This is a genomic window from Streptomyces sp. JK94 (assembly GCF_053613315.1).
In genome coordinates this window covers 224,659-282,329 of record NZ_JBSICH010000011.1, presented here as the reverse complement: position 1 = coordinate 282,329, position 57,671 = coordinate 224,659, and the positions used below count along the sequence as shown (strand labels likewise).

Genomic DNA, 57,671 nt, shown 5'->3' with positions numbered 1-57,671 from the left:
GGGCGGCCGGGCGGTCGCCGGCCAGGTCGAGGAGGGTCTCGTAGCGCTCGACCAGGGCGAGGTGCCGCTCCGGCGCGACCGGCGGCAGGCTCTCGGGGCGCAGCGCGCGGACCTCGTACGCCGGGTGGGGCAGACAGGCGACGCGGTCGGCGAGCAGCAGGGCGGCGTACGCGGCGAAGGGCTCGTCGTCGGTGGTGAAAAGCCGTTCGTGGTTCCGCCAGAAGCCGGCGCGGACGGCGCGGTTGCCGAGCAGCGGGGTCAGTCCGAGCAGCGCCGCGCGGTCGTCGAGGGCCAGGGCGGCGCCGCCCGCCCGGGCGAGGCGGGGGCCGTCGGGGGAGGGCAGGCCGGAGGTCCGCCAGGTGCCGCGGACGTGGTCGAGGAGCAGGACGTCCACGGTCTCGGGGAGGTCCGCGGTGTGCTCGGCGACCGTGCGCGGGGCGCCGGCGGGCAGGGCGTCCCTGGCGTGGACGAAGTGCAGCCACCGGCCCGACGCCCGCGCCGCTCCCGCCGCGCGGGCCGCGGCGTCGCCGGCCCCGTCCGGCAGCGGCAGTACGGTGAACGCGGGCACGTGCCGCTCGGCCGCCTCCCGCGCCCAGTCCCCGACGGCGGCGACGACCACCTCGATGCCGGTGAGGGGCTGGGCGGCCAGGGAGCCGAGGAGCGCGGGCAGGTGGTCCTGGACGTTGGGGCCGTGGACGACGACGCTGAGTTCGGGGGTCTCGGGCATCGCGGGGACTCCTTCGCCTCGGTCGCTCCCGGCGCACTCCTGCTCGCTCGGCCTCTTCGGTCATAGTGGCATCAAACGGGCAGGAGGGTTAACCGGGAGTGCCCCTCCCGGGCGAAGGGGCCGGCGGCGGGGCGTTCAGGCGGTCGTCGGCGCCTCGGGTGCGGGCTCGGGTGCGGGCTTGGACGCCGGTTCGGACGCGGGCTTGGGCGCCGGTTTGGGCTTCGCCGCCTTGTCCGGGCCGCCGGTGAACCTCTCGTACTCCTTGAGGACCTCCTCCGTCGGCCCGTCCATGCGCAGCTCGCCGCGCTCCAGCCACAGCACCCGGTCGCAGGTGTCGCGGATGGACTTGTTGCTGTGGCTGACCAGGAACACCGTGCCGGCGTGCCGGCGCAGCTCCCGGATGCGCTCCTCGGAGCGCCTCTGGAAGGAGCGGTCGCCGGTGGCCAGGGCCTCGTCGACGAGGAGGACGTCGTGGTCCTTGGCGGCGGCTATGGAGAAGCGCAGGCGGGCCGCCATGCCGGAGGAGTACGTGCGCATCGGCAGGGTGATGAAGTCGCCCTTCTCGTTGATCCCGGAGAAGTCGACGATCTCCTGGTACCGCTCCTTGATCTGGGCCCGGGACATGCCCATCGCGAGGCCGCCGAGGTGGATGTTGCGCTCGCCGGTGAGGTCGTTCATCAGGGCGGCGTTGACGCCGAGGAGGGAGGGCTGGCCGTCGGTGTAGATGCGGCCGTTCTCCACCGGCAGCAGCCCCGCGACCGCCTTGAGCAGCGTCGACTTCCCGGAGCCGTTGGTGCCGATCAGGCCGATGGCCTCGCCCCGGTACGCCACGAAGGACACGTTCCGCACGGCGTGCACCCGGCGTACGCCCGCCGCCTTCTCGGTCTTCCTCCGGCGCAGGATGCGGTTGAGGGCGGCGGTCGCCGAGCCGCGGCCCGCGCCGGTGCCGTTGACCCGGTAGACGATGTCGACGCCGTCGGCGATGACGGTGGGGACGCGTTCGTCCGCCTGGTTGCGGGGGGTGTTGTCAGCCACGACCGTACGTCTCCTCGGCCTTCCAGAAGTAGATGAAGCCGCCGATCCCGGCGACCAGCGCCCAGCCCAGGGCCAGTGCCCACACGTGGTCCGGCAGCATGGCGCCGCCGAAGCTGTCGATCAGCGCGAAGCGCATCAGGTCGATGTAGACGACGGCCGGGTTGACCTGGAGGAGCGGCCCGACCCACGAGGGCAGGCCGCTGTCCGGGCCGGTCATGTGGTGGATGCTGAACATGACGCCCGAGCCGTACATCCAGGTCCGCAGCAGGAACGGCATCAGCTGCGCCATGTCCGGGATCCTGGAGCCCACGCGGGCCATGACCAGTGCCACGCCCGCGTTGAACACGAACTGCAGCACCAGCGCGGGGACCGCGAGCACCCAGGAGGCGGCGGGCGGTACGCCGAAGGCGAGCAGGATCACGACCAGGGCGGCCATCGAGAACAGCAGCTGCTGGAGCTGCTGGAGGCAGAACGACACCGGCAGCGCGGCCCGCGGGAAGTGCAGGGCGCGGACGAGGCCGAGGTTGCCGGAGACGGCCTTGGTGCCCGCCATGATCGAGCTCTGTGTGAACGTCCACACGAACACGCCCGTGACCAGGAACGGGACGAAGTCCTCCACGCCCCGCCTGGTGTTCATCAGCACGCCGAAGACGAAGTAGTACACCGCCGCGTTGAGCAGGGGCGTCATCACCTGCCAGAGCTGGCCCAGCTTGGCCTGGCTGTACTGGGCGGTGAGCTTGGCGGTGGCGAAGGCGCCGATGAAGTGCCGGCGCTCCCACAGTTGGCGGACGTACGCGGGCAGGGAGGGGCGGGCGCCGCTGACCGAGAGGCCGTGGCGGGCGGCGAGGGCCGCGAGGTCGTGGTCGCCGGCCGGTGCGGGCGCCGCGGCCGGTGTCGGGGGCGGTGTGTCGAGGACCTGGCTCACATCCGCTGCTTTCGCTCGGGGGGAGGGGGTGGCGCCCGGCGTTCACCTGGGTGACGGTGCGCGTTCAGCTACGTCGGGACGGGACCGTATCGTCGTGACGTGAGCGTAGGGTGCGGCAGCGTCGGAACGCAACCGTTGCGTCGTCGCGCCCTATGCTTGGCTCGCATGACGACCAACGCCGACGAGCCGCAGCCGCGCCCGCGCCGCCGGGCCCCCGCCGGGGCGGCGGTGCTCCGCGAGGACGTGACGGAGGCCATCCGGTCGGCGGTCTTCGAGGAACTCGCGGCGGCCGGCTACGCGCGGATGTCCATCGAGGGCATCGCGCGCCGCGCGGGCGTCGGCAAGACGGCGGTGTACCGGCGCTGGCGCTCCAAGCTGCACCTGGTCCTGGACGTCGTCTCCGCGCTCGCCGTCCAGGGGCTGCCCGTGCCCGACACCGGGTCCCTGGAGGGCGACCTGCGGCTGCTGTACGAGGTGACCTCGCGCGCGCTGCGCCACCCGGTGGCCTCGCAGGTCATCCCCGACCTGCAGGCGGAGGCGGCACGCAACCCCGACATCGCCGAGGCCCTGCGGAAGACGCTGCGGGAGGGGCAGGACGGTGTCGCCAGCAGAATCCTGACGGCGGCGGCGGAACGCGGCGAGCTGAGCCCCGCCCTCGACACCGACCTGGCGCTGGACCTGGTCTCGGGGCCGCTCTACTGGCGTGCGGTGGTCGTCCGCAGCCCGAAGCTGCCCCAGGGCTACCTGGGGCAGCTGGCGCGGGCCACGGCGCAGGGGCTGAAGGCGTTGTGAGACGCGACGGGCGGCCCCGGACACCGGGCCGGTGCGAGCCGGCGAAGGGTGTCCCCTTCGCCGGCCCGACGGCGGCCCCGACGGCGGCCCCGAGGGCGCGCTCGGAGCGGGCGAGGCGTGTCGTCCGCGGGGGCCCTCCAGTCCCGTGCTAGTCCCGTGCCGCCCCCGGATGCAGGCGTACCCAGCCCGCCCACGCCGACGTGATCATGTCCTCGACGTCGTACTTGGCCTTCCAGCCCAGTTCCGCGGCGGCGCGGTCGGCCGAGGCGACGACCCGGGCCGGGTCGCCGGGGCGGCGGGGGGTGACGGCGGGGGGCCGGTCGTGGCCGGTGAGGGCGTTGATGCGGTCGATCATCTCGCGGACGGAGACGCCCTCGCCCCGGCCGATGTTCAGGGTGAGGGAGCGGCCCGGGGAGGACCGCAGGGCGCGGGCCGCGGCGACGTGGGCGTCGGCCAGGTCGGCCACGTGGATGTAGTCGCGGACGCAGGTGCCGTCAGGCGTCGCGTAGTCGTCGCCGAAGACGCGGGGGGCGGCGCCTTCGGTGAGCTTCTCGAAGACCATCGGGACGAGGTTGTAGACGCCCGTGTCCGTCAGCTCCGGGCTGGCCGCGCCCGCCACGTTGAAGTAGCGCAGCGACGCCGTCGACAGGCCCGCCGCCCGGCCGGCCGCCCGGACCAGCCACTCACCGGCCAGCTTGGTCTCGCCGTACGGGGACAGGGGCAGGCACGGCGTCTCCTCCGTCACGAGGTCGACGTCGGGCATGCCGTACACGGCCGCGGAGGAGGAGAAGACGAACGACGGGACACCGGCCGCCGTGACCGCCTCCAGCAGGACGCGCAGGCCCTCGACGTTCTCCCGGTAGTAGTGCAGCGGCAGGTCCACGGACTCGCCGACCTGCTTCTTCGCCGCGAGGTGCACGACACCGGTGACGGAGTGGTCGGTGAGGGCGCGCGCGACCCGCTCGCCGTCCAGGACCGAACCCACCACCAGGGGGACGCCGTCGGGCACGCGCTCGGCGACGCCGGTGGACAGGTCGTCGTACACGACCGCCCGCTCGCCCGCGTCGGTCATCGCCCGTACGACGTGCGCCCCGATGTATCCGGCGCCGCCGGTGATCAGCCAGGTCATGTGCGGCCGTCCCCTCGTCAGTGGTCCTCGGTAGCCATGATCCGTCATCCCGGCACCCGGCGGGCACCGCACCCCGTCAGGACGAGGCCGGCGCCGAGTCGGCACCGTACGTGTCCAGGGCGGCCGTGAGCCGGTCGAGGCGGGCGCGCAGGTCCTGGATCTCCGCGAGGTCCAGACCGGTCGCCCCGGCGATCCGGCGCGGCACCTCGCCGGCCCGCTCGCGCAGGGCCACGCCCTCCCCGGTCAGCCACACCTCCACCGACCGCTCGTCGCGCGCACTGCGCTCCCGCCGCACCAGACCGGCCGCCTCCAGCCGCTTGAGCAGGGGCGACAGCGTGCCGGAGTCGAGCCGCAGGTGCTCGCCGAGCTTCTTGACCGGCAGCTCCCCGTGCTCCCACAGCACCAGCATCACCAGGTACTGCGGGTAGGTGAGCCCGAGGTCCTTGAGCACCACGCGGTAGACGCCGTTGAAGGCGCGTGAGGCGGCGTTGAGCGAGAAGCAGATCTGCTGGTCGAGGCGGAGCCAGTCCGTCGCGGGCGTGGTCATGGCTCCAGGGTAGCCGGGGCTTGCCTTTCGCGTCATTCAGTTGTGTGCAATTGAATTGTGTGGTCTAGTTGGCGTCGTCAGCACGCCGGAACACCAGGCGAACGCTTCACGACAGAGGGACGGTTTCCCATGGACGCGCTCTACACCGCCGCAGCCACCGCCACCCACGGCCGCGACGGCCGCACCGTCAGCTCCGACGGCACGCTCGACCTCGCCCTCGGCGTCCCCGTCGAGATGGGCGGGAACGGGAAGGGCACCAACCCCGAGCAGCTGTTCGCCGCCGGGTACGCCGCCTGCTTCGGCAGCGCCCTCGGTCTCGTCGGCCGGCAGGCGAAGGTCGACGTCAGCGATGCCGCGGTGACCGCCGAGGTCGGCATCGGCAAGCAGGGCGAGGGCTTCGCGCTCGCCGTCACCCTCCGCGTCGAGCTGCCCGAGGGCGTGGACGAGGAGACCGGCCGCAAGCTGGTCGAGCAGGCCCACCAGGTCTGCCCCTACTCCAACGCCGCCCGCGGCAACATCCCGGTCGAGCTCGTCGTCGAGTAGTCGCCGGCCCGACGGCGCTCATCCGACCCGCGCCAGCACCTCCCCCGTCCGCTCGCTCCACGCCACCACCACCGCCTCCTCGGGCACCGGCTGCCAGCGCGTCAGCAGCAGCCAGCGGACGTGGTGGCGGCGTACGACGGCGGCGCGCTCCGCGCGGGTCGAGCCGGGCGCGAGGTAGGCCCTGACGTCGGCCGCCCGCCGCCCGCGCTCCCGCTCGTCCAGCGAGGGGTCCGGCCAGGCGGGTGCCGCGAGGTTGGGCCCGTACCCGGCGATGGCGTGCCCGGCGTAGTAGCCGTCGGTGATCACGACCTCGCCGGGGCCGATGTGCCGGGCCGCCCACGTGTACGTCGGCCACCGCGGCGGCTGCTCGAAACCGACCGGGTCCAACGGGCGCGGCACCACCGCCCCGGCGTGCACCGTGAGGAACCCCAGCAGGGCGCCGGCGGCCGCGGTCCACCCCAGTACACGCCGCCGGCGCCCCCACGGCCGGGGCGCCGCCAGCTCCACCGCCAGGGCGAACTGGAGCGGCACCAGCGTCAGCCCGAGGATCCGGCCGTAGGTGTAGTGGCCGCTGAACCAGCCGTACGCCACCACCGCGCAGTCCAGCGCGAACATCAGCACCAGCGGGTCCCGCGCCGAACGGCGTCCGCGCAGCCACAGCGCCGGCAGCCCGAGCAGCGCCAGCCAGAACTCGCCGGGCAGATCCAGGTACAGGACCCGGTGCATCCCGTCCACGCTGTCGTCCCCGGCCAGGGCGAAGACGTCGAAGTAGGGCCACGCCGCCGCCGCGGCCACCGCCGCGGCGCCCGTCAGCGCCCACCGCCCGGCGACCGCCCCGCGCCGGCCCCGCTGCCATCCGCCCACCAGGGCCACCGCACCCAGCACCGCCGCCACCGACGTGATCGGGTGGACGAGGAGGATCAGGCCGTAGAGGAGGCCCAGCCCCGCGTACCCGGGCAGGCCGCGCAGCCCGCCCGGCCCCGCGTACCGCACCCGGCGCGCGTCCCGGGTCCGCGCCCCGGTCAGTGCCCAGGCCCAGAAGGTGAGCCCGATCGCGAACGCCGACGGGTAGCCGAGATTGCCGGTCATCGACATCAGCCCGAGGTAGCCGCTCCACCAGGCCCGCTCGGTGCCCCACAGCAGCGTCATCGCGCCCAGCGCCAGGACCGGGGCCCACGGCCGCGGGGACAGCACGCGGACGAAGCGGCCCAGGCCGGTCAGCAGCACCAGCAGGTTCACCGGCCCGGCCAGCCGCACCACCTCCCAGCCGGCCAGTCCGGTCAGCCGGGCGAACAGGCCCTGCGCCACCGCGTACGGCGAGTAGTAGGCGCTGCCCGCGCCCGGCAGGTCGGCCATCGGGTGGCGGGGGCGGAGGAGGTCGGCCTTCAGGCGTTCCACGACGGCCGCGTGCTGGCCGGCGTCGCAGCACAGCGGCACCGCCCAGTACGCCAGCGACATCAGCAGGAAGAACAGGAAGCCGGCGGCCTGGTACGGGGTGGGGCGCCAGGAGCGGCCGCCGCGCAGCGCCGTCGCGCCGCGCACGGACCGCCGGACGAGGACGCCGGCGCTCACGGCAGAGATGATGAGGGGGACATTCGGGGCATTTGCCGTATGTTCCCGTCGGGGTCAACGACGTGAACCCAAGTCACCTCATCGAGTGACGCTCAGTGGCTCGCGCGGGCCCGGTCGGCGTGTCCCTGTGCGGGCAGCGCCACCCGGCCCCGCACCACCGGCCCCAGCAGCAGCGGCACCCCCACCACCGGCAGCAGCCACGCCAGCACGATCAGCCGCCCACCCCAGATGTTGATGTCCGGATGTCCGGCCTGGGTGAGGAATCCGGTGAACGCCGCCGCGACCAGGAAGACGCCGGCCACGCCCCCGCGCCGCAGCGCGCCCCACGCCCCCGCCCCCAGGGCCGCCGCGAACAGCGGCTCCCACGCCTGGCGGCGCAGCCACTCCACCCAGAAGTTGCCCTGCAACTGCCAGAACTCCGGCCACGGGTCCGGGCGGTCGGGCCGGGCGAAGTGGCCGGTGAGCAGGTCCTGGAGGCTGTCCGACACGGTCGGGTAGTGCAGCAGTCGGGCCAGGACCAGGGTGAGGACGGCACCGGACAGACCGACCGCCGCGATCGCGAGCACGTCCCGGCCCGGCGGCCGGCCCCGCCGGTACCGCCGCAGGGCGACCAGCGCGCCCGCGGCCGCCAGGCACAGTCCGAGGAACAGCGCCTGCGAGTGCTTGACGGCGAACAGCGCGAGCAGCGACCCGGCGACCAGCGCCAGCCCGGCCCGCGCGCGCCCGGCCCGCAGCACCAGCGCACAGCCCCACACCGCCGCCAGGGTCAGCGCCATCAGCAGCCCCTCGGTCATCGGGCGCATGGCCGTCGTCCCGCTCGGCAGCACGTAGTACAGCGCCTGCCCGGTCAGCGCGAGCGGCACCGGCACGGACAGGGTGCGCAGGATCAGGAAGGCGAGGACGCCGCCGGCGCACGCGATGACGACGCCCGCCGCCCACAGCCCCCACGTCGCCCCGAAGGCCAGGACGAACGGCACCAGGAACGCGGGGTAACCGGGCCGGGCCTCGAAGATCCGCATGAAGCGTTCCTCCAGGTACGGCACGGTGTGGCCGCCGGTCTGCCCGGCCGCCAGCCGCGGTTCCACGTGCCCCCACTCCCGCTGCCGGCACTCGGCCGTGACCCGGTCGGTGGGGTCGGGGCGGTGGAAGTGGACCACGTGCACGCTCTGGCCGCGGCGGGCCGTCGAGGCCTGGCTCGCGCACACGTAGTCGATGGTGGCCGCCGCCACCCCGCGCTTGCTCCCGCCGCTGAGACTCAGGGCGTACGACAGGTAGTTCTTGGTGTCGGGGGTGTCCCGGCCGGTGATGTTCGCGAGCTGGAGGACGGCGAACACCGCCGCCACGACCAGCACCCAGCCGCGCGGCCTCACGAGGAGGCCAGCAGGTCGCGGCGGTCCGGGAGGGCGCGGGCCCCGGGGACGGCCGGGGGCCCCGGCTCGGGCATCGGCTCGCCCAGCATCAGCGTCCGCACGACCCGCTCGGCGGCCCGGCCGTCCTCGTACTCGCAGAACCGGGCCCGGAAGGCGGACCTGAGCCGCGCCGCCTCCTCGTCCCGCCACGCCCCGGAGGACAGCAGCCGGGCCAGCTCCCGGTAGGAGCGCGACACGTGGCCCGGGGCCTCGGCGGTGACGTCGAGGTAGGCGCCGCGGCTCGCTACGTAGGCCGCCCAGTCGTCGGCGTGGACCACGACCGGCCGGTCCAGGAGAACGTAGTCGAACATCAGGGCGGAGTAGTCGGTGAGCAGCAGGTCCGAGGCGAGCATCAGGTCCTCGACGTGCGGCTCGTCCGTCGCGTCGACCAGGACGCCCCGCCGGTGCAGCTCCGACAGGCCCAGCCCGCGGGCCGGGCCGGTGGCCAGCGACGGGTGCAGCCGGACCACCAGGGTGTGTCCGTCGCCGAGGTCGGCGGCGAGGCGGGCCAGGTCGATCCGGTCGACGTGCCCCCCACGCCGGTACTCGCGGCGGGTCGGCGCGTACAGCACGACGGTGTGCCCCTCGGGGACGCCGAGCCGCTCACGGACCCGGCGGCCGTCCTCGGGGCCGGCGTTCACCAGCACGTCGTTGCGCGGGCTGCCGGTGCGCGCGGACGCGAAGTGGCACGGGTACGCCCGCTCCCACACCCGCTCCGCGTACCGGCCCGCGACCAGGCTGTGGTCCCAGCGGTCGGCCCGGCGCAGCATCTGCGGCACGTCCAGGCCGTGCCGGGCGCCGGGCCTGCCCAGCAGGTCGGCGCCCATGTACTTGAGCGGCGTGCCCTGGTGGGTGTGGATGTGGACGCTGCCGGGGCGCTTGACCAGCGCACCGGGCCAGTTGACGTTGTTGACGAAGTACGTCGCCCGCTCGGTCACCCGGCGGTAGGCCGCGCTGCCGAGGATCACGTGCTCCGTGTCCGGCGGCAGCAGCGGCACGTCCTCCTCGTCGCGCAGCACCCACACCCCGTGCAGGTGCGGGGCGATCTCGCGGGCCGTGCGGTGCACCGCCGCCGGGTCGCCCAGCACACCCCGGTGGGAGAAGGCCGAGTACACGGCGAGGTCCGGGTCGAGCGGCCGACGCGCGTTCACCGCGGACCTGACCCGCCCCGCCCGCCCGGCGGCCACCGCGCGCGCCTGCCGTGCCCGCCGCTCCAGCTCCCGCCCCGCCCGCCCGGACTGCCGCCGCAGGCGGTACGCGGTGTACCCGCCCTCCAGGACGCGCAGTTCGGCCGGGACCTCGGCGCCCTCGGGCCGGTACGCGCGGAACATCTCGGCGGTGCGGCGGAAGAACTCGGCCTTGTCGGACGGCGGCAGCCGGTCCGGCTTGCCGAGGATGTCCAGGCAGTGCTCGCCCATCTTGGCGTGCAGGAACGGCCGCCACCGGGCCAGCTCCGGGCGGGCGTCGAGGAACGCGAAGACCCGTTCGTACTGCGCGTGCACGTCGAAGTGCTTGCGGCTGGTGGTGGACAGGATGTTGCCCTGGCGGCGCTGCCGGTAGTTCAGGCAGATCCGGTCCAGGGCGGCGATCCGCCCGGCGCTGAACATGACCGGGAACGTCCAGGGCGTGTCCTCGTAGTAGCCCGGCGGGAAGGTGAAGCCCTCCCGTTCCACGAAGTCGCGCCGGTAGACCTTGTTCCACACCACCATCAGCAGGTCGAGGATGCCGGGGTGCCCGGCGGCCGTGAAGGTGCCGTCGCCGGCTTCCGCCAGGACCCGGGCCAGGACGTTGCGCCGGGTGCCGCCCCACCAGTAGGTGCGCGCGTAGTCGAAGACCAGGACGTCGGGGTCGTCGGTCTCCGCGAGCCGGTCGGCCATCGCGCGCAGGGCGCCCGGCGTGAGGGTGTCGTCGCTGTCGAGGAAGAACAGGTAGTCGCCGGTGGCGTGCGGCAGCCCGGCGTTACGGGCCCGGCCGAGGCCCACGTTCTCCTCCAGGTGCAGCACGCGCACCCGGTCGTCGCGGGCCGCGTACTCGTCGAGGATGGCGCCGCAGCCGTCCGGCGAGCAGTCGTCGACGGCGACGACCTCGAGGTCCCGGTAGGACTGGTCCAGCACCGAGTCGAGGCACTCGCGCAGGAAGCCCTGCACCTTGTAGCAGGGGAGGATGACGCTGAAGCGGGGCACTGCGGGATCAGCTCCTTACGAAGGTGGCGGCGGCGGGGGCCGGGACGCGCTCCGCGAGCGGGACCACGGGCGGGAGCGCCTCGGGCGGCTCGCCGAGCAGCACCCGGCGCACGACGCGCTCGGCGGCCCGGCCGTCGTCGAACTCGCAGAACCGCTCGCGGAAGGCCGCCCGCAGCGCCGCCGCCTCCGGGCCCGCGTACGAGCCGTCGCCGAAGATCCGGGCCAGCTCCTGCGGCGTCCGCGCCACCGGGCCGGGCGGTGCCGCCAGCAGGTCGAAGTAGACGCCGCGGGTCTCCCGGTAGACGTCCCAGTCGTCGGCGTACACGACGATCGGCCGGTCCAGGTTGGCGTAGTCGAACATGATCGACGAGTAGTCGGTGACCAGCGCGTCGGCGGCCAGGCACACGTCCTCGGAGGAGCGGTGGGCGGTCACGTCGATGACCCGGCCGCTGCTTCGGGCGCCGCCCCGGTCGTAGAAGTAGTGCGCCCGCAGCAGCACGACCACGTCCTCGCCGGCCGCCTCGCAGAACGCCTCCAGGTCCAGGCCGCCGGCGCCGAAGCCGCTCGCGTGGTCGCGGTGCGTGGGCGCGTACAGGACGGCCGTCCTCCCTTCCGGGACGCCCAGGGCGCGCCGGACCCGGGCGACGTCGTCGGCGGTCGCCGTGCAGTAGACGTCGTTGCGCGGATAGCCGTACTCCAGCTGTTCGTACGAGCCCGGGAAGGCGCGCTCCCACGTCTGGGTGGAGTGGCGGTTGGCGGAGAGGTTGAAGTCCCAGCGGTCCACCCGGCCCAGCAGCTTGGCGAAGCTGCCGCCGGCCGCCGCCACCACGGGGTACGTCGACTGGTCGACGCCCATCGTCTTCAGCGGGGTGCCGTGCTGGGTCTGCAGGTGCACGCTGCCGGGGCGCTTGACGACGCCCTCGGCGAAGTTGGCGTTGTTGACCAGGTACTTGGCGCGGGCCAGCACCTCCCAGGAGCGCCGGCTGCCGATGACGGCGTGGTCGACGCCCTCGGGGAGCGTGTGCGCCTGGCCCGGCTCGACCAGGAACACCGCGCGCAGGTGCGGGGCGAGTTCACGGGCCTTGGCGTGGATCGCGGCCGGGTTGCAGGCGTAACCGCGGCCCCAGTAAGCGCAGTAGACGACGAGGTTCGCGTCCAGCGGGCGGCGCAGCCGGAGGCGGTAGTGGAGACGGGTGCGCAGGCCGTGCGGGCGGGGCAGGAGCCGCAGGAGCCCGGCCACCGCCCGGTTGGCGGCGCGCAGGGCGCGGAAGCCGGTGTACGAACCGGTCGCCAGCAGCCGGTGCTGGACGCCGAGCCGGCCGCCCGGCGGCCGGAAACCGGCGGGGCGGTGGCGCCGGTAGAGGCGGCTCGCGCGGCGGAAGAAGGCACGGCGGCCCCGGCGCGTCAGGCGCCGCGGGTGGGCGGCCGTCTTCAGGACGGCGGCGAAGAGCTGCTCGAACAGCGGCCCGCGCCGCTCGGCCGGCAACCCCCGCTCGTCGGCGTGCGCGAGGGCCAGTGCGGCCTGGTCGAGGAGGTCCGCGTGGTGCTCGCCGGGCAGGTTCAGCCGGTTGCCCTGCCGCCGCACCAGATGCCGTACGACGACGGAGCGCAGCACCGTGACGCGCTCGGCGCGCGCGGCGACCAGCGCGCCGAAGCCGACGTCCGTGAAGTGCCCGTCGGGGAAGACCAGTCGCCGCTCGGTGAGGAAGGTGCGGCGGTAGACCGCGCTCCAGGCCGGCAGCTGCACGCCGGTGAGGTGCGGGGCGCGGCCGGGGGCGAAGGCGCCGTCCGGGGTCCTGGCCAGCAGCGGTGCGGCCGGGTTGGCCGGCTCGCCCTCCCACCAGGGCACGCGCTCGTGCTCGAAGTACAGCACGTCGACGCCGCCGGTGTCCGCGAGCCGGGCGTCCAGCGCCCCCAGCGCGCCCGGGACGAGGACGTCGTCGCCGTCGAGGAACAGCAGGTACGCGCCGGTCGCCGCCCGCATCCCGGCGTTGCGCGCGCCGGCCAGCCCGGCCTGCGGCGGCGCGTGCACGGGCGCCACCCGGGAGTCCCGCCCGGCGCGCTCCTCGACGACGTCCGCCGCGGCGCGGTCCGGGGCGTCGTGGACCGGGATCAGCTCGAAGTCGCCGAACGACTGGGCGAGGACCGAGTCCAGCGCCTGGGACAACCGCCCCGCGACCCCATGGGACGGGACGATGATGCTGAAGCGGGGCATACTGCTCTTTCTCTCGTTGTCCTGGTCCGGCGGGAGCCCCCGCCGCCCGTGGGGTGCGGCGGCCCGGCCGTCCCGTCGGCCGCACGGCGGCCCGCGACGTGCCGCGGGGCGTACGGACTCCCGGTGGACAAACGGCGTTCAGAGGCTGTCGGTGACGGTGCGGGGCCCGGCGGGTTGCGGCACCGTGGCCAGCGGGGGGCGGGCGAGGCCCGCGGCGGCGGAGGGGACGGGGCGGCGCGCGGCCGGCGGCACGACGGGCGGCAGGTCCGTCTCGCCGAGCACCACACGGCGTACGACGCGTTCGGCGGCGCGGCCGTCGTCGTACGGGCAGAACCGCTCCCGGAAAGCCGCCCTGAGCTGCGCCGACCGCGAGCCGCACCAGTGGCCGTCGGCGAAGATGCCGATCAGCTCGTCCTCGTCCCGCGCGATCGCGCCCGGCGGGAGGTCGCGCAGGTCGAAGTAGGTGCCGCGGGCCGCCTCGTAGGCCTCCGGCTCGTCGGCGTGGATCACGATCGGCCGGTCCAGACCCGCGTAGTCGAACATCAGTGCCGAGTAGTCGGTGACGAGCGCGTCCGAGGCCAGGCAGAGCGACTCCACGCTCGGGTGGTCGCTGACGTCGAGGACGCGGCCCCCGGTCCCGGCGAGCGGGCCGCCGTGGCGGGGATGGGCGCGGGCCAGCACCATGAAGCGGGGGCCGAGGCGGGTGAGGACGCGCTCCAGGTCCAGGGCGGTGCGCTGGGTGCGCCGGTAGTCGCGGTGGGTCGGCGCGTACAGGATCGCGACCGTGCCCCGCGCGATGCCCAGGGTCTCGCGCAGCCGGGCCACGTCCGCGGCGGTCGCCCGCTGGAGGACGTCGGTGCGGGGCTGGCCGTACTCCAGCGTGGTGTAGCCGCCGGGGTGGACGCGTTCCCAGGTCAGCGTGGAGTGGCGGTTGGCGGAGACGACGTAGTCCCAGGACCCGGCGTCGCGCAGCAGCCGGGAGAAGTCGGTGCCCTGCGCGGCGGCCGGGCGTTCGCGGAGGTCCAGGCCCATGTGCTTGAGGGGCGTGCCGGCCTGCGTCTGGATCAGCACCTGCCCCTTCCGCTTGACCAGGCCGGCGTCGAAGCCGGTGTTGTGCACCACGTACCGGGAGCGGGCCAGTGCCGTCCAGTAGGCGGCGGTGCCGGGGGTCAGGCGGCGCGGGCCGGGCGGGATCGTGTGGTGGTGGGCGGGGTCGGCGGCCCACGCCGTGCGCACGTGCGGCGCGAAGTCGCGGAACGCCTCCTCCAGCGCGCCCGGGTTGCAGCCGTGCCCCCGGCCGCCGTGGGCCGCGAAGACGGCGCGGTCGGCGCGCAGGGGGAGCCGGCGCTGGACGCGGTAGTGCAGGCGCAGGGCGACGGTCCGCGCGGCGCGCAGCGACCTGGCCGTGCCCCGCGCCGTCCGGCGGCGCACGGCCGACACCAGCCGCAGGGCCCCGTAGGTGCGGCGCAGGCCCAGCCGGAGCAGGGCGTGGCGCAGCCGCACGGGCAGCGGCGCGGGGGCGCCGGGGACGTGGTAGCGGCGGCAGTGGACCCGGGCCCGGCGCAGGAACTCGGCGCGCAGGGAGCGCGGGAGGCGGTCGGGGCGGGTGAAGACCGTCGTCAGGTGGTCGGCCATGCGGCGGAACAGCACCGGCCGCCAGCGGGCCAGCTCCGGGTCCGACTCCAGGAACGCGAAGACACGGTCGTACTGCGCGAAGACGTCCAGGTGCCGCTCGCTCGGCGTGCCCAGGATGCTGCCCCGCCGGCGCTGCCGGTAGTGGACGCAGACCCGGTCCAGGGTGGCGATGGTCTCCGCCGTCATCAGGACCGGGTAGGTCCACGGGGTGTCCTCGTAGTAACCGGGCGGGAAGGAGAAGCCCTCGCGCTCGGTGAACTCCCGCCGCACCGTCTTGTTCCAGGCCACCATCAGCAGGTTCAGCAGCCCCGGCCGGTCGGTGAGCCGGAACGGTGCCGGGCCCTGCTCGGTGAGGTGCCGGGCGGCCTGGTTGCGGACCGCCTCGCCCGGCAGGTACGTCCGCGCGTAGTCGTAGACCAGGACGTCCGGCTCGCCGGTCTCCTTGATCCGGTCCGCGATCGCCCTGAGCGCGTCCGGGGTCAGGGTGTCGTCGCCGTCGAGGAAGACCAGGTAGTCGCCGGCCGCCCGCTCCGTCCCGGCGTTCCGGGCGGGTCCCAGGCCCTGGTTCCCGGGCAGGTGCACGGCGCGGACGCGGGCGTCCCGGGCCGCGAACTCGTCGGCGATCGCTCCGCAGGCGTCCGGCGAGCAGTCGTCGACCACGATCAGTTCGAGGTCCGGGTACGACTGCGACAACACCGATTCCAGGCACTCGTGCAGATACGCCTGAACCAGGTACGCGGGGACGATGACACTGAACCGGGGCACGGGGCATCCATGGGTCGGCGGGGCCGGCCGGGTCGGCGCGGGCGTTCGGCCCGGGAACGGCCGGCGGGGCGACTTGGTTACGGCCCCCGCCGCATTCGGGGGACCCGCGCACCGGTGAACACCCCGTACGAAGGAAGGGCGGGCCGGTGAACGGCCCGCCCCCTCAAGGGTGATGCGTCGGCGCCTACTTGACGGCGCCCGCCATCACGCCGGAGACGAACTGCCGCTGGAAGGCGAAGAACACGGCCAGCGGGATCACCATGGAGATGAACGCTCCCGGTGCCAGGACGTCGATGTTGTTGCCGAACTGCCGTACCTGTGTCTGCAGGGCGACCGTGATCGGCTGGCTCCCGGAGTCCGAGAAGATCAGCGCGACCAGCATGTCGTTCCACACCCACAGGAACTGGAAGATGCCGAGGCTCGCGATCGCGGGTCCGCCCAGCGGCATCACGACCCGGACGAACAGCCGCAGTTCACCCGCGCCGTCGAGCCGGGCCGCCTCCAGCAGTTCCCTGGGGATCTCCGCGAAGAAGTTCCGCAGCAGGAACACCGCGAAGGGCAGACCGAAGCCGACGTGGAAGAGGATCACGCCGACGACCGAGCCGAACAGCCCGAGTGCGCCGAAGAGTTCGGCGATCGGGATCAGCGCGACCTGGACCGGGACGACCAGCAGCCCGACCACGGCCAGGAACCACCAGTCGCGGCCCGGGAAGTCCATCCACGCGAACGCGTAGCCCGCAAGCGACCCGATGACCACGACCAGGACCGTCGCCGGGACCGTGATCAGTACGGTGTTGAACAGGGAGGCGGTGATGTCACCGTTCTCCAGCAGCTTCTCGTAGCTCTGGAAGGTCAGCTGGGACGGCTTGGTGAACACCTCCCACCAGCCGCTCGCCGCCATGTCCCGGGGCGTGCGCAGCGAGGACAGCAGCAGACCGATCGTCGGGACCAGCCAGAACAGGCCCACCACGATCAGGAACACCCGCAGCAGCCCGCCGCCGACCCCCTCGGCGAGCCGGGACCCCAGCGACGGCCCGGCCCCGGGCGGCTTCGCGGACGGCGTCGGCGCCGCCTTGGTGGGGGAACCCGCGTCCGTGGTCATCGCCGCACCTCCCGCCTGAGCCGCCGTACGTTGAACCACATCACCGGGATGACCAGGAGCAGCAGGAACACCGCGATGGCGCTGGCGATGCCCGGCTGGTCCGAGGCGAAGCCCTTGCGGTACAGCTCCAGGGCGAGCACGTTCGCGTCGTCCTGGGAGGAGCCGGGGGCGATGATGAAGACGAGGTCGAAGACCTTCAGGACGTTGATCATCAGGGTGACCGCCACGACCGCGAGGACCGGCGCCAGGAGCGGGACCGTGATCCGCCGGAAGACCTGCCACTCGTTGGCGCCGTCGACCCGGGCGGCCTCGAGCAGTTCCCGGGGGACGCCGGCCAGCCCCGCCGCGATCAGCACCATCGCGAAGCCCGCCCACATCCACACGTACGACCCGATGATGGCCGGGGTGACGAGGGAGGGGCCGAGCCAGTTCAGGCCGTTGTAGGGCTCCTCGAAGTTGTCGGCGGGGAGTCTGAGCCGCGCGCCGTCGGCCGCGGCGGGCAGCGTGAAGGTGCCGTCGCCGGCCGCCGTGGCCGAGGCGACGACCTCGCCGTCCTTCACCGCCTCGACCTTCATCCCCGCGTAGCCCAGTTCGGCGGCGTCGACGCCGTTCAGTGTCCCGACGCCCTTGCCGCGGGTGAAGTCCTGCCAGGTGGTGCCGGTGATCCTCCCGTCCTGCGGCTCGGCGGGCGCGGCCTCCTTCGCGCCCTCGGGCATCAGGTCGGGGGCGACGCCGACGAGGGGGAGGACGACGGTCTGCCCCGCCCGCACCGGCTCCCTGGTGACGAACGCGCCCCCGCCGGCCGGTTCCAGCGGCGACTCGCGGCCCGGGTGCGCCTTGGGGAACGCGGACGACTCGGCGAAGGTGTCGTGCACCCCGACCCACACCGCGTTCGCGACGCCCTTGTCCGGGTCCTGGTCGTACACCAGGCGGAAGATGATGCCCGCCGCCAGCATGGAGATCGCCATCGGCATGAAGACGACCAGCTTGAACGCCGTGCCCCAGCGCACCCGTTCGGTCAGCACCGCGAAGATCAGTCCGAGCGCGGTGGCGACCGTCGGCGCGAACACCACCCAGATGACGTTGTTCTTCAGGGCGGTGCGGATGCCGTCGTCGGTGAACAGCGCCCGGTAGTTGTCGATTCCGGCGAAGGAGTCGCCGGACTGGTCGTAGAAGCTGCGGATCAGCGAGTACCCGATCGGGTAGACCACGAGCGCGCCGAGCAGCACCAGGGCGGGCAGCAGGAACAGGGCCGCCACGGCCTTGCGGGTGCCGGTCACGCTCTTGCGCTTGGGGGCGGCAGGGCCCGGTGAGGCCCCCGCCGCCGTGGCCGACGTCATCGCGTCAGCCTCCGTAGGCGGCGGCCGCGTCCGCCTCCAGCTTCGCCTGGGCGCCGGCGACGTCCTCCGGGTTCTTCAGGAAGTCCTGGAGCGCCTTCCACTCACCCTTGCCGGGCGTCCCGCCGAAGGCCTGCGGGGCCTGGTCCGACATGTCGAAGCGGAAGTCGTCGCCGGCCGCGACGAGGGCCTCGGCGATCTTCTTCTGCACGTCGTTCGGGTACGCCGACGCGTCCACGTTCTTGTTCGGCGAGAGGTAGCCGCCCAGCTTCGCCTGGATCGTCGCCGCGTCCGGGGAGGCCAGCCAGGTGGCCAGCGCCTGCGCCGCCTTCGAGTCCTCCAGGATCACGGCCGCGTCGCCGCCGGAGACCACCGGCGCGGTGTCGCCGACGGCCGGGAACGGGAACACCTTCGCGTCGGTGCCGACCTCCGCGTCCGTCTCACCGATGTTGACCTGCACGAAGTCGCCCTCGTAGACCATGCCCGCCTTGGGCTGGTCGCCGCCGGTGAAGGTCTGCGTCACGGAGGCGGGGAACTCGGTCTGCAGCGCGCCGGCCGCGCCGCCCGCGACGTAGTCCTTCTCGCCCCAGATCTCGGCGAGGGTGGTCAGCGCCTCCTTCACGGACGGGTCGGTCCACTTGATCTCGTGCTTGGCCAGTTGGTCGTACTTCTCCGGGCCCGCCTGCGAGAGGTAGACGTTCTCGAACCAGTCGGTGAGGGTCCAGCCGTCCGCGCCGCCGACGGAGAACGGCGTGACGCCCGAGTCGTAGACCGTCCGGGCGGCGGTGAGCAGCTCGTCCCACGTCTTGGGCTCGGCCGCGCCCGCGTTCTCGAAGACCTGGGCGTTGTACCAGATCAGGGACTTGTTCGCGGCCTTGTAGTAGACGCCGTACTGCTGGTCGCCGACCTTGCCGATGTCCTGCCAGCCCTGTGAGTAGTTCTCCGTCAGCTCCTTGGTGGCCTCCGCGCCCAGCGGCTTTGCCCAGCCCTTGTCGACGGCCTGCTTGATGGCTCCCGGCTGCGGGAGCATCACCACGTCCGGCGGGGCGCCGCCCGCGATCTTCGAGCCGAGGAAGTTGATGATCGGGTCCTGGGCGGGCACGAAGGTCACCTCGGCGCCGGTGCGTTTCTCGAACTCGTCGAGGACCTTCTTGAAGTTCTCCTGCTCGGCACCGGTCCAGACGGCGGCGACCTCCAGGCTCTCGCCGTCCAGCTGGGGGAGGGTGACCGTGGCGGCCGTCTCCTTGTCGCCGCCCTGACTGCCGTTGTCCCCGCCGCCGTTGTCGTCGTCGCCGCAGGCGGTGAGTGAGAGCGCGAGGGCTCCCGCGGCGAGGGCGGCGGCGGCCCGGGTGGTCCTCTTGGTGGCTCGGTCCGTGGCCCTCTTGACGCTCTTGCGTGTCCGGATGGTGCTGCTCGTGCGCATCCCTGCCCCGTTCTTCGTCCTCGTCGCACGTTCGGCGCTGTCCCGTGCGCTCTGGTGTACGCCAGGGGGGTGAGGGCGGCAAGAGCGCCTCCGCTGTCAAGCGGGGGATCGTGACCGCGTCGTGACCAGCACCGGGCGCCGGGCGGGTGGTGTCGGGCGCGGGCCGTGGCGGGCGTGGGAGGCGGGTGGCGTCGGGTGTGGGGGAGTGGGAGGTGGGTGGTGTCGGGTGTGGGGGAGTGGGAGGCGGGGGTGGGCGGGATTGAGGCGGGCGGGCTTGAGGGCGGGGGGCTTGAAGGCGGGCGGGATTGCGGGCGGACGCCCCCGGGCCGCCCACCCGGGTCCGGGACGGCCGCGTCCTCGGACCGCCCGTCGGCGGACGACCGGGACGGGTGGACCGGGTGGACCGGCCGGGGCCGTCACAGCAGCCACGGCACCTCCGCCGCCGCCACCTCCCGCGCCGCCCGCTCCAGCGCGCTGGCCAGCAACGCGAGATCCGTCGGTCCGTTGCCCAGTTCCCGCACGGGGCGCCGGGTGGGCGGGTCGCCCATGCGGTGCCACTCCAGCGGGACCACCGTGGGCCGCAGGGTCGCCGTCCGCGGGATGCGTCCCGTGACCCGGCCGCCCTGGAACACCACGGCCTGGCCGTCCGGGCGGACCAGCCGCCCCCGGCCCGGCGCCGGCTCGTCCGGTCCGGGCACCGGCGCGTCCAGGGTGACCCGCAACGTGGCGCGCAGCGACGGCTCCGTCCGGGAGGTACGGCCCCCGGGCGCGGTGGCGGCCACCAGGTGTACGCCGAGCCGCTCGCCCTCCCGCGCGACGGCCTCCAGCGCCCGCGTCACCGACCCCGCCGCGGGCCGCCCGGGCGAGCCGAGCGGGGGAGTGACGAGGGCGTCGAGGTCGTCCACGACCACGACGAGGCGGGGCAGCGGCGGTACGGCCCCCGCCCGGCGCCGGGCCGCGCCCGGCCGCAGCCGCAGCGTGGAACTGGGCGGGGACTCGATGTCCCCCGCCCCCGGCACCGCCGGCCCGCTCCCGCCCGCCGGAGCGCGCTGGGCGACCAGCCGGCCCGACACCTCGCGCCCGGTGTGCCATTCCGCGAAGTCCGACCGCCCGAGCAGCTCGGCGCGCCGCTTCAGCTCGGCACTCAGGGACTGCGCGAACTCCCGCATCCGGACGGGATCGTTGGCGGTGAGATGCGTGGTGACGTGCGGTACGTCCGTACAGACCCGCAGCCCCTCGCCGTGGCCGCCGCCCGCGCCCACGCTGTCCCGGCCGTCCACCAGGACGAGACCGAGGCGGTCGGGGCGTTCGGCGGAGGCGAGGGAGGCGACCAGCGCCCGCAGCAGCTCGGTACGGCCGCTCCCCGGCGGGCCCTCGATCAACAGGTGCGGGCCCTCGGCGCCGAGGTCGGCCGTGACCGGGCCGCGCGGTCCGGCGCCGAGCACGGCGTGCGCGCGTCCGCCGAGGGCCTGCGTGTCGTCGGCCGCGTCCGCCCACCGGGCCATCAGGGAGGCGGGGGTGGCGCGGGCGAGACCCAGCTCGTCGAGGAGCCGGGCCGCCTGGGGCAGTGGCGCGGACACGCGCGCGTGCCGCTCGCCGGCCGGGCCGTCGGTGCGCAGCGGTGCCAGGGCGCGTGCGAACCGCTCGGCCCAGGCGAGGGAGACCGCGTCCACCGTGCCGAGGGTGCCGTTCCCGACCGGGCCGGCGGGGACGGACGCGGCGCCCGGGGCGCCCGGGAAGGCGCCCGTGCGCGCGACGCGCAGCAGCCGCAGGGCCGTCGCCACGTCGCCGCTGAGCAGCGCCACGGCACCGCACTGCCGGAACACCGGCGACACCGCGCAGGCCGCCTCGTAGGTCTCCGTCACCGGGGAGGTCGGGGAGGCGGCGGCCGTCTCGGCGAGACACACCACGTGGATGCCGGCCCGTGGCCCCTCCAGGGCCAGCCGCGTCACCGCCTCGCGCACGTCCGCGCCTCCGGGGTCCCCGTCCACGACGACCACCGTGTACGGCCCGGGGAAGCCGCCGGCCGGGTCGGCGCCGTCGTCGGGCCGTGCCCAGGAGGGCTGCCGGGCGGTGCCCGCCGCTGCCGCCGGGCCGGTCTGCCGTACGTCCTGCGCGAGGGCCGTCGGCTGGGCCGGGATCGTGCCGGAGCTGTTGCCGTCGCCGTTGCCGTTGCCGCTGCCGGAGCGGACCGGGGGCCGGGTGCCGGAACGGGTGTCGGTCAGGTGGTCCTCCAGGCGGCGGAGGAGTTCGCCCGCGCGTGCCGCGGCCTGCTCGCGGTCGTGGGCGAGCAGCAGGCGGCAGTCCTGGCCGTGCCCCGGGCGCAGCTGCGGCAGCCAGCCCAGCCAGGCCCACTCATCGGTCCGCTCCGCGAGCGGACGGGAGCGGTCCGCGCTGATCAGGACGATCTCCAGGACGTCGGGGGAGTGCAGCGCGGCGAGCTGGGCCAGCACCGCGCGGGCCAGCCCGGCGAGCCGCGCCCGCGGGCCGGCCAGGCCGAGCGCCCCCACCTCGCGCAGTCCGGCGGTGACCGGGACGGCGGGCAGCGGCGCCTCGCCGCCGGGCGCCACCCGGTCGGCCGTACCGAGCCGCACGGTGAGCGCCTCCGGGTGGCCCGGGCCCCGCTCCCACAGCCGGGGGCCCGGTCCGAGCGCCGTCAGCAGCAGCGAGGCGGGGTCCGGCCAGGTCTCCGGTGCGCGCGAGGTGCCGGTCGGGGCCGCCGGCGCCGGCCGGGCCGTCTCCCCGTCGTGCGCGTGGGCGCCGGGCCCGGGGGCGTCCGGTGCGCCGCCGCGCCCGCCGGTCAGCCGCCGTGCCCACGCGCCGAGCCCCCCGCGCCGGCGCACGCCCTGGGGCACCTCGGTGCCCCGCAGCGGCGTTCCCTTGCGTCCGGCACCGCCGTCCCGGTGGGGGGCGCCCTCGGGGTGCGCGGTCTCGCCGGAGGAGGCCGCGCCGGGAGCCCCCGCTCCGAGGGGGCCCGGTCCGGACCCGCCGCCGTGCGTGTCGTCTCCGACGGAAAACGGCCGGCGCGGCCCCGCCGCGAGGCCGGTTCCGTGGCTCTCGATGCGGGGTGCGCCTCCCTGACCGGGCACCTGGGGCGACTCGTCCGGCGCCCCGCCGGGGCCCGCGGCGGCGCCGTACCCCGCCGTGCCGTAGGCGTGGTGGGTCGGCCCGGCGGAACGGCCCCGGCCCTCGGTGCCGGCCCCGGGCGCGGGGGCGTCCGGCGCGGCGGCGGTGCGCGGGGAGCCGTCCGGTGCACCGGGCATGCGCGGGAGCCCGGCCGGCCGGCCGGCGGTGGACGGCGGGCCGTCCGTCCGGCCGGCCGCGGGCGCGCTCCGTCCGGGCGTGCGGGAGCCGCCGTCCGTGGCACCGGCGGGACGCCGGGGGCCGTGCGCATCCCCGCCCGCGCGGGCGGGGCCGTCCGCCGGAGTCTCCGTGCGCGTCGGGCCGCCGGCCGTGCCGCCTGTGCGCGCAGGGCCGCCTGCCCTACTGCCCGTGTGTCCGGGGCCGCCGGCCGTACCGCCGGTGTGTGCGGGACCGCTCGCCGTACCGCCGGTGTGTGCCGGGCCGTCGGCCCTGCTCGCCGTGTGTGCCGGGTCGCTTCCCGCCGCGTCGTGGCCCGCCACCGCGTCCGCCACGCGGGTGTGCACCACGTCGTCCCCGCCGCCGGGCGGAGACGTCCGCGCACCCGTCAGCCGCACGTGTCCCTCCCCGTCCGACGTCGTGGGCACCCGCTCCTGGGTCGCCGGGGTGACCGGCACGAGCCGCAGGGCCGACTCGCCGATGCGCAGCAGCGCCCCCGGCGCGAAGCGGACCGGGCGGTCGCCCACGCGGGTGCCGTCCAGGGTGGTGCCGTTGGTGGAGCCGAGGTCGGCGACCGCGACCCGGCCGTCGGCGGCGACGGTCACGGCGCAGTGCATCCGGGAGACGTCCGGGTCGTCCAGCGCGACGTCCGCCTCGGCGGAGCGGCCGAGCCGGACCTGACCGCCGTGCAGCAGGTGCACGCCGCCCGCGTCGGGGCCGGCGACCACGTGCAGCTGGGCCGGGACGTCGGCCGGCTCGGTGTGCGGGTCGGGCTCGCCCGGGGCGCCGAGGCAGAGCACGGCGCCGTCCGTCAGCGGAGGCTCGCCCAGAGTACTGCGCTGGGCGTCGAGCCGCTGCGCGCCCGCGTAGAGCACCACCTGGCCGGAGCCCTGGCCCTCGCCGCCGGGGAGCACGGCGGCCAGCGCGGAGGAGACCGCGGCCAGGGCCGTGCCGACCGGTGCGGTGACCAGCACGTCGCAGCTCGCGACGCGGCCCCCCACCGATGCGTGCGGGCCCAGCGGGTCTACGACGGTCAGCCGGATCTGCATCGCCGTCAGCGGTCCCTTCGCGCGGGCGCCCGCGCGCCGGGGAGCAGAAGCCGTTCACCACGGTCCCCCACCGCGGACTTCCCCCACCGCACACGAGCACGTCGGCCAGTACTGCACGCATCCTCGCACCTGCCACTGACAACGCGCCCGCGTCCCGCCGCCAAATGATCTTGATTGGTCGGCTCTGCCCGCAAAAGTGCCTGGCAGGTGTCATGGCGGTGATCGAACGACGCCCGCTTGAGATCGGTCACGCCCGGGTCCGGCAACCAAGGGACCGGGTCGAGCGTCTTCCCTTCGAACACGTACCTGGCCGGGCGGCGGGCGGCTCGCGGGACGCACCCGCGGACCGAGGCAACCGGGAGGGCGACGACAGCCCGGCGCCCGTACCGCGGCACTAGAGTGGGTCGGAACAGCCAGCAAGCAACAGGGAGCGCATGACGTGCGGCCGGTAGGCAGCAAGTACCTCCTCGAGGAGCCCCTCGGCCGCGGCGCCACGGGCACCGTCTGGCGAGCCCGCCAGCGCGAGACGGCGGGTGCCGAGGCCGCCGTGGCCGGGCAGCCCGGCGAGACCGTCGCGATCAAGGTCCTCAAGGAGGAGCTCGCGAGCGATCCCGACATCGTGATGCGCTTCCTGCGGGAGCGCTCCGTCCTGCTCCGGCTGACCCACCCCAACATCGTCCGGGTCCGCGACCTGGTCGTCGAGGGTGAGCTGCTGGCGCTCGTCATGGACCTCGTCGAGGGTCCCGACCTGCACCGCTACCTGCGCGAGAACGGGCCGTTCACCCCGGTCGCCGCAGCCCTGCTCACGGCCCAGGTCGCCGACGCCCTCGCCGCCAGCCACGACGACGGCGTCGTCCACCGCGACCTGAAGCCGGCCAACGTGCTGCTGCGGCAGACCGGCGGCGAGATGCACCCGATGCTCACCGACTTCGGCATCGCCCGTCTCGCCGACTCGCCCGGCCTCACCCGCACCCACGAGTTCGTGGGCACGCCCGCGTACGTGGCGCCGGAGTCCGCCGAGGGCCGCCCGCAGACCTCCGCCGTCGACATCTACGGCGCCGGCATCCTGCTGTACGAGCTGGTCACCGGCCGCCCCCCGTTCGCCGGCGGCTCCGCCCTGGAGGTGCTGCACCAGCACCTGAGCGCCGAACCGCGCCGTCCCTCCACCGTCCCCGACCCGCTGTGGACGGTCATCGAGCACTGCCTGCGCAAGAACCCCGACGAGCGCCCCAGCGCCGAGAACCTCGCCCGCGGCCTGCGCGTCGTCGCCGACGGCATCGGCGTGCACTCCAGCAGCGCGCAGATCGGCGCCGCCGAGAACGTCGGCGTCCTCCTCGCCCCCGACCCGGCGCCCGCGCAGGTCCCGGGCGCCCCCGGCTCCGCCGACCCGACGCAGGTCCTGCCCCAGAACCCGAACGGCGCCCACGACCCGAACGGCGCCACCAGCGTCCTGCCGCAGACCGGCGGCCCGTCGGGCGCCGCCGACCCCACCGCCGTACTCCCGAGCCGCGGCGCGGCCGACCCGACCGCCGTCATGCCGCCGGTGCCCCCGGGGCAGCCGGGCGGACCGGGGCAGCAGCCGGGCGGGCCGTCCGGCGGCCCCGAGGACCCGCACCCCTGGCAGAACCAGCTCCGCGCCGCCCGCGACCGCAACGAGCAGACGCAGGTCCAGTACCTCGACCCGAACCAGGACCCGCTGCGTCGCCGCCCCCAGCGGCAGGTGGCCCGCCCGCAGCAGCAGCCCCGCCAGGCTCCGCAGGGCCCGCCGCCCCAGCAGCCCGGCTACGGCTACCCGCAGCAGCAGCAGCAGCAACAGCAGCCGCGCTACGCCACCCCGCAGCCGCAGCAGCCCCAGCAGCCTCAACGCCCCCAGCCGCAGCGCTACGCGCCGCCCCCCACGCCCGAGCCCCGGCCGCCCCGGCGAGAGCCCCGGCCGCCGCGGCAGCGCAGCGCCAGCCCGATGCGCATCCCCGGGCTGGGCTGCCTCAAGGGATGCCTGTTCACGCTCGTCATCCTGTTCGTGGCCGGCTGGCTGATCTGGGAGCTGAGCCCGCTGCAGGACTGGATCGGCACGGGCAAGGGCTACTGGGAGCAGCTCAGCGACTGGTTCACCACCGTCACGGACTGGATCGGGGACCTCGGCGGCGGCACGTCGACCGGCGGCTGAGCCGCCGACGGGCCGCTTTCCCCCGAATCCGGCGGCGAGTCTGGGGATTTGTCGACATCCGGCGGGTGATTTCCGGCTCCGCCGTGAGGGCCGGCTCCCCGGGCGCGTACTTTTAAGCGCAACACGCGTCGGTAGGAGCAGTCTTGGCACGGAAGATCGGCAGCCGGTACACCGCCCACCAGATCCTCGGGCGGGGCAGCGCCGGCACGGTGTGGCTGGGCGAGGGTCCCGAGGGGCCCGTCGCGATCAAGCTGCTGCGCGAGGACCTGGCGTCCGACCAGGAGCTGGTCTCGCGCTTCGTGCAGGAGCGGACCGCCCTGCTCGGACTGGACCACCCCCACGTGGTCTCCGTGCGCGACCTGGTGGTCGACGGCAACGACCTCGCGCTGGTCATGGACCTGGTCCGCGGGACGGACCTGCGCACCCGCCTGGACCGGGAGCGGCGCCTGGCGCCCGAGGCGGCGGTGGCCATCGTCGCCGACGTCGCCGACGGCCTGGCCGCCGCGCACGCCGCCGGGGTCGTGCACCGCGACGTCAAGCCCGAGAACGTGCTGCTCGACATGGAGGGCCCGCTCGGCCCCGGCGGCTCCCACCCGGCCCTGCTGACGGACTTCGGCGTGGCCAAGCTCATCGACACCCCGCGGCGCACCCGCGCCACGAAGATCATCGGCACGCCCGACTACCTGGCCCCGGAGATCGTCGAGGGCCTGCCCCCGCGCGCCGCGGTGGACATCTACGCGCTGGCCACGGTGCTGTACGAGCTGCTCGCGGGCTTCACGCCGTTCGGCGGCGGCCACCCCGGCGCGGTGCTGCGCCGCCACGTGACCGAGGCGGTCGTCCCCCTCCCCGGCATCCCGGACGAGCTGTGGCAGCTGCTCGTCCAGTGCCTCGCCAAGGCGCCGGCCTCCCGGCTGCGCGCCTCCGAGCTGGGCGGCCGGCTGCGCGAGCTGCTGCCGATGCTGGCCGGCATGGGACCGCTGGACGTGGACGAGCCCGACGCCGAGCAGGAGGAGGACGAGTCCGGGGAGTCCCCGGCGTCCGCCGCGCCCGCCGGGGAGCCGGTACGCCGCCGGGGAGCCGTGCCGCTGGTGCCGGGGGCGAAACCGGCGGACTCCAACCGCGACACGCACACCTCCATGCGCGTACCGGCCCCCGACGAGCTGGCCGGCGGCGCCCGCGGCACGGCCCGCGCGCCGCGCGCCGCCGGGGCCCCGCGCCCGGGCTCCGCCCGCTACCGCGCCGCCGCCCGGCGCCGCCGGCTGGCGGTGGGCGCGGGCGTGGTCGCCCTGATGGCCGCGATCGGCACCGGTACCTGGCTGGCCGCGGACGGTGACGAGGGCGGCGCGGACCCCCAGGACACGCGGAACTCGGCGCCGGCCTCGCCGTGACGCCGGGCACGCCGCCGCGGAGACCGTGACGACCCGGCGAAGACCGGTGGACGGAGCCGTTACGCTGGATGCGTGGCAGTCGTCGATGTATCCGAAGAGCTGAAGTCCCTCTCCTCGACCATGGAGTCGATCGAGGCCGTCCTGGACCTCGACAGGCTGAGGGCAGACATCGCCGTGCTCGAGGAGCAGGCGGCAGCGCCCTCCCTGTGGGACGACCCGGAGGCGGCGCAGAAGATCACCAGCAAGCTTTCCCACCTCCAGGCCGAGGTGCGCAAGGCCGAGGCCCTGCGCGGCCGGATCGACGATCTCGCCGTGCTCTTCGAGATGGCCGAGGAGGAGGACGACCCGGACACCCGGGCCGAGGCCGAGTCCGAGCTCACGGCCGTCAGGAAGGCGTTGGACGAGATGGAGGTCCGCACGCTGCTCTCGGGCGAGTACGACGCCCGTGAGGCGCTCGTCAACATCCGCGCGGAGGCCGGCGGCGTGGACGCCGCCGACTTCGCCGAGAAGCTCCAGCGCATGTACCTGCGCTGGGCCGAGCAGCGCGGCTACAAGACGGAGGTCTACGAGACGTCGTACGCGGAGGAGGCCGGCATCAAGTCGACGACCTTCGCCGTGCAGGTGCCGTACGCCTACGGCACCCTCTCCGTCGAGCAGGGCACCCACCGCCTGGTGCGCATCTCGCCCTTCGACAACCAGGGGCGCCGCCAGACCTCCTTCGCGGGCGTCGAGATCCTCCCGGTGGTCGAGCAGACCGACCACATCGAGATCGACGAGTCCGAGCTGCGGGTGGACGTGTACCGGTCCTCCGGCCCCGGCGGCCAGGGCGTGAACACCACCGACTCCGCCGTGCGCCTCACCCACCTCCCCACCGGCATCGTGGTCTCCTGCCAGAACGAGCGCTCCCAGATCCAGAACAAGGCCACGGCGATGAACGTCCTGCAGGCCAAGCTGCTGGAGCGGCGCCGCCAGGAGGAGCAGGCCAAGATGGACGCCCTCAAGGGCGACGGCGGCAACTCCTGGGGCAACCAGATGCGTTCGTACGTGCTGCACCCGTACCAGATGGTCAAGGACCTGCGCACCGAGCACGAAGTGGGCAACCCCGAGGCCGTGTTCAACGGCGAGATCGACGGGTTCCTGGAGGCCGGCATTCGCTGGCGCAAGCAGCAGGAGAAGTAAGACGGAGCGCGAACGGCGCTTTGTCGACAAGGCGAGACAAGGCGAGACAAGGCAACTGCCCCCTTCGTTGGGGCAGTTGCCTTTTTCTGTCCGTGATGCCTGGCTTTTACGTCACACTCACACTCCATGCGTCCGGCATACGCCTCTTACCCGGACATCGCGTACGCAACGGCCTTGACGTTGCATGGAACATTCGTCAGGGTGAGGCGCGGCATGCGTATTTCTGGGGCGCATGTGAACCGGGGGACTTCAGCAGGCAGCTACCTCCCGTCGATCACGGCTCCGAGCGCGGCCTCACCGACTATTTCGGCTACTGGGGGTAGCAACTACATGACGAAGAAGACGCGCATCCGTGTCGCGCGCATAGCGGCCGGCGCAGTGATCGCGGCCGGTGCCTCCCTGACCGCCGCGGGTGCCGCTTCGGCGCTCGACCTCGGCCTGGGCGCGGGTGTCGACGACGCCGGCGTCGGCGTCAGCGTCCAGGGCGGCGCGGAGGACACCGAGGGCACCACGGAAGGCACGACCGAGGGCGGCCTCACCGAGGGCGCCTCGCTGGGCGTGACCGAGGGCACCTCGACGGGTACGTCGGAAGGTACGTCCGAGGGCACCTCGACCGGTACGTCGGAGGGCACGTCCGAGGGCACCTCCGTGGGCACCTCCGTGGGCACCTCCGTGGGCACGTCGGAAGGTACCTCCGTGGGCACGTCCGAGGGCACCTCGGAGGGCACGACCGTGGGCACGTCCGAGGGTGGTGACAACGGCGGTTCCGGCGACAACGGCGGCTCGGGCGACAACGGCGGCACCGGCACCACCGGCACTTCCGGCGGCACCGGCACCACCGGCACTTCCGGCGGTACGGGCACCACCGGCACCACCGGCGGTTCGACCGGCGGCACCGGCGGTTCGACCGGCGGTGACGGTGGCACCACCGGCGGTACGGGCACTTCCGGCGGCACCGGCACCACCGGTGCCACCGGTGGCACCGGTGGCACCACCCCCGACGGTGGCAGCAACGACACCGTCACCCAGGACGAGGGTTCCTCGGCCCTGACCGACACCGGCGACGAGGCCCAGGCCTCCGACACCGCAGCCCAGGGCAGCGGTGACGAGCTGGCCGAGACCGGCGCCGCGGAGACCACGTTCCTGCTGGTCGGCGCCGCCACGATGATCGCCGGTGGCATCGGCTTCCGCATGCTGCCGCGGATGATGAACGGTCGCGGCGGGGCGGCTGCCTGACGGCGGTCACCCGCGTACGCACTGCGCACGCAGGTGAAGGTGCCCGGAGCGTTCAGCGCTCCGGGCACCTTCCGCGTCCGTGCCCCGTGGGGGCCCGTGAGGTCCCCCGGGGGCGTCAGGCGGTCCGGTGGGCCAGCAGGGCCATCACCGCGATCAGCACCGCCAGCAGCACGATCAGCGTCATCGGGTTCAGGTCCGCGAGGAAGTTCCCCTGCTGCAGCCTTTCGCGGTTGGCCCGGCAGACCGGGCACCGGCCCTCGCTCACGGGCGCCGCGCAGTTCGCGCACACCAACCGGTCGTACGTCATGCGCTCGCCCTCCTTGCCGCCGGCTCCGTCAGAACAACGCCCACACCGACGTGAACGTTCCCCTTCCACTGTGCCAGGTTCCATGGGGCCCCGCGCGCCTTCCCCCTGAGGCCGGACCCGTGTGCATGCCCCGTACGGGCAGGGACAAAACGTGTGACTGTCGTGCAACCCCGACCGGTGACTGCGGTCCGCACCCCGCTTCGCGTATGGTCACGCTCATCTACCCCCGGCGACCCGTGGTGCATCCGTGATCCGATTCGACAACGTGTCCAAGGTCTACCCCAAGCAGAACCACCCAGCCCTCAGGGACGTCTCCCTGGAGGTCGAGAAGGGCGAGTTCGTCTTCCTCGTGGGGTCCTCCGGCTCCGGAAAGTCCACCTTCCTGCGGCTGATCCTCCGCGAGGAGCGGTGCAGCCACGGACAGGTGCACGTCCTGGGCAAGGACCTCGCCCGCCTGTCCAACTGGAAGGTGCCGCAGATGCGGCGCCAACTGGGGACGGTGTTCCAGGACTTCCGCCTGCTGCCGAACAAGACGGTCGGCGAGAACGTCGCCTTCGCCCAGGAGGTCATCGGCAAGTCCCGCGGCGAGATCCGCAAGTCCGTGCCGCAGGTGCTCGACCTCGTCGGGCTCGGCGGCAAGGAGGACCGCAGGCCCGGTGAGCTGTCCGGCGGTGAGCAGCAGCGCGTCGCCATCGCGCGGGCCTTCGTCAACCGGCCCAAGCTGCTGATCGCCGACGAGCCCACCGGCAACCTGGACCCGCAGACCTCGGTCGGGATCATGAAGCTGCTCGACCGCATCAACCGGACGGGCACCACCGTGATCATGGCCACCCACGACCAGAACATCGTGGACCAGATGCGCAAGCGCGTCATCGAGCTGGAGAAGGGCCGCCTCGTCCGCGACCAGGCACGCGGCGTCTACGGCTACCAGCACTGACGAGGAACGGAAAGGCTTAACGAGACGCCATGCGCGCCCAGTTCGTGCTCTCGGAGATCGGTGTCGGTCTTCGCCGCAATCTGACCATGACCTTCGCGGTCATCGTGTCCGTCGCCCTGTCCCTGGCCCTGTTCGGCGGTTCGCTGCTGATGAGCGACCAGGTCAACACCATGAAGGGCTACTGGTACGACAAGGTCAACGTCACCGTCTACCTCTGCAACAAGAGCGACGCGAAGTCCGACCCCGCCTGCGCCAAGGGCGCGGTGACCGAGGACCAGAAGAAGCAGATCCTCGCCGACCTCGACGAGCTGTCGGTCGTGGACACGGTGACGTACGAGTCGCAGGACGAGGCGTACAAGCACTACAAGGACCAGTTCGGGGACTCGCCGCTGGCCAGCTCGCTCACGCCGGACCAGATGCCGGAGTCGTACCGGATCAAGCTGAAGGACCCGGAGAAGTACCAGGTCATCGCGACCGCGTTCGAGGGCCGGGACGGCGTGCAGTCCGTGGCGGACCAGCGCGCGACCCTGGACAGCCTCTTCGAACTCCTCAACGGCATGAACTGGGCCGCCCGCGCGGTGATGGCGCTCATGCTGGTCGTCGCGCTGATGCTGATCGTCAACACGGTGCGGGTCTCGGCGTTCAGCCGGCGGCGCGAGACCGGCATCATGCGGCTGGTGGGCGCCTCGGGCTTCTACATCCAGGCGCCGTTCATCATGGAGGCGGCGGTCGCCGGGCTCATCGGCGGCACGGTCGCCTGCGCGTTCCTGATCGCCGCGCGGTACTTCCTCATCGACCACGGGCTCGCCCTGTCCGAGAAGCTGGCCCTGATCGACTTCATCGGCTGGGACGCCCTGCTGACGAAGCTGCCGCTCATCCTCGCCACCAGCCTGCTGATGCCCGCGTTGGCCGCGTTCTTCGCGCTGCGCAAGTACCTGAAGGTGTGACACATGCCAAGAGGGCCGAACGGGAAAGCGACCGTTCGGCCCTCCCGGGTTGTCCTAGACTCACCGGCATGTCAGGCCGTGACCTGTTCTGTCAGCCCCGCCGCACGCGCCGCGGGGCCACCCTGACCTTGGTGTTCGCGAGCGTGCTCGTCGCGGGCGCGGCCACCGGCTCGCTCCCCGGCACCGACCGGAATCCCGCGCCCGGCACGGCCCGTACGGCCGCTCCCGTCGGGCGCCAGGAGGAGGTGGCCCGGGCGGCGGCCGAGGCGATGGCGGACGGCAAGTCCCCCGTGGAGGCAGCCGAACGCGCCGTCAGCCGCAGCGGTGACCGCTGGGGCGCCGTCTACTCCCGGGGCGAGTACGAGGAGTTGGAGGAGGCCCTGGACGGCCGGTACACCGGCGTCGGGCTCTCCGCGCGCCGGGAGAGCGACGGCCGCATCGAGGTGACCGGGGTGCGTGCCGGCTCGCCGGCCGCGGGCGCCGGCATCCGAGAGGGCGACCGGCTGCGCACCGTCGACGGCGAGCGGGTCGACGGACGCCCGGTCACCGAGGTCGTCTCGATACTGCGCGGCGACACCGAGGCCGAGGCCGCCGGCACCGCCGTCCGGCTCGGTCTGGAACGCGGCACGCGCGCGTGGACCGAGACCGTCCGCCGGGCCAGGCTGTCCACCGACCCCGTGACCGTGCGCACGCGGGTGAGCGGCGTCACCGTCGTCCAGGTCGACTCCTTCACCAAGGGAGTCGGCGAACAGGTGCGCGCCGCCGTGTCGCGGGTGCCGTCCGGCGCGGGCGTCGTCCTCGACCTGCGCGGCAACAGCGGCGGCCTGGTCGCCGAGGCCGTCACCGCCGCCTCCGCCTTCCTGGACGGCGGCCTGGTCGCCACGTACGACGTCGACGGCGAGCAGCGGGCCCTGCACGCCGAGCCCGGGGGCGACACCGACAGGCCCCTGGTCGCGCTCGTCGACGACGGCACCATGAGCGCGGCCGAGCTGCTCACCGGCGCCCTCCAGGACCGCGGACGCGCGGTCGTCGCGGGTTCCCGCACCTTCGGCAAGGGCTCGGTGCAGATGCCGAGCCGGCTGCCCGGGGGCTCGGTGGCCGAGCTGACCGTCGGGCACTACCGCACCCCCTCCGGCCGCGGCGTCGACGGCACGGGCATCACGCCCGACCTGACCGTCGATCCGGCCGGACCGGACGCGCTGGACCGGGCGGAGACCGTGCTCAGCGGACTGGGGCGGCGGGCGGACGCCCCGTCGGCCCGGCTCCCGTAATCGGCTTTCCGCGGGCCCCCCGCCTAGTGCCAAAATGGGCGGCACTATGGCTAAGGAAAAAGGGCGCAAGCTGATCGCGCAGAACAAGAAGGCGCGGCACGACTACCAGATCCTCGACACCTACGAGGCCGGCCTGGTCCTGTCCGGGACCGAGGTGAAGTCACTGCGCCAGGGGCGGGCGTCGCTGGCCGACGGCTTCGTGCAGCTGGACGGACACGAGGCGTGGCTGCACAACGTGCACGTGCCCGAGTACAGCCAGGGCACCTGGACCAACCACAGCGCCCGCCGCAAGCGGAAGCTGCTGCTGCACCGCGTGGAGATCGACAAGCTGGAGTCGAAGTCCCAGGAGACCGGCCACACGATCGTGCCCCTGGCGCTGTACTTCAAGGACGGCCGGGCCAAGGTCGAGATCGCGCTGGCGCGCGGCAAGAAGGAGTACGACAAGCGGCAGACGCTGCGGGAGAAGCAGGACCGCCGCGAGGCGGAGCGGACGATCTCGGCGATCCGGCGCAAGCAGCGGGCCTGACCCCGGGGGAGCCGCGGGCCCGGCCCCGGGGAATGGGCTGGCACCCGCGTGCGTTGGTCACGTACGATGGATGACGCACCCCACGAGGGTGCGCGGATTGAAAAATCAACATGGGGATGATCGGTTTCGACAGCGGTTGTCGAAGCAGGGGAAGCGTGTCGAGGAAGCGGCCATGATCTCGTAAACCACAGGCCGAAAAAAATAATCGCCAACACCAAGCGCGATTCCTCCCAGCAGGCCTTCGCCCTCGCTGCCTGACCTCAGGTAGCGAAGCGAGCCTCCTACTAAGGGAGTGTCAGCCCGGGGCTGTTCCCGACCCGGATCCTGGCATCAGCTAGGGGACTAAACCTTGATCCCGGTCACGGGGTGAAGAGGGAAACCAAACAGTGACTGAGCCCGTCGGAGACTTGTCCGCGTGATCTCCGGGGCTGAGAAAATCGAAGCGGACTGCACACGGAGAAGCCCTGATTCCGCACCGTTGGACGCGGGTTCGATTCCCGCCATCTCCACAGTTCCCATGTGGGCGAAGGCCCCGCCGCTCCAGCGCGGCGGGGCCTTCGTCATGCCCGCGCCCGGCGCGCCGGGCGCCGGGCCGGTGCCAGGGCGAGCAGCAGAGCTGCCGCGGCCGCCGTGACCGGTATGCCGTAGGCGGCCGTCGGGGAGGCGTGCTCCACCGTCCAGCCGCCCGCCGCGCTGCCGCAGGCGATGCCGCCGAGCAGGCCGGTCACCGCGAGGGTCATGCCCTCGTTCAACCGGCCCTCGGGGGAGCGGTGCTGCACCAGCGTCATGGTGGTGACCATCGTCGGGGCGGTCGCCATGCCGGCGACCAGCAGCGTCAGCGCCAGCAGGGGCAGGGAGCCCGTGAGGGACGCCGCGAGCAGCGGCAGCGTCATCAGGGCCGTCATCGCGGCGACGCACCACGGCAGGCGGCGTTCGGCGGGCCCGGACGGCTTCACCGCGCCGTACAGCAGGCCGGCCGCACAGGAGCCGGCCGCCTGCAGCGCGAGGACCACACCGGCCGCCGCGCGGTGCCCCTGTGCTTCCGCGAACGCGATGGTGACGACCTCCACGGCCCCGAACACCGCGCCCATCGCCAGGCACACGGCCAGCAGCGGCGGGATGCCGGGGACGCGGAAGGGCGCCTTCGCCGTCGGGTGCGGCCGGGCCGGCGGCTCGGACCCGCGCTGGGCGGTGAAGAGGAGCATGCCGGTCACCAGCAGCACCACGCCGACGAGCGTGCCCGCCTCCGGGAACCACGCCGTGCACAGGAAGGCCGCGAGGACCGGCCCGAGCATGAAGCACAGTTCGTCCGCGGCCTGCTCGAAGGAGTTCGCGGTGTGCAGGGCGTCGGCGGCGCCCTTCCGGCCCTTCAGCAGGTGGGCCCAGCGGGCGCGGGCCATGCCGCCGGTGTTGGGCGTCGTCGCGGTGGCGGCGTACGCGGCGAACAGGGTCCAGGCGGGCGCGTCGAACCGGACGCACAGCAGCAGGGCGATCGAGCCCAGCGCGGCGACCAGCGTGGCGGGCAGCGCCACCCCGGCCTGGCCGTGCCGGTCCACGAACCGCGCGGTCCACGGCGCGACGAGCGCCGTCGCCGCCATCCCCGTCGCGGTGACGGCTCCGGCGAGGGCGTACGAACCACGCGTACCGGCGATCATCACGACCGCGCTCACGCTGAACATGCCCATGGGCATGCGCGCCATGAGATTCCCGATCGTGAACGCTCGGGCGCCGGGTGTGGCGAGGAGGCGGCGGTACGGGCCGGGCGGCCGGTGCCGGGTGCGCGGGCGGAAGTCGGCGGCGACCAGGGTGTCCGCGGTCAGAGCGAGGAGAGGGGTGGGCCGGGAGGGGCGCCCGGAAGACGGTTGCGGCATGCGCCCACCGTCGCCCGCGGGTGATCGCGGGGTCCAACACCTGTTCCGGCCCCATTCACGCACCCGTGTTGTAAGTTCGCCGGATGCCCGCGCCCGCCCACCTCGACCCCCGCCTCCTGCGCGCCTTCGTCACCGTCGCCGAGGACCTGCACTTCACCCGCGCCGCCGCCCGCCTGTACGTCGCCCAGCAGGCGCTCAGCAGGGACGTGCGGCGGTTGGAGAGGGAACTGGGCGCCGACCTGTTCGTCCGCACCACCCGGCAGGTGACCCTCACGGCCGACGGCGAGCGGCTGCTGCCGTACGCCCGCCGGGTCCTCCAGGCGCAGGACGACCTCCTGGCCGCCTTCGGGCAGGCCCGCCCGCTGCTGGTCGACCTCAACTCCCCGGGTCTGGTCACCGGCCGCCTGGTCCTGGAGCGGGCCCGGGCGCTGGCGCCCGGACTGGAGTTGATGGCGCGTTACGAGAGCGGGCTGACGTACGCCGCCGCCGAAGTGCTCGCGGGCCGCCTCGACACCTCCTTCGGCCGGTTCGCGGGGCTCGCCCCCGCGCTGCGGGCCGGCCTCGGTCACCAGCCGGTCCGCTACGAGCCCATGGCGGTGGTCCTGCCCGAGGACCATCCGCTGGCCGGGCTGACGGAGGTGCCGCTCGCCGCGCTCGCGGGCGAGACCGTGTACGCCGGGGCGGGCAACCCGCGCACCCCGGAGTGGACCGACCTCGCGCACCGCCTGTTCGCGGGGCGCGGCATCGAGGTGGCGGCGCCCGTTCCGCTGGCCGTCGGGGAGGAGGAATTCCAACGGATCATGGACAGGACGCGCCATCCGATCCTCGCCGTGGTGAGCTTCCCGGCCCTGGCGTCGACCGTGGTGCGCCCGCTCGTCGATCCGGTGCCGCTGTCGCCGGTGTCACTGGTCTGGCGGAAGGGGCTGGTGCACCCGGCGCTCGGCGCGTTGCGCCGGGCGGCGTCCCAGGTCGCGGCCCGTGAGGGCTGGCTGCGCAGGTCCGCCGGAGGGTGGATTCCGGCCACCGACGCCGGTGTGATGTCCGTTCCTTAATTGGCACGCGGGAACCACGCATCCTCCGCGTGCGCTACATTCGTGGCCTGAGCACGGTGTGGTACAGGGGGCGCTCGAACCTGGTGGGGGCCGGTTCGGCCGACGGGTGCTCGGAGTCGTATGCGCACCCGTGAACTGTCCCGTGGGGGGAAGTGCGTGCGCGTGAAGAAATGGCAAAAAGACGCCCAAGCGGAGGAGCCCGAGGCTGTGTCCGGGATGCGTGATGTGCCGGATTCGGGACAGGACGCCGATGTCACCGACGTGTTTCCGGCGACCCGGGATCTCCCGGTGACCGGAGAGACACCGGGCGCCGACGGGGCGTCCGGCGGGTTCACCGGGTCCGCCGGGTCCGGGTCGGGGTGGTTCGGGGCCGCCGGTGAGACCGTGCGTCGCCCCGGCGCGGGCTTCGGGGGTGCCGCCGCGGGTACGGGTACGCCGCGTGGCGCCGCCCAGCCGTCGCCGGACGCCACCGCGACCCGGCCGCTCGGCTCCCACGCCGACGCCGGCGCGACGGAGGCCCTCGGCTCCCGCGTGGGCAGGGATCGAATAGGCCCGGACCGAATAGGGCGGGACCGCATGGGCCGGGACCACATGGACCGGGACCGCAGGGGCCAGGGCCCGACAGGCCGGGACCGAATAGAGCGGGACCACAGGGGCCAGGGCCCGGCAAGCCGGGACCGAATAGGGCGGGACCGCATGGCCGGGGCCCCGGCGAACGGATACCCGGACCCGACGGGCGACGGCCCGTCACACCGGGGCTCCGCGGGCCCGTTCCCGGGCAGCGACTCGATGAACCAGGGCCGGATCACCTGGGGCAGGACCGGCCCGGCCGGCACCGGCCCGGCCGGCACCGGCCCGGCGGAGACCGCCCCCGCCAGGGCGAACCAGGCCAAGGCGAACCCGGCCGGCCCGCACCCGGCCGGCCCGAACGCCCGTACCGGCCCGGCCGGCGGCAACCCGACCCGAACCACCCCGTTCGCCTCTCCCCGCCCCGCCGGTCCCGCCGGGAACCGCCCGGTGGGTGCCGGCGCGGACTCCGGCGTGACGGACGTTCTTCCTCCGGTTCTTCCGGACTCCCCGGCGCCCCCGACCCGCGCCTTCCCGGCGACCGCGACCGGTCCCGCCGGGAACCGTCCGGTCGGTGCCGGCGTGGACGCCGATGTGACGGACGTTCTTCCTCCGGTTCTTCCGGACTCCCCGGCCTCCCCGACCCGCGCCTTCCCTGCGACCGCGACCGCGCACGCGTCCGCCCCCGCCACCGCGGTCCTCCGCGACCCTTGGCAGGAGACCCCGGACGACGAGACCGACGCCGGCAGCGGCGACCACACCCACGACCCGCACGAGGTGACGGTCCAGCTCGACGCCGTGCAGCTGGGCGACGGCGTGATCCGCCGGGCCGAGAGCGGGCAGCACCGCAAGGGCGGCCCGGAGCCCTCCGACGGGCCCGTCTTCGTCGACGCGTCGGGACGCCGCAGCCGCCTGTACCGACGCCTCGGCATAGCCGTCGGCGTGGCCTGCGCGATCTACGCCGTGGTCATCGTCTCCACGTTGCTGTCCGGCAACTCCGACGCGCCCTGGCTGCCCGTGGAGGGCCAGCAGGAGGGCAAGCCTGCCGGCCAGGTCGACACCACCCCGCTGCCCTCCGAGTCGGCCCAGCCCTCCGGCACCGGCAGCGCGGCCCCGCGGACCAGCCCTTCGGCCGGAACCGGCGTGACCACGGCGCCCGGTGAGGACGCCGCCGTGCCCGGCACGTCCGGCACCGCGCAGCAGCCCGGCACCAGCGCCGGCCCGGACGCCTCGGAGACCGGGACGGCGGGAACCGGTGCGCAGCCGGACGACGGCGCGAGCGACCCGGACCCGACGCGGTCGACGCAGCTGCCGCCCTCCGCCAGCCCCGACCCGTCGGTCCCGGCGGGCGGCGGTGACCCCACCGTCGACCCGACGGCACCCACCGTCGACCCCACCTCCGGCACCGACCCGGCCGGCGACGACACGACCGCCAACGGCGTGAGCGATCCCCTCTCCGCCGCCGGTTCCGCGGACGCGTCCGTCGTGGCCGCCGAAGCAGCGGGCTCGGACCACGCTTCCACGTCCTCTTCCCTGTCCCCGGAGAGCGCCCTCTGATGGCATCCCGCACCCGCCGTCACGGGACCGCGCGCCGCGCCGCCCGTGAGGGCTCCCGCCGCCGCCTGCCCCTGCGCCTGCTGCTGCCGCTGCTCGTCCTGGTCGCCCTGGTGGCCATGCTCATGCTCCGCGGATACGTGCACAGCGAGATCCTCGCCGACCACCGCGTCCAGCCGCCCGCCGCCACCGACCGGGTGCCGGAGAAGATCCTGGAGGGCGGCCCGGTCATCGACGCCCGGGGCGGTCGCACCGACAGCCTGCGCGTGCCCGACCACCACCTGGTCCTCACCTTCGACGACGGCCCGGACCCGACCTGGACGCCGAGGGTGCTGGACGTGCTGAAGAAGTACGACGCGCACGGCGTGTTCTTCGTCACCGGCACCATGGCCTCCCGCTACCCCGACCTCGTCAAGCGCATGGTCGACGAGGGCCACGAGGTCGGCCTGCACACCTTCAACCACCCCGACCTCTCCTTCCAGTCCAAGAAGCGCATCGACTGGGAGCTGTCGCAGAACCAGCTGGCGATCACCGGCGCGGCCGGCGTCCGCACTTCGCTCTTCCGCCCGCCGTACTCCTCCTTCGCCCGCGCCATGGACAACAAGTCCTGGCCGGTCACCGAGTACATCGGCAGCCGCGGCTACATCACCGTCGTCAACAACACCGACAGTGAGGACTGGCGGCGGCCCGGCGTCGACGAGATCATCCGCCGCGCCACGCCGAAGCACGGCAAGGGCGCCATCGTCCTGATGCACGACTCCGGCGGCGACCGCAGCCAGACCGTCGCGGCGCTGGACACGCTCCTGCCCGACCTGCAGAAGCGGGGCTACGAGTTCGACAACCTCACCGAGGCCCTGGACGCGCCCAGCGCGATGGCCCCGGTGAGCGGCGCGGAACTGTGGAAGGGCAAGGCGTGGGTCTTCCTGGTCCAGGCCTCGGGCAAGATCACCGACGGCCTGGTGGTGGGCCTGGCGGTCATCGGCACCCTGGTCATCGGCCGCTTTGTGCTGATGCTCCTGCTCTCCGGCCTCCACGCCCGCCGGGTCCGGCGCAGGAACTTCCGCTGGGGCCCGCCGGTGACCGAACCGGTGACGGTGCTGGTGCCGGCGTACAACGAGGCCAAGTGCATCGAGAACACCGTCCTGTCCCTGATGGCGAGTGACCACCCGGTCGAGATCATCGTCATCGACGACGGCTCCACCGACGGCACGGCACGGATCGTCGAGGCCATGGGCCTGCCGAACGTCCGGGTGATCCGCCAGCTCAACGCGGGCAAGCCGGCCGCGCTCAACCGGGGCCTGGCCAACGCCAGCCACGACATCGTCGTGATGATGGACGGCGACACCGTCTTCGAACCGTCCACCGTCCGCGAACTCGTCCAGCCCTTCGGCGACCCGAAGGTCGGCGCCGTGGCCGGCAACGCGAAGGTCGGCAACAAGGACAGCCTCATCGGCGCCTGGCAGCACATCGAGTACGTGATGGGCTTCAACCTCGACCGCCGGATGTACGACGTGCTGGGCTGCATGCCGACCATCCCCGGTGCCGTCGGCGCCTTCCGCCGCTCCGCCCTGGAGCCGTTCGGCGGCATGAGCGACGACACCCTCGCCGAGGACACCGACGTCACCATGGCGCTGCACCGCGCCGGCTGGCGCGTGGTCTACGCCGAGAACGCCCGCGCCTGGACCGAGGCCCCCGAGACGGTCCAGCAGCTCTGGTCGCAGCGCTACCGCTGGTCGTACGGCACCATGCAGGCGATCTGGAAGCACCGCCGCGCCGTGATCGAGAAGGGCCCCTCGGGCCGCTTCGGCCGCATCGGCCTGCCCTTCGTCTCGCTGTTCATGATCGTGGCCCCGCTGCTGGCCCCGCTGATCGACGTCTTCCTGCTCTACGGCATCGTCTTCGGCCCGACCCAGAAGACGATCATCGCGTGGCTGGGCGTCCTCGCCATCCAGGCGGTCTGCGCGGCCTTCGCCTTCCGCCTCGACCGTGAACGCATGACCCACCTGATCTCGCTGCCGTTGCAGCAGATCCTCTACCGCCAGCTCATGTACGTCGTGCTGCTCCAGTCCTGGATCACCGCACTCACCGGCGGCCGCCTGCGCTGGCAGAAGCTGCGGCGCACCGGTGTCGTCGGGGCACCCGGCGGCTCCGTGCCGCAGCAGCGTTCGCAGAGCCACGATGATCGGAGGCCCGTGGCATGACCCACGGTTACACGACCGGCACGGGCCCGGTCCCGGAACCGGCCGGGGCACCATACGGCACCCCCTACGGCACGCCCTACGCGCAGGGCCCGGACGCGACCGCGGGCACGCCGTACGCCGTCCCGCGGCAGCGCACGACGGAACCCGCGACCGAGCCCCCTCCCGCGGGGCCCGCCGCGCCCGCCGCGCCGAAACCGGGGCGCGACCGCTACCTGGACCTGCTGCGTTCCGTCGCCCTGGTCCGCGTCGTGGTGTACCACCTCTTCGGCTGGGCCTGGCTGTCGGTGCTCTTCCCGTCGATGGGCGTGATGTTCGCGTTGGCCGGCTCGCTGATGGCCCGGTCGCTGAAGCGCCCGGCGCTGGGCGTCATCCGCGGGCGCGTGCGCCGGCTCCTGCCGCCGATGTGGGTGTTCGCCGCCGTCGTGCTCACGATGATGTTCGCGAACGGCTGGAACCCCACCGAGGACCCGGACCGTGGCGGCACCTGGGGCCTGGTCGAGCTGTTCAACTACCTCGTCCCGATCGGCGCCCCGCCCTACCCCTGGCACGTCGGCTCCCCGTCCGGCCTGCTGGAGGACACCTGGGCGGTGCAGGCCGCGGGACCGCTGTGGTACCTGCGCGCCTACCTCTGGTTCGTCATCGCCTCGCCGCTGCTGCTGTGGCTGTTCCGCAAGGCGCCGTGGCCGACGCTGCTCGCGCCGCTCGGCCTCACGGCGATCGTCGGCACCGGGCTGGTGAAGATCCCCGGCGAGACGGGCAACGCGGTCACCGACTTCGCGGTCTACGGCGGCTGCTGGGTCCTCGGCTTCGCCCACCACGAGGGCATGCTGAAGCAGATCCCGCGGTACGTCTCCGTCTCCTGCGCGTCCCTGGTCATGGCCTTCGGCCTGTGGTGGGCCTCGAACCACCTGGGCCCCGACGGCTGGGACCTCAACGACATCCCGCTGGCCCAGGCGACCTGGTCGTTCGGGTTCGTGGTGATCCTCCTCCAGTACTCCCCGTCGTGGCAGGAACTCCCCGGCCGCCTGGCCAGGTGGGACAAGCTGGTGACCCTCTCCAACAACCGCGCGGTCACCATCTACCTCTGGCACAACCTGCTGATCATGGCCACCGTCCCGATCATCGACCTGGCCTACCACCTGCCCTTCATGCAGGGCGAGCGAGCGGTCGGTGCCCTCGACGGCGCGTACACGATCTGGATGTTCGCCCTCGTCTGGCCCCTCATCGGGCTGACGGTCCTCGCGGTCGGCTGGGTCGAGGACCTCGCGGCGAAGCGGAAGCCACGGCTGTGGCCGAACGGTACGAAGCGTGCCGCTGCGGCGCGGGGAGCCGGGGCGGCCCACCGGGGCTGACGGGTGCCGTTCGCCCGTGCGAGACTGCCCCGGTTGCGGAAGTGAACAGGGCGGCGGAAGCCGGTCGGGGGGAGTGGGCGGGATGAGCAAGCGGCAGACGCGGAAGATGCTGCGGTTGATCGCGAGCGGGGAGCCGGTCGAGCTGACCAGCCCGATGGCGTCCGTGAAGAAACTTGCCAGACTCGCCTTCGTCGCCCAGCAGTTCGGGTACGAGTACGCGGACGTGCGGCAGGGTGGCGGGAGCAACGGCTCGCTCACGATGCTGCTCGTCCCCGACCCCGGCCCGCAGGCCCGCGCCCGCGCCGCGCAGAACTGGGCGCAGTATCCGAACGCCCACGACGGGGTGTCCCTGCCGCCGCTCGTGCCGGACGCACTCGAACTCCTCAAGGCGCGGATCAACTTCGACCTCACCGGCAAGAGCGCCGAGAAGCGGATGGGGTACGCCGCGCTCGGTGTCACGGTCGGCTGCGCGATCGTCGGGTTCCGCCTCGGCGGGGCGTCCGGGGACTTCGTCGTGGCCGCGGTCGTCTGGCTGTGCGTGCTGGCGCTCCTGGGCGTCGGCCTCCTCGTGACACGCAAGCGCAACGCCAGGTTCGCGGCCCGGCTGCGGGCCGCCGGGTTCACGCCGGTGGCCGACGAGACGGGGCGGGTGCGGTACCTGGCGCCCGGGGCGCAACTCCCCGGGCACGGCAACCCGTTCGGGTACGGCGGCCCCGCGCCCGCCACCGCGCCGCCGTACGGCTGGCCGGCCCCCGGCACACCCGCCGCTCCCGGTGGGTACGCCGTCCCTGGTGTCCCTGGTGTCCCTGGTGGGTACGCCGCGCCCGTGCCCGGTGGTTACGCACAGCCCGCTCCCGGCCCGTACGCCCAGCCGCAGCCGCAGCCGCAGCCGCAGCCGCAGCCGCAGCCGCAGCCGTATCCGGCTCAGGCGGCCCCTGGCCAGTACCAGCAGCCCCAGTACCCCCAGCAGCCGTACCCGCCCCAGCAGCCCACCTGGCAGCCCCGGCCCCCGCAGGGCTGACGCGCCTCTCGACGGTGACCTCTCATCGCGCCCCGGCGTCGGGTGAGAGCAACGTTCCCTTCCGGTCATCCACAGCCCCACAGGCCCGAAACGCGCCCTCCCTACCGTCGGTGCAACCGAGCTACGGAGCACCGTGGAGGCGTCATGACAGTCCCTGGCGGCCGCTGGATCCAGCACTGGGATCCGGAGGACGAGACCTTCTGGAAGGAGACGGGGGAGCGGATCGCCCGACGCAACCTGTTCTTCTCCGTCCTCTCCGAACACATCGGGTTCTCGGTCTGGACGCTGTGGTCCGTACTGGTGCTCTTCATGGGCCCGGAGTACGGGCTGACGCCGGCCGACAAGTTCCTGCTGACGTCCGTGGTGACCCTGGTCGGGGCCGTGGTCCGGGTGCCGTACACCTTCGCGGTCGCGCTCTTCGGCGGGCGGAACTGGACGGTCATCTCGGCCGGGCTGCTGCTCGTGCCGACCGTCGCGGCCTTCACGGTCATGGAGCCGGGGACGTCCTTCTCGACGTTCCTCCTGGTGGGCCTGCTCGCCGGCATCGGCGGCGGCAACTTCGCCTCCTCCATGACCAACATCAACGCCTTCTTCCCGCTGAGGAAGAAGGGCTGGGCGCTCGGTCTCAACGCCGGGGGCGGGAACATCGGCGTGCCGGTCATCCAGCTGACCGCGCTCGCGATCATCGGGGCGAACGGCGGACCGCGGGTGCTGCTCGGCATCTACATCCCGCTGATCCTGGTGGCCGCCGTCCTCGCCGCCTGCTTCATGGACAACCTCGCCTCCGTGAAGAACGACACCGGAGCCGCCAAGGACGCCGTCCGGGAGGCCCACACCTGGATCATGGCGGTGCTGTACATCGGCACGTTCGGCTCGTTCATCGGCTACAGCTTCGCCTTCGGGCAGGTGCTCCAGACCCAGTTCGGGCGCACCCCGCTCCAGGCCGCGTACCTCACCTTCATCGGCCCGCTGCTCGGCTCCCTGATCCGGCCGCTGGGCGGCAGGCTCGCCGACCGGTACGGCGGCGCGCGGATCACGCTGTGGAACTTCGTCGCCATGGCCGCCGCCACCGCCGTACTCGTCGCGGCCAGCATGGCGAAGTCGCTCGGGCTGTTCGTCGCCGTGTTCGTGGTGCTGTTCGCGCTCAGCGGACTCGGCAACGGGTCCACGTTCAAGATGATCCCCGGGATCTTCCAGAACAAGGCGCTCGCCAGGGGGCTGAGGGGCGAGGAGGCCGTGGCGTATGGGCGGCGGCTCTCCGGTGCCTCCATGGGGCTGATCGGCGCGGTCGGCGCGCTCGGCGGCGTCGCCATCAACCTCGCCTTCCGGCAGTCCTTCCTCTCCGTCGGCTCGGGCACCGGCGCCTTCGTCGCCTTCCTCGCCTTCTACGCCGTCTGTTTCGCCGTCACCTGGGCGGTATACCTTCGCCGCCCGGCCGTACCGGCGCCGGACGGGCCCACGGGACCGGCACGGCCCGAGGCCCGGCTCCACTACGCCGAGGTATGACGTAACACTGGTGACATGAGGCGGAACCGAGCCTGTCACGCGCCGTTGACAGGCTCGGCCGGCACGTGCGCAGGCACACGGGTGTGAACGATCGGAGCGCGGCGAGCGATGGACGACGAACAGCAGCGACCTGACCACGGCCCCCTGGCCGGATTCACCGTGGGCGTGACCGCCGCCCGCCGGGCCGACGAACTGGGGGCGCTGCTCCAGCGGCGCGGGGCGGCCGTCCTGCACGCCCCGGCCCTGCGGATCGTGCCGCTCGCCGACGACAGCGAGCTGCTGGCCGCGACCAAGCAGCTCATCGACCAGGCACCGGACGTCGTGATCGCCACCACCGCCATCGGCTTCCGGGGGTGGGTCGAGGCCGCCGACGGCTGGGGACTCGGGGACGCCCTGCTGGAGCGGCTGCGCACCGTGGAACTGCTGGCCCGCGGGCCCAAGGTCAAGGGCGCGGTCCGGGCCGCCGGGCTGACGGAACAGTGGTCGCCGGCCTCCGAGTCCATGGCCGAGGTGCTGGACCGGCTGCTGGCGGAGGGTGTCGACGGCCGCCGCATCGCCGTACAGCTGCACGGCGAGCCGCTGCCGGGGTTCGTGGAGGCGCTGCGGGCGGGCGGCGCCGAGGTGGTGGGCGTGCCGGTCTACCGGTGGCTGCCGCCGGAGGACCTCGGTCCCGTGGACCGGTTGCTGGACGCCGCCGTCTCGCGTGGCGTGGACGCCGTCACCTTCACCAGCGCGCCCGCCGCCGCCTCCCTGCTCTCCCGCGCCGAGGAGCGCGGTCTGCTGCCGGAGCTGCTCGCCGCGTTCGGGCACGACGTGCTGCCCGTCTGCGTCGGCCCGGTCACCGCGGTGCCGCTCCAGGGGCACGGCGTCGACACGGTCCAGCCCGAGCGCTTCCGGCTCGGCCCGCTCGTCCAGCTGCTGTGCCGGGAACTGCCGGGCCGCGCCCGCGCCCTGCCGGTCGCCGGGCACCGGCTGGAGATCCGCGGGCACGCGGCGCTCGTCGACGGGGAACTCAGGACCGTGCCGCCCGCCGGCATGTCCCTGCTGCGGACGCTGTCCCGGCGGCCGGGCTGGGTCGTGCCCCGCGCGGACCTGCTGCGGGCCCTGCCGGGCACCGGCCGCGACGAACACGCCGTGGAGACGGCGATGGCCCGCCTGCGGACGGCCCTCGGCGCGCCGAAGCTGATCCAGACGGTGGTGAAGCGCGGCTACCGCCTGGCCCTGGACCCGGCCACGGACGCCAAGTACACGGACGGGTGAGACGGGCGCCGGGCGCCACCCCCGCCCGCCCCGCGCCCCGCGCCCAGCGCCTTGGGCCCCGCGCCCGGAACCCCGCGCCCCGCGCCCCGGCCGCGGAGCCCCGTGACGCACGGCCCCGGCGCGGACGCGCGAACCGCGTGCGCAGGCGGCCAGGGACGCGGTACGAGGGGTTCCGGGCGCGGAAGCGGGCAGGCACTGTAGAGGGAGCGATCCACCCACCTGACTCCCCTCTCCGGCCCGCCCCACCGGGCAACCCCTAGGCGGTGACAGGAACATGGCACTGGGAACAGCCACCGGCCCGTACGAGCTGCGGTTCGACACCGGGCGGATCTGCCTGGACCTCATCGCCACCACCCACCCGACGGAACGGCTGGAGTCCGTCGCGGTGCTGTGCGCCTGGATCACCGGCTCCGGACTCGTCCCGCCCGGCACCCCGCTGGCCCACGCCGACCCCTCCTGGCTGGCCGCCTTCCGTGAACTGCGCCACGAGACCGCGAGGTTGGTGCGCGGCCGGCCGGCGCCCGGAGTCCACCCGTACGACCTCGCGCTCGACCGCGTCAACGCCCTCGCCGCCGCGGCGCCCCCGGCCCCGCGCGCGGTGCACGGCGAGGACGGGGCGCTGGTGCGGGAGTTGACCGGACCGCCCCCGTGCGCCGCACTGCTGGGCGCGCTCGCCCGGGACGCGGTGGAGCTGCTCACCGACCCGGTCGCGCGGGCGGGCCTGCGGCAGTGCGAGGGCGACAACTGCCCGATCGTGTACGTGGACACGTCCCGGGGCCGCCGCCGGCGCTGGTGCTCCAGTGGGATCTGCGGCAACCGCGAACGCGTCGCGCGGCACCGCAGGCGCGCGGCCCTCGCCCGGTAGGTCCGGCCGTGCCCGTTTCGTCACGCCACCTGGAGAAAACTGTCGCCCCGCTTTGAACGCCCCGCGCCCCGTGTCCGTACCGGATGGGCGAGCGACCGACTGGGGGAACCCCCGGACATCGGAGGTGGGCGTGCGCAAGGATTCCGTCGTGGCCGGTGAACGTGGTGCGAGGGCCCGACATCGCATGTCCCAGTCGTCCTCGGAACCCGACGAGGAGCTGATGCGCGCCCTGTACCGGGAGCACGCGGGCCCCTTGCTGGCGTACGTGCTGCGACTGGTCGCGGGGGACCGGCAGCGTGCCGAGGACGTCGTCCAGGAGACGCTCATCCGGGCCTGGAAGAACGCCGGTCAGCTCAATCGGGCGACCGGATCGGTACGCCCCTGGCTGGTGACGGTCGCCCGGCGCATCGTCATCGACGGCCACCGCAGCCGGCAGGCCCGGCCGCAGGAGGTCGATCCGTCGCCGCTGGAGGTCATCCCCGCGGAGGACGAGATCGACAAGGCGCTGTGGCTGATGACGCTGTCGGACGCGCTCGACGACCTGACCCCGGCTCACCGGGAGGTCCTCGTCGAGACGTACTTCAAGGGGCGTACCGTCAATGAGGCGGCGCAGACACTGGGCATACCCAGCGGCACCGTTCGCTCCCGGGTTTTCTACGCCCTGCGTTCGATGAAGCTGGCACTGGAGGAGCGGGGGGTGACGGCGTGACGAGCGGGTACGGGGGCGCTCAGGGTTTCGGCGGGGGATTCGGCCCGGGTGATACGGGTAATTCTGTCCCCATGCAGGGATCACCGGCGCCGAACGAGCACGAGACCGTCGGCGCCTACGCCCTCGGCATCCTCGACGACGCGGAGGCGACCGCGTTCGAGGCGCACCTCGCCACCTGCGAGTGGTGCGCCCAGCAGCTCGACGAGCTGGCCGGGATGGAGCCGATGATGGCCGCGCTCGCCGACCTGCCGGGCGCCGGCACACCGGCGGTCGCCGAGTCGCTGACGGCGAAGCCCGGCCCGCGGCTGGCGGAGAAGCTCGTCGACGAGGTCGCCGAGCGCCGGGCGGGCAGGCGGCGCCGCAACCTCTACCTGGTGGGCACGGCGGCGGCGCTGATCATCGGCGGCCCGTTCGCCGCCGTGGCGACCACCGGCGGCGACGACGGGGGCGGCGGCCGCAAGACCGAGGCGGCGCAGCCCTCGGCGGGCCCCGCCGAGTCCGCCTTCGCCGCCATGCCCGACCGGGTCACGGCGACCGACCCGGCCACCGAGGTCAGCGCGACCGTGGCGCTGGAGAAGAAGGCCTGGGGCACCGAGGCGGTCCTGGAGCTGAGGAACGTCAAGGGCCCCCAGAAGTGCTCCCTGATCGCCGTCGGCAAGAACGGCGAGCGGGAGACGCTCAGCTCCTGGACCGTCCCGGAGTGGGGCTACGGCGTCCCGGACGCCACCACCGAGAAGGCCAGGAAACCGCTCTACGTGCACGGTGGCGCCGCCTTCGAGCCCAACCAGATCGACCACTTCGAGGTCATGACCTTCGACGGCGAGCGGCTGGTGGAGGTGGACGCGTAGGACGGGCGCCAGGCGCGCCGTGGCTTCCGGAGCCCCCTTCGCGTACCTTTGACGGCTGCCCAGCACGTCAGAAGGGGGCCCGGTGGCCGCACAGGCGCAACAGGACTCAGCGGTCGACTCGGTGCACGACCCGGTACGGGACGACTCCGTACGGGACCGAGAGATCAGCGTGGAACAGGCACACCTGGACCGGGTGTACCGCCGCCTCGAGGAGAAGATCCACGAGGCCGAGTTCCTCATGCACGACGCCGCCCAGCGCGGCCACGTCGGCACGCCCGGCGCGCTGGCCGAGCGCGACGCGCAGGTCTTCCGGGCCGGCGTCCACCTCAGCCGTCTGAACAACGAGTTCGAGGACTTCCTCTTCGGCCGCATCGACCTGCTCCTCGGCAAGGACGGCAAGAAGGGCCCGGACGGCGCCTACACGGCGGTCGAGCCCGCCGAGGGCGCCCTCGGGCCCGACGGCACCGCCGACATCGCCGAGACCCTGCACATCGGCCGCATCGGCGTCCTGGACGAGGACTACGCGCCGCTGGTCATCGACTGGCGGGCGCCCGCCGCGGCCCCCTTCTACCGTTCCACGCCGGTCGACCCGGGCCGGGTCGTGCGCCGCCGGGTGATCCGCTCCAAGGGGCGGCGCGTCCTCGGCGTCGAGGACGACCTCATGCGGCCCGAGATCAAGGCCCGCCTGGACGGCGAGGAACTGGCCGTCGTCGGCGACGGCGCCCTGATGGCCGCCCTGGGCCAGGCCCGCACCCACTCGATGCGGGACATCGTGGCCTCCATCCAGGCCGAGCAGGACCTGGTGATCCGCGCCCCCGCAGCCTCCGTGACGTACGTCGAGGGCGGCCCCGGCACCGGCAAGACCGCCGTCGCCCTGCACCGGGCCGCGTACCTGCTCTACCAGGACCGGCGCCGGTACGCGGGCGGCATCCTGATCGTCTCGCCGACCCCGCTGCTGGTGGCGTACACCGAGGGCGTGCTGCCCTCCCTCGGCGAGGAGGGGCAGGTGGCGATCCGCGCGATCGGCTCGCTCGTCGACGGCGCCGAGGCCACGCTGTACGACTCCCCGGCCACCGCCCGCGCCAAGGGCTCCTCGCGCATGCTCAGGGTGCTGCGCAGGGCCGCGCGCGGGACGCTGGAGCCGGACGGCTCGCCGGCCCTGCTGCGGGTCGTCGTCTTCGGCCGCCGCCTCGAACTGGAGGCCGAGGAGCTGGCCGGCATCCGCCGCACCGCCCTCGGCGGCACCGCGCCCGTCAACCTGCTGCGCCCCCGCGCCCGCCGGCTGCTCCTGGACGCCCTGTGGGCCAAGTCCGGCGCCGCCGGCCGGCACACCGACCCCGAGCTGGCCGCCGAGCTGCGCTCCTCCTTCGACGAGGACGTCAGCGCCGAGGACTCCTTCCTCGCCTTCCTCGACGCCTGGTGGCCCGAGCTGACGCCCGGCGCCGTCCTGGCGGCCATGGCGGACGAACGGCGCCTCGGCCGCTGGGCCCGGCGGATCCTCACCCCGGGCGAGGTCCGCAAGGTGGCCCGCTCGCTGCGCCGCGAGGGGCACTCCGTGCACGACATCGCCCTGCTCGACGAACTCCAGGCGGTGCTCGGCACCCCGGCCCGCCCCCGCAAGCGGCGCGAGCTGGACCCGCTGGACCAGCTCACCGGCCTGGACGAGCTGATGCCGCAGCGCGAGGAGACCCAGTGGGAGCGCGCCGAGCGCCTCGCGCAGGAGCGCACCGAGTACGCGCACGTCATCGTGGACGAGGCGCAGGACCTCACGCCCATGCAGTGGCGGATGGTGGGCCGCCGCGGCCGGCACGCCACGTGGACCGTGGTCGGCGACCCGGCCCAGTCCTCCTGGTCCGATCCCGACGAGGCGGCGGCGGCCCGTGACGAGGCGCTGGGCACCCGCCCGCGGCGCCGCTTCGAGCTGACCGTGAACTACCGCAACCCGGCGGAGATCGCCGAGCTGGCGGCCAGGGTGCTCGCCCTCGCCATGCCGGGCTCCCGGTCGCCGGCGGCCGTCCGCTCCACGGGCGTGCAGCCGCGCTTCGCGGTGGCGCGGGACTCCTTCGCCGACGCGGTCCGGGCGGAGGCGGCCCGGCTGCTGGACCTCGTCGACGGCACCGTCGGCGTCGTGGTCGCGATGAACCGCCGCGAGGAGGCCCGGCGCTGGCTGGCCGGGCTCGGGGACCGGGTGGTGGCGCTCGGCAGCCTGGAGGCCAAGGGACTGGAGTACGACGCCACGGTCGTCGTCTCGCCGGCCGAGATCGCCGACGAGTCGCCCGCCGGGCTGCGCGTGCTGTACGTCGCCCTCACCCGGGCCACCCAGCAGCTGACGGTCGTCTCCGGCGGGCGGGACGAGCCGGACGCGGCGGGGGTGCCGGACCTGCTGCGCGACTGAGGCCGGGGCACTCGGGCAGTGCCGGGAGATGCGAGAGGCCCGCGCCGTCGGACGGCGCGGGCCTCTCGTCTGCGTTGAGGTGGCACCGACCCGCCATGCTCGCCTCGCGGCAAGTGGTCGCTCTGAGCGACGAAGGTTGGGCCCGGGGGCTTGGATCGAGCCGGTGCCACGTCCAAGGTAACAAACGATCCCCGCAAGACAATTCCCGTCCCGCAGGTTCTTTCCCGGGCGGGCCTCCCTCTTCCGTCCACCCGCCACTTCTCGTATGGTGGAAGTAGTTTTCCGAAAGTGTCCCGGCCTGGCGGAACGGCGCGCGAACTCTAAGTTCGCAATCCCGGGGCGGCTACCACGTACTCAGTGGTAGGTGCGACGATCGGACGGCACAACGCAGCTACACGGTGAAAGCAGAGGAAGTCGGCCATGGCAACGGCGCCCAGCGTCTCCTACTCGATGACGGTCCGACTGGAGGTGCCCGCTGGCGGAACAGCGGTCTCGCAGCTCACCACCGCGGTGGAGTCCGCGGGCGGCTCCGTCACCGGCCTCGACGTCACGGCCTCCGGCCACGACAAGCTCCGCATCGACGTCACCATCGCCGCCGGCTCGACCTCCCACGCCGACGAGATCGTGGAGCAGCTGCGCGACATCGAGGGCGTGAGCCTCGGCAAGGTCTCCGACCGCACCTTCCTCATGCACCTCGGCGGCAAGATCGAGATGGCGTCGAAGCACCCCATCCGCAACCGCGACGACCTCTCCATGATCTACACGCCGGGCGTGGCCCGCGTCTGCATGGCGATCGCCGAGAACCCCGAGGACGCCCGCCGCCTGACCATCAAGCGCAACTCCGTTGCGGTCGTGACGGACGGTTCCGCGGTGCTGGGCCTCGGCAACATCGGCCCGAAGGCCGCGCTGCCGGTGATGGAGGGCAAGGCGGCCCTGTTCAAGCGCTTCGCCGGCATCGACGCCTGGCCACTCTGCCTCGACACCCAGGACACCGACGCGATCGTCGAGATCGTCAAGGCCATCGCCCCGGGCTTCGCCGGCATCAACCTGGAGGACATCTCCGCCCCCCGCTGCTTCGAGATCGAGGCCCGGCTGCGCGAGGCCCTCGACATCCCCGTCTTCCACGACGACCAGCACGGCACCGCGATCGTCGTCCTCGCCGCCCTGACCAACGCCCTGCGCGTCGTCGACAAGCCCATCGAGAACGTGCGGGTCGTCATGTCCGGCGCGGGCGCGGCCGGTACGGCCATCCTCAAGCTGCTGCTCGCCGCGGGCGTCAAGAACGCCGTCGTCGCCGACATCCACGGTGTGGTGCACGCCGGCCGCACCGACCTGGTCGACGCCGCGCCCGGGTCGGCGCTGCGCTGGATCGCCGACAACACCAATCCCGAGGGCCTCACCGGCACCCTGAAGGAGGCCGTGCACGGCGCCGACGTCTTCATCGGCGTCTCCGCCCCCAACGTCCTGGACGGCGAGGACGTGGCCGCCATGGCGGAGGGCGCGATCGTCTTCGCGCTCGCGAACCCCGATCCCGAGGTCGACCCGGCGATCGCCCGCCAGACCGCGGCCGTCGTGGCCACCGGCCGCTCCGACTTCCCGAACCAGATCAACAACGTGCTGGTCTTCCCGGGCGTCTTCCGCGGCCTGCTGGACGCCCAGTCCCGCACGGTCAACACCGAGATGATGCTGGCAGCCGCGCACGCCCTGGCGGACGTGGTGACCGAGGACGAGATCAACCCGAACTACATCATCCCCAGCGTCTTCAACGACAAGGTCGCCGGCGCCGTCGCGGGCGCCGTGCGGGAGGCGGCGAAGGCCGCCGGAGTGGTGGCCTAGGTCTCCCCGGCGGAGCGCGGTGGCCCGTGAGGTGGTGGTGAGGATCACCACGGCGGGCCGCCCCGCCGGCGCGTCGCGGGACGGGCGGCCTCGGACGGCCCTCTAGGGTGGCGCAAGGCTCAGGCCCTCTCATCGTGTGACTCCCAAGGGTGTTCTCACGACTCCTGGGGGTGCCGGATTGGCTTTACCGCCGCAGGTGGAGGCAGGATGCCTCCCTGGGCGCGAGGGTCTGACGACCGACCCGGGTCCGGGGAATGTCCGAGGCCCCTGGCAGCATCGGCATCGCTGTGCCCAACATGCGGCTCCGCCGCGTGGCACGCCTCAACGGCAAGAAGAACACGGGAGTAACAACATGAACCGCAGTGAGCTGGTGGCCGCGCTGGCCGACCGCGCCGAGGTGACCCGCAAGGACGCCGACGCCGTGCTGGCCGCGTTCGCCGACGTCGTCGGCGACATCGTCTCCAAGGGCGACGAGAAGGTCACCATCCCCGGCTTCCTGACCTTCGAGCGCACGCACCGTGCCGCTCGCACCGCCCGCAACCCGCAGACCGGCGAGCCGATCCAGATCCCGGCCGGCTACAGCGTCAAGGTCTCCGCGGGCTCCAAGCTCAAGGAAGCCGCCAAGGGCAAGTGACCCTGCCGTACGCGGGCCCCAGGGCGGCGTACACGGCGCAGTGACGTAGAAGGGGCGGCCACCCTCCCGGGTGGCCGCCCCTTCTACGTGCCTGTACGTCTCTCTACGTGCCTGTACGCCTCCGCGTGCCGGTGCGCCTCTACGCGTGTGTGCGCATTCGCGCGTGGGCCGTGCCCGGGCTCAGCCCAGCGCCTTGCCGGGCAGCTCCACCTTGGCCCCCAGCTCCACGAGCTTCTCCATGAAGTTCTCGTAGCCCCGGTTGATCAGGTCGATGCCGTGGACCCGGGAGGTGCCCTGGGCCGCGAGGGCGGCGATGAGGTAGGAGAAACCGCCGCGCAGGTCGGGAATGACCAGGTCGGCGCCCTCCAGCTTGGTCGGGCCGGACACGACGGCCGAGTGCAGGAAGTTGCGCTGGCCGAAGCGGCAGTCGGAGCCGCCGAGGCATTCGCGGTAGAGCTGGATGTGGGCGCCCATCTGGTTGAGCGCGGAGGTGAAGCCGAGGCGCGACTCGTAGACCGTCTCGTGGACGATGGACAGACCCGTGGCCTGCGTCAGGGCGACCACCAGGGGCTGCTGCCAGTCCGTCTGGAAACCGGGGTGCACGTCCGTCTCCAGGGCGATGGACTTCAGCCGGCCGCCCGGGTGCCAGAAGCGGATGCCCTCGTCCTCGATCTCGAAGGCGCCGCCCACCTTCCGGAAGGTGTTCAGGAACGTCATCATCGAGCGCTGCTGGGCGCCGCGGACGTAGACGTTCCCCTCGGTCGCCAGCGCGGCCGAGGCCCAGGAGGCGGCTTCCAGGCGGTCCGAGAGGGCGCGGTGGGCGTAGCCGCCGAGCTCGTCCACACCGGTGATGCGGATGGTGCGGTCGGTGTCCATCGCGATGATCGCGCCCATTTTCTGCAGGACGCAGATCAGGTCCTCGATCTCCGGCTCCACGGCCGCGTTGGACAGCTCCGTGACGCCCTCGGCGAGCACGGCCGTCAGCAGCACCTGCTCGGTCGCGCCGACGGACGGGTACGGCAGCCGGATCTTCGTGCCGCGCAGTCGCTGCGGGGCCTCCAGGTACTGGCCGTCCGCGCGCTTCTCGATCTTCGCGCCGAACTGCCGCAGCACCTCGAAGTGGAAGTCGATGGGCCGGCCGCCGATGTCGCAGCCGCCCAGGCCCGGGATGAAGGCGTGCCCGAGGCGGTGCAGCAGCGGGCCGCAGAACAGGATCGGGATGCGCGACGAACCCGCGTGGGCATCGATGTCGGCGACGTTCGCGCTCTCCACGTGCGACGGGTCGAGCACCAGCTCACCGGGCTCCTCGCCCGGACGGACGGTCACCCCGTGCAGTTGCAGCAGTCCGCGTACGACCCGCACGTCGCGGATGTCCGGCACATTGCGCAGCCGGCTCGGCGCACTGCCCAGCAGGGCGGCCACCATGGCCTTCGGCACGAGGTTCTTCGCACCGCGGACCCGGATCTCGCCCTCGAGCGGGGTTCCGCCGTGGACAAGCAGTACGTCATCAGCGCCGTTGACGGTCATGAATCTCGCGTTCCGTGGGATTCGGGCAGGGGCCAGAAGGGAAAGGGTAATCGCCTTGTACCCCCGCCCGGTAAGTCCGCGCACGGTCGGCCGATGTCATGGGTTCGTCACAACACGCGGTGTTCACCGGCGCACACAGGGGGTCACGGCCGCCGAACGCGCGCGGGGTGCGTGTCCGTCCCCGGCCTCCGTGCCCCGGTTGCCTCCCCACGGGAGGGGAACATGCGGGATCATGTCTGGCATGACCGAGGTGTCCTCGCTCACGGGGCGGCTGCTCGTGGCAACACCCGCCCTGGCGGACCCGAACTTCGAGCGCGCGGTGGTGCTCCTTCTCGACCACGACGAGGAGGGCTCCCTCGGCGTCGTCCTCAACCGTCCCACGCCGGTCGACGTGGGCGACATCCTGGAGGACTGGGCCGCCCTCGCGGGCGAACCCGGCGTCGTCTTCCAGGGCGGCCCGGTGTCGCTCGACTCGGCGCTGGGGGTCGCCGTCGTCCCCGGCGGGACGTCCGGGCAGAGCACGCCGCTGGGCTGGCGCCGGGTGCACGGCGCGATCGGCCTGGTGGACCTGGAGACGCCGCCGGAGCTGCTGGCCCCGGCCGTGGGCGCCCTGCGGATCTTCGCCGGCTACGCCGGCTGGGGCCCCGGTCAGCTGGAGGACGAGCTGGGCGAGGGCGCCTGGTACGTGGTCGAGTCCGAGCCCGGCGACGTCTCCTGCCCGGTCCCCGAGCGGCTCTGGCGCGAGGTCCTGCGCCGCCAGCGGGGCGAACTGGCGATGGTGGCGACATACCCGGACGACCCCTCGCTCAACTGATCCGCCCGTGGTGCCGCGGCCGGTCCGTGCGAGCTGGCAGACCCCGGCTTTCAGTACCCTGGCACTCATGAGCACTCTCGAGCCCGAGCGCGGGACTGGTACGGGGACCCTCGTAGAGCCGACGCCGCAGGTGTCCCACGGCGACGGCGACCACGAGCGCTTCGCCCATTACGTCCAGAAGGACAAGATCATGGCGAGTGCCCTCGACGGCACCCCCGTCGTGGCGCTGTGCGGCAAGGTCTGGGTACCGGGCCGCGACCCGAAGAAGTACCCGGTCTGCCCCATGTGCAAGGAGATCTACGAGTCCATGAGCGGCGGCGGGGACGACGGCAAGGGCGGCGACAAGAAGAAGTAGCCGCCCTTCCCGCCCGGACTTCCCCGGAGGCCCCCGGAGTGTGCCCGCGCGCACTCCGGGGGCCTCCGCGCGGTCACGAAGTGGCGGAGACCTCTTGTGGGCCCGTTCCCGTACTCCCGGACCTCCTGGATCTGTGCAGAGCGAAACCGCCACCCTTCGCCTTCGCCTTCGCCTTCGCCTCCGGCAAGGCGGCCGTGGCCGCTGCCGACCGCGGTCGGCACGGTGAAGACGATCCCGGTCCCGGTCTTCTTCGTACTCGTGCAACGACGACTCGTCTCCGGCCTCGGCGGAGCGGTGAAGGACTGACGTGACGGACACGATCCCCCAGCCACGGCGACTGACCTCCCTCGACGACGGATTCCTCACCCTCGGCCCGGACACCGCGGTGGTCGCGGGCGACGGCACCGAGCGCACCGAGCGCTGGCTGCGCGCCACACTGGGCGCGGCCACCGGCCTGCCGCTCCCGCCCGGGACGGGGGACCACGACGTCGTCCGCCTGTCCCTCGACGGCGCGCTGGAGGCCGAGGAGTACCGCCTCGTCGTCGCACCGGCCGGCGTGCACCTCGAGGGCGGTGGCCCGGCCGGCCTCTTCTGGGGCGCCCAGACGCTCCGGCAACTGCTCGGCCCGGATGCCTTCCGGCGCGCCCCGCTGCCCGGACGCCGGTGGCGGCTGCCCCTGGTCCGGATCGAGGACGCGCCCCGCTTCCGCTGGCGGGGCCTGATGCTGGACGTAGCCCGGCACTTCATGCCCAAGGAAGGCGTCCTGCGGTACCTGGACCTGATGGCGGCCCACAAACTCAACGTCCTGCACCTCCACCTGACGGACGACCAGGGCTGGCGCGTCGAGATCAGGCGCAGTCCGAAGCTCACCGGGACCGGCTCCTGGCGCTCGCGCACCAAGTACGGCCACCGGGCCTCGCCGCTGTGGGAGGACAGACCCCACGGCGGTTTCTACACCCAGGACGACATCCGGGAGATCGTCGCCTACGCCGCCGAACGGCACATCACCGTCGTCCCCGAGATCGACGTGCCCGGACACTCGCAGGCCGCCATCGCCGCCCATCCGGAACTCGGCAACACCGACGTCGTCGACACCGCCTCCCTCACCGTGTGGGACACCTGGGGCGTCTGCGAGAACGTACTCGCCCCCACCGACACCACCCTGCGGTTCTACGAGGGCGTCTTCGAGGAGCTGCTGGAGCTGTTCCCGTCCGAGTTCATCCACGTCGGCGGCGACGAATGCCCGAAGGACCAGTGGCGGCGCTCGGCCACCGCGCAGGCGCGCATCCGGGAACTCGGACTCGCCGACGAGGACGAGCTCCAGTCCTGGTTCATCCGGCACTTCGACACCTGGCTCGCCGCGCGCGGACGCCGGCTCATCGGCTGGGACGAGATCCTGGAGGGCGGACTGGCCGAGGGCGCGGCCGTCTCCTCCTGGCGCGGGTACGCGGGCGGGGTCGCCGCCGCGCGCGCGGGGCACGACGTGGTCATGTGCCCCGAGCAGCAGGTGTACCTGGACCACCGGCAGCACCCGGGCGAGGACGAGCCCGTGCCGATCGGCTTCGTGCGCACCCTGGAGGACGTCTACCGCTTCGAACCGGTTCCGGCGGAACTGACGCCGGAGGAGTCCGCACACGTGCTCGGCACCCAGGCGAACG

General features: G+C 73.6%; 43 protein-coding genes, 1 other RNA gene and 1 pseudogene (2 of these 45 only partly in view). 28 read left to right on the top strand and 17 right to left on the bottom strand.

The features are described from left to right. The 3 genes from ACVV2G_RS11780 to ACVV2G_RS11770 all read right to left on the bottom strand — a co-directional run. Positions 1–727 carry the 5' portion of a CDP-glycerol glycerophosphotransferase family protein gene (locus tag ACVV2G_RS11780; RefSeq protein WP_453842598.1) on the bottom strand. 1,490 nt of this gene lie to the left of the window's left edge, so only the first 727 of its 2,217 coding nucleotides appear in the window; it begins with the start codon at positions 725–727; its stop codon lies beyond the left edge, outside the window. A 135-nt stretch (positions 728–862) separates the two neighbouring features. After that, a complete protein-coding gene (locus ACVV2G_RS11775; protein ID WP_453842597.1) occupies positions 863–1,762 on the bottom strand; it encodes an ABC transporter ATP-binding protein in 900 nt (299 codons plus the stop codon). After that, entirely contained in the window at positions 1,755–2,687 is a 933-nt protein-coding gene (locus ACVV2G_RS11770) for an ABC transporter permease (protein WP_453842596.1), read from the bottom strand. The genes ACVV2G_RS11775 and ACVV2G_RS11770 overlap by 8 nt, the downstream gene beginning before the upstream one ends. A gap of 165 nt (positions 2,688–2,852) precedes the next feature. Between ACVV2G_RS11770 and ACVV2G_RS11765 the strand changes: the two genes are divergently transcribed. Next, positions 2,853–3,479 (top strand): TetR/AcrR family transcriptional regulator, encoded by a 627-nt coding sequence (locus ACVV2G_RS11765; protein ID WP_453842595.1) that lies wholly within the window; start codon positions 2,853–2,855, stop codon positions 3,477–3,479. A gap of 148 nt (positions 3,480–3,627) precedes the next feature. Here ACVV2G_RS11765 and galE read toward each other — a convergent pair whose 3' ends face one another. Together galE and ACVV2G_RS11755 are read right to left on the bottom strand one after the other, a co-directional pair. Continuing rightward, a complete protein-coding gene (gene galE / locus ACVV2G_RS11760; protein ID WP_453842594.1) occupies positions 3,628–4,608 on the bottom strand; it encodes a UDP-glucose 4-epimerase GalE in 981 nt (326 codons plus the stop codon). A gap of 76 nt (positions 4,609–4,684) precedes the next feature. Further along, positions 4,685–5,155, bottom strand: a complete 471-nt coding sequence (locus ACVV2G_RS11755) for a MarR family winged helix-turn-helix transcriptional regulator (protein WP_453842593.1) — start codon at positions 5,153–5,155, stop codon at positions 4,685–4,687. 129 nt (positions 5,156–5,284) lie between these two features. Between ACVV2G_RS11755 and ACVV2G_RS11750 the strand changes: the two genes are divergently transcribed. Further along, entirely contained in the window at positions 5,285–5,698 is a 414-nt protein-coding gene (locus ACVV2G_RS11750; RefSeq protein ID WP_453842592.1) for an organic hydroperoxide resistance protein, read from the top strand. 18 nt (positions 5,699–5,716) lie between these two features. Here ACVV2G_RS11750 and ACVV2G_RS11745 read toward each other — a convergent pair whose 3' ends face one another. The 9 genes from ACVV2G_RS11745 to ACVV2G_RS11705 all read right to left on the bottom strand — a co-directional run bounded on the left by ACVV2G_RS11745 (position 5,717) and on the right by ACVV2G_RS11705 (position 23,688). Beyond that, positions 5,717–7,270, bottom strand: a complete 1,554-nt coding sequence (locus tag ACVV2G_RS11745) for a hypothetical protein (protein WP_453842591.1) — start codon at positions 7,268–7,270, stop codon at positions 5,717–5,719. A gap of 92 nt (positions 7,271–7,362) precedes the next feature. Next, the gene (locus ACVV2G_RS11740; protein ID WP_453842590.1) at positions 7,363–8,640 is read right to left on the bottom strand and encodes a hypothetical protein; all 1,278 of its coding nucleotides are present in this window, start codon (positions 8,638–8,640) and stop codon (positions 7,363–7,365) included. After that, positions 8,637–10,862: a bifunctional glycosyltransferase/CDP-glycerol:glycerophosphate glycerophosphotransferase gene (locus ACVV2G_RS11735; RefSeq protein ID WP_453842589.1), complete on the bottom strand. Its 2,226-nt coding sequence runs from the start codon at positions 10,860–10,862 to the stop codon at positions 8,637–8,639. The genes ACVV2G_RS11740 and ACVV2G_RS11735 overlap by 4 nt, the downstream gene beginning before the upstream one ends. 7 nt (positions 10,863–10,869) lie before the next feature. Continuing rightward, positions 10,870–13,077 carry a bifunctional glycosyltransferase/CDP-glycerol:glycerophosphate glycerophosphotransferase gene (locus tag ACVV2G_RS11730; RefSeq protein ID WP_453842588.1) on the bottom strand — a complete coding sequence of 736 codons (2,208 nt, stop codon included), beginning with the start codon at positions 13,075–13,077 and terminating at the stop codon, positions 10,870–10,872. A 138-nt stretch (positions 13,078–13,215) separates the two neighbouring features. Then, a complete protein-coding gene (locus tag ACVV2G_RS11725) occupies positions 13,216–15,477 on the bottom strand; it encodes a bifunctional glycosyltransferase/CDP-glycerol:glycerophosphate glycerophosphotransferase (protein WP_453842587.1) in 2,262 nt (753 codons plus the stop codon). A 184-nt stretch (positions 15,478–15,661) separates the two neighbouring features. After that, complete coding sequence (locus ACVV2G_RS11720) at positions 15,662–16,579, bottom strand: carbohydrate ABC transporter permease (RefSeq protein ID WP_453842586.1); 918 nt, start codon at positions 16,577–16,579, stop codon at positions 15,662–15,664. Continuing rightward, positions 16,576–17,919, bottom strand: coding sequence for a carbohydrate ABC transporter permease (locus ACVV2G_RS11715; protein ID WP_453842585.1), 1,344 nt, complete (start codon positions 17,917–17,919; stop codon positions 16,576–16,578). The genes ACVV2G_RS11720 and ACVV2G_RS11715 overlap by 4 nt, the downstream gene beginning before the upstream one ends. 4 nt (positions 17,920–17,923) lie before the next feature. Next, positions 17,924–19,339 carry an ABC transporter substrate-binding protein gene (locus ACVV2G_RS11710; protein WP_453842584.1) on the bottom strand — a complete coding sequence of 472 codons (1,416 nt, stop codon included), beginning with the start codon at positions 19,337–19,339 and terminating at the stop codon, positions 17,924–17,926. A gap of 416 nt (positions 19,340–19,755) precedes the next feature. Further along, positions 19,756–23,688: an FHA domain-containing protein gene (locus ACVV2G_RS11705; RefSeq protein WP_453842583.1), complete on the bottom strand. Its 3,933-nt coding sequence runs from the start codon at positions 23,686–23,688 to the stop codon at positions 19,756–19,758. A gap of 439 nt (positions 23,689–24,127) precedes the next feature. Here ACVV2G_RS11705 and ACVV2G_RS11700 point away from each other — a divergent pair, with 439 nt between their 5' ends. The 4 genes from ACVV2G_RS11700 (at position 24,128) to ACVV2G_RS11685 (ending at position 29,658) form a co-directional block, all read left to right on the top strand. Further along, entirely contained in the window at positions 24,128–25,855 is a 1,728-nt protein-coding gene (locus ACVV2G_RS11700) for a serine/threonine-protein kinase (RefSeq protein ID WP_453842582.1), read from the top strand. 143 nt (positions 25,856–25,998) lie between these two features. Continuing rightward, positions 25,999–27,243 carry a serine/threonine-protein kinase gene (locus tag ACVV2G_RS11695; protein WP_453842581.1) on the top strand — a complete coding sequence of 415 codons (1,245 nt, stop codon included), beginning with the start codon at positions 25,999–26,001 and terminating at the stop codon, positions 27,241–27,243. 72 nt (positions 27,244–27,315) lie between these two features. Continuing rightward, positions 27,316–28,422, top strand: a complete 1,107-nt coding sequence (gene prfB, locus ACVV2G_RS11690) for a peptide chain release factor 2 (RefSeq protein ID WP_453842580.1) — start codon at positions 27,316–27,318, stop codon at positions 28,420–28,422. A gap of 330 nt (positions 28,423–28,752) precedes the next feature. Further along, positions 28,753–29,658, top strand: a complete 906-nt coding sequence (locus ACVV2G_RS11685) for a hypothetical protein (RefSeq protein WP_453842579.1) — start codon at positions 28,753–28,755, stop codon at positions 29,656–29,658. A gap of 115 nt (positions 29,659–29,773) precedes the next feature. Here ACVV2G_RS11685 and ACVV2G_RS11680 read toward each other — a convergent pair whose 3' ends face one another. Then, the gene (locus ACVV2G_RS11680; RefSeq protein ID WP_453842578.1) at positions 29,774–29,965 is read right to left on the bottom strand and encodes a hypothetical protein; all 192 of its coding nucleotides are present in this window, start codon (positions 29,963–29,965) and stop codon (positions 29,774–29,776) included. Positions 29,966–30,212: 247 nt separating this feature from the next. Here ACVV2G_RS11680 and ftsE point away from each other — a divergent pair, with 247 nt between their 5' ends. The 5 genes from ftsE (at position 30,213) to ssrA (ending at position 34,158) form a co-directional block, all read left to right on the top strand. After that, on the top strand, positions 30,213–30,902 hold the full coding sequence (gene ftsE, locus ACVV2G_RS11675; protein WP_225638029.1) for a cell division ATP-binding protein FtsE: 690 nt from the start codon (positions 30,213–30,215) through the stop codon (positions 30,900–30,902). Between the two features lie 29 nt (positions 30,903–30,931). Continuing rightward, positions 30,932–31,849, top strand: a complete 918-nt coding sequence (gene ftsX, locus ACVV2G_RS11670; RefSeq protein ID WP_453842577.1) for a permease-like cell division protein FtsX — start codon at positions 30,932–30,934, stop codon at positions 31,847–31,849. A gap of 68 nt (positions 31,850–31,917) precedes the next feature. Continuing rightward, positions 31,918–33,120: a S41 family peptidase gene (locus ACVV2G_RS11665; protein WP_453842576.1), complete on the top strand. Its 1,203-nt coding sequence runs from the start codon at positions 31,918–31,920 to the stop codon at positions 33,118–33,120. A gap of 46 nt (positions 33,121–33,166) precedes the next feature. Further along, positions 33,167–33,646 (top strand): SsrA-binding protein SmpB, encoded by a 480-nt coding sequence (gene smpB, locus ACVV2G_RS11660; protein ID WP_052841735.1) that lies wholly within the window; start codon positions 33,167–33,169, stop codon positions 33,644–33,646. A gap of 112 nt (positions 33,647–33,758) precedes the next feature. Beyond that, positions 33,759–34,158: a transfer-messenger RNA gene (gene ssrA, locus ACVV2G_RS11655) on the top strand. 48 nt (positions 34,159–34,206) lie between these two features. Here ssrA and ACVV2G_RS11650 read toward each other — a convergent pair. Then, positions 34,207–35,517, bottom strand: a complete 1,311-nt coding sequence (locus ACVV2G_RS11650) for an MFS transporter (RefSeq protein WP_453842575.1) — start codon at positions 35,515–35,517, stop codon at positions 34,207–34,209. Between the two features lie 83 nt (positions 35,518–35,600). On the opposite strand from ACVV2G_RS11650, the gene ACVV2G_RS11645 reads away from it, so the two are divergent. The 13 genes from ACVV2G_RS11645 (at position 35,601) to ACVV2G_RS11585 (ending at position 53,317) form a co-directional block, all read left to right on the top strand. Beyond that, positions 35,601–36,569 (top strand): LysR family transcriptional regulator, encoded by a 969-nt coding sequence (locus tag ACVV2G_RS11645; protein WP_453842574.1) that lies wholly within the window; start codon positions 35,601–35,603, stop codon positions 36,567–36,569. Positions 36,570–37,265: 696 nt separating this feature from the next. Further along, positions 37,266–38,693 carry a hypothetical protein gene (locus tag ACVV2G_RS11640; RefSeq protein WP_453842573.1) on the top strand — a complete coding sequence of 476 codons (1,428 nt, stop codon included), beginning with the start codon at positions 37,266–37,268 and terminating at the stop codon, positions 38,691–38,693. After that, the gene (locus ACVV2G_RS11635) at positions 38,693–40,891 is read left to right on the top strand and encodes a bifunctional polysaccharide deacetylase/glycosyltransferase family 2 protein (RefSeq protein WP_453842572.1); all 2,199 of its coding nucleotides are present in this window, start codon (positions 38,693–38,695) and stop codon (positions 40,889–40,891) included. The genes ACVV2G_RS11640 and ACVV2G_RS11635 overlap by 1 nt, the downstream gene beginning before the upstream one ends. After that, the gene (locus ACVV2G_RS11630) at positions 40,888–42,243 is read left to right on the top strand and encodes an acyltransferase family protein (protein ID WP_453842571.1); all 1,356 of its coding nucleotides are present in this window, start codon (positions 40,888–40,890) and stop codon (positions 42,241–42,243) included. The genes ACVV2G_RS11635 and ACVV2G_RS11630 overlap by 4 nt, the downstream gene beginning before the upstream one ends. An 82-nt stretch (positions 42,244–42,325) precedes the next feature. Beyond that, entirely contained in the window at positions 42,326–43,264 is a 939-nt protein-coding gene (locus ACVV2G_RS11625; protein WP_453842570.1) for a hypothetical protein, read from the top strand. 144 nt (positions 43,265–43,408) lie between these two features. Further along, entirely contained in the window at positions 43,409–44,770 is a 1,362-nt protein-coding gene (locus ACVV2G_RS11620; RefSeq protein ID WP_453842569.1) for a nitrate/nitrite transporter, read from the top strand. Between the two features lie 108 nt (positions 44,771–44,878). Next, positions 44,879–46,030, top strand: coding sequence for a uroporphyrinogen-III synthase (locus ACVV2G_RS11615; protein WP_453842568.1), 1,152 nt, complete (start codon positions 44,879–44,881; stop codon positions 46,028–46,030). Between the two features lie 274 nt (positions 46,031–46,304). After that, positions 46,305–46,895 (top strand): CGNR zinc finger domain-containing protein, encoded by a 591-nt coding sequence (locus ACVV2G_RS11610; RefSeq protein ID WP_453842567.1) that lies wholly within the window; start codon positions 46,305–46,307, stop codon positions 46,893–46,895. Between the two features lie 184 nt (positions 46,896–47,079). Further along, the gene (locus ACVV2G_RS11605) at positions 47,080–47,604 is read left to right on the top strand and encodes a sigma-70 family RNA polymerase sigma factor (RefSeq protein ID WP_007450155.1); all 525 of its coding nucleotides are present in this window, start codon (positions 47,080–47,082) and stop codon (positions 47,602–47,604) included. Positions 47,605–47,675: 71 nt separating this feature from the next. Beyond that, complete coding sequence (locus ACVV2G_RS11600; protein WP_453842566.1) at positions 47,676–48,452, top strand: anti-sigma factor family protein; 777 nt, start codon at positions 47,676–47,678, stop codon at positions 48,450–48,452. Between the two features lie 82 nt (positions 48,453–48,534). Further along, positions 48,535–50,847 carry a HelD family protein gene (locus tag ACVV2G_RS11595; RefSeq protein ID WP_453842565.1) on the top strand — a complete coding sequence of 771 codons (2,313 nt, stop codon included), beginning with the start codon at positions 48,535–48,537 and terminating at the stop codon, positions 50,845–50,847. 420 nt (positions 50,848–51,267) lie between these two features. Then, positions 51,268–52,683: an NAD-dependent malic enzyme gene (locus ACVV2G_RS11590; RefSeq protein WP_453842564.1), complete on the top strand. Its 1,416-nt coding sequence runs from the start codon at positions 51,268–51,270 to the stop codon at positions 52,681–52,683. 352 nt (positions 52,684–53,035) lie between these two features. Beyond that, positions 53,036–53,317, top strand: a complete 282-nt coding sequence (locus tag ACVV2G_RS11585; RefSeq protein ID WP_003990598.1) for an HU family DNA-binding protein — start codon at positions 53,036–53,038, stop codon at positions 53,315–53,317. A gap of 180 nt (positions 53,318–53,497) precedes the next feature. Here ACVV2G_RS11585 and murA read toward each other — a convergent pair whose 3' ends face one another. Then, the gene (gene murA / locus ACVV2G_RS11580) at positions 53,498–54,844 is read right to left on the bottom strand and encodes a UDP-N-acetylglucosamine 1-carboxyvinyltransferase (protein WP_453842563.1); all 1,347 of its coding nucleotides are present in this window, start codon (positions 54,842–54,844) and stop codon (positions 53,498–53,500) included. A gap of 241 nt (positions 54,845–55,085) precedes the next feature. On the opposite strand from murA, the gene ACVV2G_RS11575 reads away from it, so the two are divergent. From ACVV2G_RS11575 to ACVV2G_RS11560, 4 genes and pseudogenes are all read left to right on the top strand, one after another. Beyond that, positions 55,086–55,658, top strand: a complete 573-nt coding sequence (locus tag ACVV2G_RS11575; RefSeq protein ID WP_453842562.1) for a YqgE/AlgH family protein — start codon at positions 55,086–55,088, stop codon at positions 55,656–55,658. 67 nt (positions 55,659–55,725) lie between these two features. Further along, positions 55,726–56,013 carry a DUF3039 domain-containing protein gene (locus ACVV2G_RS11570; protein WP_453842561.1) on the top strand — a complete coding sequence of 96 codons (288 nt, stop codon included), beginning with the start codon at positions 55,726–55,728 and terminating at the stop codon, positions 56,011–56,013. 210 nt (positions 56,014–56,223) lie between these two features. Next, positions 56,224–56,319 (top strand): annotated as a pseudogene (locus tag ACVV2G_RS11565) (carbohydrate ABC transporter permease); the annotation flags it as partial. A 1-nt stretch (position 56,320) separates the two neighbouring features. Further along, positions 56,321–57,671: the 5' portion of a beta-N-acetylhexosaminidase gene (locus tag ACVV2G_RS11560; RefSeq protein WP_453842560.1), read on the top strand. Its footprint extends 263 nt past the window's final position; the window shows 1,351 of its 1,614 coding nt (coding positions 1–1,351); it begins with the start codon at positions 56,321–56,323; its stop codon lies off the right edge, out of view.

Bases quoted from the DNA above. Each gene is read 5' to 3' on its own strand.
- ACVV2G_RS11765 (WP_453842595.1), top strand. From the start codon at position 2,853: ATGACGACCAACGCCGACGAGCCGCAGCCGCGCCCGCGCCGCCGGGCC.
- galE (WP_453842594.1), bottom strand. From the start codon at position 4,608: ATGACCTGGCTGATCACCGGCGGCGCCGGATACATCGGGGCGCACGTC.
- ACVV2G_RS11755 (WP_453842593.1), bottom strand. From the start codon at position 5,155: ATGACCACGCCCGCGACGGACTGGCTCCGCCTCGACCAGCAGATCTGC.
- ACVV2G_RS11750 (WP_453842592.1), top strand. From the start codon at position 5,285: ATGGACGCGCTCTACACCGCCGCAGCCACCGCCACCCACGGCCGCGAC.
- ACVV2G_RS11730 (WP_453842588.1), bottom strand. From the start codon at position 13,077: ATGCCCCGCTTCAGCATCATCGTCCCGTCCCATGGGGTCGCGGGGCGG.
- ACVV2G_RS11720 (WP_453842586.1), bottom strand. From the start codon at position 16,579: ATGACCACGGACGCGGGTTCCCCCACCAAGGCGGCGCCGACGCCGTCC.
- ACVV2G_RS11715 (WP_453842585.1), bottom strand. From the start codon at position 17,919: ATGACGTCGGCCACGGCGGCGGGGGCCTCACCGGGCCCTGCCGCCCCC.
- ACVV2G_RS11710 (WP_453842584.1), bottom strand. From the start codon at position 19,339: ATGCGCACGAGCAGCACCATCCGGACACGCAAGAGCGTCAAGAGGGCC.
- ACVV2G_RS11705 (WP_453842583.1), bottom strand. From the start codon at position 23,688: ATGCAGATCCGGCTGACCGTCGTAGACCCGCTGGGCCCGCACGCATCG.
- ACVV2G_RS11685 (WP_453842579.1), top strand. From the start codon at position 28,753: ATGACGAAGAAGACGCGCATCCGTGTCGCGCGCATAGCGGCCGGCGCA.
- ACVV2G_RS11680 (WP_453842578.1), bottom strand. From the start codon at position 29,965: ATGACGTACGACCGGTTGGTGTGCGCGAACTGCGCGGCGCCCGTGAGC.
- ftsX (WP_453842577.1), top strand. From the start codon at position 30,932: ATGCGCGCCCAGTTCGTGCTCTCGGAGATCGGTGTCGGTCTTCGCCGC.
- ACVV2G_RS11665 (WP_453842576.1), top strand. From the start codon at position 31,918: ATGTCAGGCCGTGACCTGTTCTGTCAGCCCCGCCGCACGCGCCGCGGG.
- smpB (WP_052841735.1), top strand. From the start codon at position 33,167: ATGGCTAAGGAAAAAGGGCGCAAGCTGATCGCGCAGAACAAGAAGGCG.
- ACVV2G_RS11650 (WP_453842575.1), bottom strand. From the start codon at position 35,517: ATGCCGCAACCGTCTTCCGGGCGCCCCTCCCGGCCCACCCCTCTCCTC.
- ACVV2G_RS11645 (WP_453842574.1), top strand. From the start codon at position 35,601: ATGCCCGCGCCCGCCCACCTCGACCCCCGCCTCCTGCGCGCCTTCGTC.
- ACVV2G_RS11640 (WP_453842573.1), top strand. From the start codon at position 37,266: ATGGCCGGGGCCCCGGCGAACGGATACCCGGACCCGACGGGCGACGGC.
- ACVV2G_RS11635 (WP_453842572.1), top strand. From the start codon at position 38,693: ATGGCATCCCGCACCCGCCGTCACGGGACCGCGCGCCGCGCCGCCCGT.
- ACVV2G_RS11630 (WP_453842571.1), top strand. From the start codon at position 40,888: ATGACCCACGGTTACACGACCGGCACGGGCCCGGTCCCGGAACCGGCC.
- ACVV2G_RS11625 (WP_453842570.1), top strand. From the start codon at position 42,326: ATGAGCAAGCGGCAGACGCGGAAGATGCTGCGGTTGATCGCGAGCGGG.
- ACVV2G_RS11620 (WP_453842569.1), top strand. From the start codon at position 43,409: ATGACAGTCCCTGGCGGCCGCTGGATCCAGCACTGGGATCCGGAGGAC.
- ACVV2G_RS11615 (WP_453842568.1), top strand. From the start codon at position 44,879: ATGGACGACGAACAGCAGCGACCTGACCACGGCCCCCTGGCCGGATTC.
- ACVV2G_RS11610 (WP_453842567.1), top strand. From the start codon at position 46,305: ATGGCACTGGGAACAGCCACCGGCCCGTACGAGCTGCGGTTCGACACC.
- ACVV2G_RS11605 (WP_007450155.1), top strand. From the start codon at position 47,080: ATGTCCCAGTCGTCCTCGGAACCCGACGAGGAGCTGATGCGCGCCCTG.
- ACVV2G_RS11600 (WP_453842566.1), top strand. From the start codon at position 47,676: ATGCAGGGATCACCGGCGCCGAACGAGCACGAGACCGTCGGCGCCTAC.
- ACVV2G_RS11590 (WP_453842564.1), top strand. From the start codon at position 51,268: ATGGCAACGGCGCCCAGCGTCTCCTACTCGATGACGGTCCGACTGGAG.
- ACVV2G_RS11585 (WP_003990598.1), top strand. From the start codon at position 53,036: ATGAACCGCAGTGAGCTGGTGGCCGCGCTGGCCGACCGCGCCGAGGTG.
- murA (WP_453842563.1), bottom strand. From the start codon at position 54,844: ATGACCGTCAACGGCGCTGATGACGTACTGCTTGTCCACGGCGGAACC.
- ACVV2G_RS11575 (WP_453842562.1), top strand. From the start codon at position 55,086: ATGACCGAGGTGTCCTCGCTCACGGGGCGGCTGCTCGTGGCAACACCC.
- ACVV2G_RS11570 (WP_453842561.1), top strand. From the start codon at position 55,726: ATGAGCACTCTCGAGCCCGAGCGCGGGACTGGTACGGGGACCCTCGTA.